Source organism: Streptomyces sp. NPDC002125 (genome assembly GCF_053593715.1).
This window is the reverse complement of sequence record NZ_JBSFDD010000024.1, coordinates 57,672-114,047: the sequence shown is the minus strand read 5'-3', so window position 1 is coordinate 114,047 and position 56,376 is coordinate 57,672. Positions and strand designations below refer to the sequence as shown.

Here is a 56,376-nt window from a genome sequence, read left to right as displayed (position 1 = left end):
GCCGACCGTCGCCCACCTGCTGGAACCCGTCTTCCACGCGGCACACGTGCCCGAGGGGCTCGTCCACCCGCTGGGCTTCGCGGTCGCCCTGGCCTCCGTGGTCTTCCTCCACCTCGTCATCGGCGAGATGGTCCCGAAGAACCTGGCCATGGCCGCCCCGGAGAAGACGGCGATGTGGCTCAGCCCCGGACTGGTCGGCTTCGCCCGGCTCTGCCGGCCGGTCACCTCGGCCCTCGGGGCGTGCGCCCGGCTCGTGCTCCGGCTCTTCAAGGTCGAGCCGAAGGACGAGGTCGAGGCCGTCTTCACCAGTGAACAGCTGAACCGTCTGGTGGAGGACTCCGGAATGGCGGGCCTGCTGGAACCCGAGGCGCGGGAGCGCCTCGGGGACGCCCTCGAACTGGGCAGCAGGCCCGTGACCGATGTGCTGCTCGACCGGGCCTCCCTGGTGACGGTGGACCCCTCCGTCACCCCGCGCCGCGTCGAGGAGCTGACCGTACGCACCGGCTACTCGCGCTTCCCGGTCTGCGCGGAGGGCGGCGGCCCCTTCATGGGCTATCTGCACGTGAAGGACGTCCTGGAGCTGGAGGACGGCGACCGTGCCGTTCCCCAGCAGATCTGGCGGCCGATGGCGACCGTACGGGCGGAACTGCCGCTGGACGACGCCCTGACGGTGATGCGCCGCGCCGCCACGCATCTCGCCCAGGTCGCCGACGCCTCGGGCAGGGTGCTGGGGCTCGTCGCCATGGAGGACGTCCTGGAGATGCTCGTGGGCGAGGTCCGCGACCCCGCCCACCGCGTCTCGGTGCCCCGCCGCACGGTGGAGGCGCCGAAGGCCATGGCGCCGCTGGTCTGATCCCGGCCGGTCCGGACACCGCTGCCGCCGTACGGGACCCGTACGGCGGCAGCGGTGTCACAGGGCCCCGGGCTCCTGGGTGCCCCGGTCCACGGGGCCCCGCCCGGACAGCACTTCGCCGTACGCCTGCATCAGGTCGGGCAGCCGCAGGGTGGCCAGATCGTCCCTGGTCGGTGCGGCGGTGTAGCCGGAAAGCCGCAGATCGCGGTAGGCGCAGCTCTTCTCGTACAGGGTGCGCAGGAACCGGCCGTTGCCCAGCTCGTCGATCCAGCCCTGGTCCACCACGTGCCCGCTGATGCTGCGCAGCTCGTCCGTCGACTCCTCGTCCCACACATCGCCGTTCTCGGCGGCCAGCACCCCGCCGATCGCGGTGAGTTCGAGCGGACGGTAGCTCGGGAAGTCCACCCGGGTGGTGAAGCGCGAGGAGAGCCCCGGGTTGGTGGACAGCAGCCGGTCCATGCCCTCCGGATAGCCGGCGAGGATGACGACCAGATGATCCCTGTTGTCCTCGGCCCGCTTGAGGAGGACCTGGAGGGCCTCGTCCCCGTATGCGTCGCCCTTGCTGTAACCGGAGTTGGAGAGGCTGTACGCCTCGTCGACGAACAGCACCCCGCCGAGCGCCGAATCGATCAGCTCATTGGCCTTCACCGCGGTCTGGCCGAGGAACTCGCCCACCAGATCCGACCGTTGGGCCTCCACCAGATGGTCGCCACCCAGCAGCCCGAGTGCGTAGAAGACCCGGCCGAGGATGCGGGCGACCGTGGTCTTGCCCGTCCCCGAGGGGCCGGAGAAGACGAAGTGACGCTTCGGGGGCTGCACGGGAAGGCCCTGCTCCGCGCGCAGACGTGCCATGTTCAGCTGCGCGGACAGCGCCTTGACCTGGCGCTTCACGGGTTCGAGGCCGACCATGCGCTCCAGCTCCGCCAGTGCCTCGGCGAGCAGCGCCGGGTCGCTCGGGCCCGCGGGGAACACGGAGCGCCTCGGCGACCCGGGCTTCTCCCGCGTGCCGCCGCCGGGTCCGGGCGGCGTGGTGGCGCCCGGCATGACCGGGGAGTCGCCGCCCAGCCAGGGCTCACGGCTCTCCACCAGGTCGGTGCCGAGCACGAAGTCCGCGTCCGGCTGGACCTCCGTCCCCGCACCGTCCACGCCCACACCGTCCGAACCGAAGCCGGCCAGCGAGACGGCCGCGAGATCGGCGGCCTCGTCGAAACCGTCGCCTTCGGAGATCGCGGCGAGCCTGGCCGAGGTGTCCATGAAGGCCGGGTCGACACGGTGCACCGCTCGGTACAGCGGAAGGGCCGCCGCGCTGCGCCCGGTGCCCTCGTGCGCCCTCGCCAGCCAGTAGCGCAGCTCCTTGCGCTGCGGCTGCTCGCTGCGGCAGCGCATCAGGGCTGCGGAGAGCAGGGGTTCGGCCTGCCCGTACATCTCCAGACGTACCCGGGCCATCCCGCCGAAGAGCCCCGCCTCGATGCCGAGCAGCGGATCGTCGATGAGCTGCTCCGTGGTGCGTACGAGCTGTTCCCAGTCCTTGACCAGATAGGAGCGGCAGGCGTGCAGGAAGCGCACCTGGGAGTCCGTGTCTATCGGCGGCAGACCCGCCAGCGCGCGGTCCAGCTCGGGCACATGGCGGCCGTCGAGCCAGTGCGAGGCGTGCGCGAGCAGCAGGTCCCGCGGGCTCTCCAGCACCGGCTGCACCCACCAGCCCAGCCAGTACCACGAGTTGAGCGTGCGGCGATGGCGTGTGCGCTGCTCGCCGAAGCGGTCGCGATGGCGGTACATGCGTAACAGCGCCGTGGTGGTGTCGATCCGCAGCGCGTGGAGGCCCAGCCAGCCGTCCGCCATGCCGGGGTCGAGGCGCACCGCGGTTCTGAACTCCTCCTCGGCCTGCGGGTACGCGCCCATGGTGTAGGCGTCCACCCCGCGCAGCCAGGCAAGGTCGGCCGGGGCCTGCGTGCCCTGCGTGCCGATGTCCATCAGGTCCCCCACAAACCGTGCCCCCACGAATGTCCCGCCCGCACAGCATGCCCAGCGCTGGGCGCCTAATCACCGTGCCGAGGACGGGAATTGACCACACAGAGACGCATCGTACCTGCACAGGGAGTGAGCGGTTAAGGGCGTTACCGGCGCTTCGGGGGCGGTCACCGAGCGTGAGAGAACGGCCCTTTCCGGGAGTGCGGGAGGGCAGAACGAAGCCCCCGGTCACGGGGGAACAACCGGGGGCCTCGCGTCTGTGAGGGCTCCGCAAAGCCGCACATTGAGAACGTAAGACCTGTACGGGCCCTCGGTCAAGCCGAGTTGGGGGACTTCCGGGGCATTCTCCTACTGGCCGGTATGCCGACCCTCATCCTTCACTCTCCGTGAGGATGTGACTCGTCCCCGCAGTCACGCGAGGTCCTTTTAGCCACGCGTATCCCATGGGCAACCGCCGTATCACCACGTCCGCGAACGGGTAGGAGGGGTCTTCGGCGAAATGCCGCCGCTCCGCGACGGTCCAGCCGTCCCAGAACTCCGTGAGAGCCGGTCCGTCGCGGAGTCTGCCCCGCGCCCAGGACGCCGCACTGCCGCCCTCGATCCACAGCAGTCCCGCGAGAAACGGCCGCACGGCTGCGCGCCCCGCGCCCACGCCCTCCACGAGCACCACCGGGGCGGCCTCCAGCGTCCTCGGCGGCCCGAAGCGCCGGGCCGTCCAGTCGTACGGGGCATACCGCGCGGCCTCGCCCCGCGAGAGCGGGTCCAGGACCTGGGTCCGGAGCCTGTCCGTCCAGGAGAAGAGCTCCTCATGGGTGGCGAGGTCGTCCAGACGGAGCACGGGGGCGCCGCCCAGCGCCTCGGCCAGCCGGCCGGTGAAGGTGCTCTTGCCGGACCCCGCGTGGCCGTCGACCGCGATCAGCCGCACCGGTCCGCAGGACGGCGGCAGGGAGCGCAGCCGGCGTGCGCGGTCCGCCAGGTCGTTCATGGCCCCAGCCTACGAGACCGGGTGGAGCCGCCTTCGGGCACGCGCAGGTCACATCAGTGGACCAGACCAATATTGCTGCTGCGGCACGAGTCGAATCACTGGCCGGATGCGGGCCCGACCCGCAATAGTTGGCGCACCGATCGGCACCCGCAGCCCCATTCCGCTCAACGACCGGGGGTCTCGCCCATGACCAGACCGACATCACGCAGGACCGTGCTCACCGCCGCGCTCGCGGCAGCGGCGGCGGCCGGAACCGCTGCCACGGCCGCCCCCGCGGCGGCAGCCGCCCGCTCCTCGTCCCGGGCGGCGGCCTCGCTCGTGGACAACCGCTTCTGGACGACATACACCGACTGGTGCGGTGGCGCGCCGGAGGGCACCCGTGCCGTCGCCGGACGGCGCCCCGGCCTGGTGATCGCCGCCCCCGCCGGGACCACCTCCTACGCGGACCCGCACACCGGCACCACCAGCACATGGGAGTACGCCACGTGGACCTCGCCGGTCCACCGCTCCACCGTCCCCGCCACCGAGGTGATCGCCTCCTGGAACGCCCACACCCCGCAGGGCACCTGGATCCAGATCGAGCTGCGCGGAACCTACTCGGACGGCACGGACACCCCCTGGTACGTAATGGGCCGCTGGGCCGCCGGTGACACGGACATCCGCCGCACCTCGGTGGACGACCAGACCGACGGCAGGAGCACCATCTGGACCGACACCTTCTCCCTGGACGACCCCGCGAGCGGGCTGCGCCTCGTCTCGTACCGGCTGCGGCTCACCCTCCACCGCACCCCCGGCACGCGCCTCACGCCCACGGTCCACCGGATCGGCGCCATGGCCTCGGACGTCCCGGACCGCTTCACGGTCCCGGCCACCACCCCCGGCGCCGGCCGGGAGCTCGCCGTCCCGCGCTACTCGCAGAACGTCCACGTGGGGCAGTACCCGGAGTACGACAACGGCGGTGAGGCCTGGTGCAGCCCCACCTCCTCGCAGATGATCATCGAGTACTGGGGGAGGCGGCCCACCGCCGAGGAGCTCGCCTGGGTCAAACCGGGCCTCGCCGACCCGCAGGTCTGCCACGCGGCCCGCCACACCTTCGACTACCAGTACGAGGGCTGCGGCAACTGGCCGTTCAACGCCGCCTACGCGTCGACATACACGGAGATGAGCGCGGCCGTCACCCGGCTCGGCTCCCTGACCGACGTGGAGCGCCTGATCGGTGCGGGTATCCCGGTCATAACGTCACAGTCGTTCTTCAAGGGCGAGCTCACCGGGGCGGGCTACGGAACCTCCGGGCACCTGATGACGGTCATCGGCTTCACGCCCGAGGGCGACGTGATCGCCAACGACCCGGCCTCGCCGGACAACGACGCCGTACGCCGTGTCTATGCGCGGCGCGAATGGGAGAACATCTGGCTGCGTACGAAGCGCTACGACGCGAACGGGGCGGTCAGGGGCGGCACGGGCGGGGTCTGCTACGTCTACTGGCCCGCGGTGCCGACCGCGTCCCAGCGCCGTGTGCTGCGGTCGCTCGGCCTGATGTGAGCAGGTAGGGCCCGGCGGTCACCTCGGCCACTCGGCGGCAGCGCTGCCGGCCGTCCTGGGTGAGGTGACCGTACCCACCGTGGTCGGTCGGCCAGTGGGAAGCCGTGAGGGTGCGAAGGGCCGGAGTGTCCGCGACGAGGCTGCTGCTCCTACGGGTCGGACGGGGGAGCGGAGCGGGAGGCACGGTAGGAGTTCCAGTCGGCGCGCCCTCCGACGCCCAGGATCTTGCCGCGGGAGGAGATCGTCCCGTCGTGGTGGGCCCGGAGTTCGCGGCGGCTGGTCCGCGCGACGAGGGCCGGGAACAGGGGCCGGAAAGGCTGGCACCAGCGCAGCCACGGCGGGGCGTAGATGTGACGGCTGCGGCGGGCGATGCCCTGGGTGAGCCACTGGGCGACCTGGGCGGCACTGTGGACGCGGCGGGCGGGGCGAGGCTGATTGCGGCGCAGCGCTTCGAGGACGGGGTCGTCATCGATGCCGGAGAGCATGTCTGTGCCGGTCCAGTGCAGGTAGGCGATGCCGACCTGGACACCGTCCGGTTCGATCTCGCCGCGCAGGGAAAGCGCGAACGACTCCGCTCCCGCTTTGGAGGCGCAGTACGCGCTCATCATGGGTGCGGCGCCGAACGCGGCGGTGGAGGCGATCTGCAGGAAGTATCCGCGGGTGACGGTGAGCTGGGGCAGGAAGGCGCGGGCGGTGTTCGCGGAGCCGGTGAGGTTGACGTCGATGACGCGCTGCCAGAGCTCTGCGGCCGTACGGTCGAACGAGCCGCTCACCGCGATGCCGGCGTTGGCCACGACCACGCTCGCGGGCCCGAGTTCCCTCTCCACGCGGCGTGCCGCGTCCGCCAGCTCCGTGCGGTCGGTGATGTCGCACTCGACGCACATGGTCCGGCCGGGGAGGGACTCGGCGGCCTTCAGCAAGGTCGCCCTTTCCCTGCCGAGCAGGGCGACCTGCATGCCGGCGCCGGAGAGACTCCGGGCGAGCGCTTCGCCGATACCGCGAGCCGCGCCAGTGACGACCGCGACCCGCCCGTGCAGGGGAAGGGCGGGTGCACTCCGGGCCCGGCGCCCACCTGGGCTGTCGTCCATCGGCCTTCCTCGCTTCCTGACCGCGCCGCCGCAGGCCGCGCTCCCAGCACCACCGTCAGGTCAGGAGCGGGCCGCCGCAACCGGGCCGGCAGCTCGGGGCGACGGTCCGGGGCCCGGATACGGAGCCGGGCCCCGGTGGACGCGTCGCGCCCGTGCGGCCTGGCCCGGCATCACCCAGTGCGGTGAGGGCCCGGCGGCGCCCCGATGCAGTTCTCGCAGGTCCCGGGAGCGCCACGGTACGGACTCCGGCCTTCGGCCGCGGAGCCCGGCGGAGTGGTGGCGGTCGTTCGTCGACGGCTCGGACGCGGACGCCGACCGTGTGAGGGCGAGGCATTCTCTGCCCTTCGTCCGCGTCCGTGGCGGTCACGAGCGTCAGACCGTGGTCATCGGCGCCGTCCCCCCGCCTCTGCCGGTCCGGCCACCGGCCGGACCGGCAGAGGGTCCGGCGTGGGCGTGTCCGGGGAGACCCGTGGGGCCGACAGCGTCGGATCGACGGTGACCAGGCCCGCGCCGAGCGGTTCTCCCAGCGCCCGCAGGACGGGTTCCGGCAGCCGGATGTACGTCTGGCTCTCGCCCAGCACCGCGGTGAGGCGTTCCGAGCTGGTGAAGCCGACGGCGGTCCGTGCGCCCAGCGGTGTGCGGTAGAGCCGGACCACGGCTCCGGTGTCGCGTCCCGGCCGGACGGGCACGAACAGGGGCCCGGCCGGGACCGGTTCCTCGGGCTCGGGATCGTCGTCGTACAGGAACAGGCACATGAGGCCCTCCTCGCGGGCTCGGAGCTGTGTCGGGGCGCCGGCCGCCTGGAGGCGGCCGGCGCGTCACCGAAGCCTTGCTCGCCGGCGGGCCCGGGGGACCGCTCCATGACGGCATTCTGACGGCGATCGGGAGGCCCTTACGCGTCATTGACGACCGGCAGGCCGGCCGCGTCAGGGAACCGCAAGGGAATGCCCCCCGGGCGTCAGGGAGCCGTCAGTGCCGGTGCCCGAGGGCCCTTCGGGGTCCTTCCCTTGAAGCCGAAGGGCGGCGGACAGGAAGGCGGGACGGTGCGAGGACGAGTCGTGGTCGGGGTGAACGGTTCCCTGGGGAGCCTCACGGCCCTGCACGCGGCCGCGGCACAGGCCAGGGCGCGGGACGCGGAGCTGCTGGCCGTGCTGGCCTGGCAGCCTCCAGGTGGCGGCCCGGGCAGCCGGGCCGCCTGCGGCCACTCGGTACTGACCGAGTGCCGTGACGCGGCGGTGGACCGACTGCGCCTGTTCCTGGCCGACTTCGGTGCGTGCTGGCCGGGTGTGACCCCGGTCGGACGCGTCGTCCGGGGCACCCCCGGGGCCGCTCTGGTGGACGCGGCCCGCGACCCCGGTGACCTGCTCGTCGTCGGCACCGGATCGCGCGGGCCGCTGCTCCGGGCGCTGCGGCCGTCGGTGGTCCGGTACTGCCTGGCGCACGCCGCCTGCCCGGTGCTGGCGGTTGTGCCGAGCCCACTCCAGGCGGGCCTGGACCACCTGCACCGACGCGGCACATGGCGGGTGCCCGTCGATTCGTGAGCGGCGGCCCGGCCACCGCCCACGCACCGATCGGCACCCGCGCGGCCGGAACGCCGCGCCCTCCCGTTCCTCCGCGCCGGGGACGGGCCGGCGCCGTGGGCCGGGGCGCGTCAGTGGCAGTGCTCCTGGCGGCCGAGGGTCTCCACGGGTGTCGCTCCGGGGCGGGTCCACTGCGGTACGGGGCGGCTCGTCGGGCCCCAGGTGGCCCGGCCGTCCGCGTCCGTGCGCCAGTACCAGCACGGGCCGTGCCCCTCGGGCCGGCCCTCGGGGTTCTCCTGCCAGGCCTCGTCGCGGCCGTGGGGCGTCATGTCGAGCAGGCCGAAGAAGCCGCTGAACGCCTCGTTGCCGCGGCCCGTCGTGGAGTAGGTGAGGAACACCCGGTCGCCGTCGCGCAGATAGCAGGTGAGGTACCCCATGTCTCCGCCGGCCGGCCCCTCGACGCCACGCACCGAGTACCAGGGATGGGTGTAGCCCATGAATTCGACGAAGGGGGCCACCTCCTCCCACGCGCCCGTCGTCAGGATGGCGAGCGAGACGCCGCGGGCGTTGAGATAGACGGGGTCCCGCAGGCTCCAGGCCGCGCTGGTGCAGCCCTCGCACTGGCCCTGGTGCGGCGCGCCGTCGTGCCACATGTGCTTGTACGCCACGAGCTCGTCGCGGCCCTGGAAGAGCTCCAGGAAGGGGACCGGGCCGTCGGGCCCCACGACCTCGGTCGTCCCGTCGAACTCCACCATCGGCAGCCGGCGACGGGCCGCCGCGATGGCGTCGCCCTCGCGGGTGTGCGCCTTCTCGCGGATCAGGAGCTCGTCACGGGCTGCCTGCCAGGTGGCCTGATCGACGACGGGCGGGCTTCCGGGCGCGGTGGCCGGTGCACTCGGCGTGGTCGTCATGGTGTCCTCCGTAGGGTCTCGTGCCGGGCAGCGCCGTGCGACGCCCGGGCGACGTCACCAGTACGGACTCGTCGCACGGCCGGAACTCATCGGGGTGTGTGCCCCGGACTCGTCGAAGCCGGAGGTGCCCTCGGCCCGAGGCGGAACATATGCAGGTCATAGGCCCGGTTCCGGCTGGCTTCCGCGATGGTACGGTCGCGGGCCTGCGGATCGAGGAGTTCCCGTTCCCGCTCCATGGCGTCGGGATCGACGCGGTGTGGAACCCCCGGCTGTCCGATCAGGTGTCCATCCCGTGGCTGCGGGAAGCCGCGCGGGACGTCCAGGGCCCGGCCGGGGGCGACAGCGCCTGAAGCCCGCCCCGGCGCGGGTCAGGCGGGATACGCCTGCGTCTGCGTGGCCTTGACCGCCGCCCACACCGGCGCCCCCGGGTGGAGGTCGAGTTCGGCGGCGGCAACCGTCGTCAGGTCGGCCGCGAGCGGGAGTTCGCCGGTGAGGCCGGCCCGGATCCGGTCGCCGTGGGTCTCCAGTCCCGCCACCTCGCAGCGCCAGAGGTTACGGGCGCTGGAGCCGGTGGGGCGGTCGCGGTACAGGGTCACGGCACTCGGAGGGAAGGCCACGAACACGGGACCGGTGAGCTCCTCGGTGGTGGTGACGACGGGTCCCGTCTCCAGCCGGACCGTGTGCCCGTCGGCCCGGCCCTTGTAGAGGTTCAGGCCGACCAGCCGGGCGATGTAGTCCGTACGCGGACGGCGGGCGATGTCCTGCGGCGCGCCCTCCTGCACGACATGGCCGTGCTCGATGACGACGAGCCGGTCGGCCAGCACCATCGCGTCCAGCGGATCGTGCGTGACCAGCACGGCCACCGCCTCGAAGTCGGCCAGATGACGGCGGAGCTGGGCGCGTACGTCGAGGCGGGTGCGGGCGTCGAGCGCGGCGAGCGGCTCGTCCAGGAGCAGCAGCCGGGGGTGCGTCGCCAGGGCACGGGCGAGAGCGACGCGCTGGGCCTGGCCGCCGGAGAGCCGCCGCGGCCGGGCACCGGCGTGCTCCGCCAGCCCCATCCGGTCCAGCCACCGCGCGGCCTGCGCGCGGGCCTCCGTCCTGGACATGCCCTGGCAGCGGGGGCCGAAGGCGACGTTGTCCAGGGCGGTCAGATGAGGGAACAGCAGATAGTCCTGGAAGACGACACCGACCGGGCGGGACTCGGGCGGCGCATCGTCCAGCGAGGCTCCGTCGAGACGCAGATGGCCACCGGTCAGCGGGGCCAGTCCGGCGAGGGCGCGCAGCGCGGTGGTCTTCCCGGCGCCGTTCGGCCCGAGCAGCGCGACGACTTCGCCGGGGGCGACGCTCAGCGCCACGTCGAGGCGGAAGGCCCCCCTGTCCACGACGAGACGTGCGTCCAGTCCCGCCCCCGGGCGGCCGTGTCCTGGGTCGTTGCCGACAGGGGTCATCAGACGGCCATCCAGCGGTCGGACGGTCCTGAACAGACCGTGGCGGGCAGGGCGGTACGGGTCATGAGACCGTCATCCAGCGGTCCCGGAGCCCCGCGAGGACCGCGATGGACACGGCGAGCAGTACCAGGCTCAGCGCGATGGCGGCGGCCGGATCGCTCTGCAGCGCGAGATAGACCGCCAGCGGCATCGTCTGCGTACGGCCCGGGAAGTTGCCCGCGAAGGTGATCGTCGCGCCGAACTCGCCGAGCGCGCGGGCCCAGGCCAGGACGGAACCGGCGGCGACGCCGGGCATGATCAGCGGCAGGGTGACCCTGCGGAACGCGGTGAAGCGGGAGGCGCCCAGTGTCATGGCGGCCTCCTCGAAGCGCGGGTCGGCGGCCCGGAGCGTGCCCTCCACGCTGATGACGAGGAACGGCAGTGCCACGAACGTCTCCGCGACCACCACGCCCGCCGTGGTGAACGGCAGGGTGATCCCGAACCACGAGTCCAGCCACTGCCCCACGACCCCGTTGCGCCCGAGCGCCAGCAGCAGCGCCACACCGCCCACCACCGGGGGCAGGACCAGCGGCAGCGTCACCAGCGCCCGTACGAGGCCGCGCCCCGGGAACTCGGTGCGCGCGAGAAGCCACGCCAGCGGCACCCCGAACACCAGGCTCAGCGCCGTGGCGGAGGTCGCGCAGATCAGCGAGAGCCGCAGGGCGTCCCAGACCTCCGGGCTGGTCAACTGGTCCGGAAGGTCGCTCCAGGGGGCCCGTACGAGGAGGGCGGCCAGCGGCAGCAGGAGGAAGGCGAGGCCCACGAGGGCGGGCACCAGCAGGGGCAGAGGAATCCCGCTCCGGGCGCTCGCCCGGACACGCCGGCGCCGGGGCCCGCCGCCCCGGGCGTCGCCACCCGTGACCGTGCCGCCCGCGGAGCCGGACTTGCCCGGTCCGCTCACGGGGTGAGGAATCCAGCCGCGGTCAGGACCTTCTGGCCCTCGGCGGACCGGACGTACGCGATGAACTCCTCGGCGGCCACCGGGTTCGGCGCGTCCTTGAGGAGTGCGATCGGGTAGTCGTTGACGGCGTCGGCGGACTCGGGGAACTCCACGCCCTCCACCTTGTCACCCGCGGCCTTCACGTCCGTCTTGTACACGACGGCGGCGTCGGCCTCCTTCAGCTCCACCTTCGTCAGGGCGCTCTTGACGTCCTGCTCGTAGGAGACCGGGGTGAGCTTCAGCCCGCCGGCGTCCAGAGCCTTCTGCGTGGCGGCGCCGCAGGGCACCGTCCTGTCGCAGAGCACGACCTTGAGGTCCGGCTCCGTGAGGTCCTTCAGGGAGCCGATCCTGTCGGGGTTGCCCGGCAGGGTGGCGATCTCCAGCTCGTTGCGCACGAAGGTGGCGGGCGTGCCGGAGGCGTCGCCCGCGTCGGTGACGACGGCCATCGTCCTGGCGCTGGCCGCGGCGAAGAGGTCGGCCGGAGCGCCGCCGGTGATGCCGGCGGCGAGCGAGTCGCTGCCGCCGAAGCTGAAGGTGACCTTCGTGCCCGGGTGGGCCTTCTCGAAGTCCTTGCCCAGCGTCGTGAAGCTCTCCTTGAGCGAGGCGGCGGCGAAGACGGTCACCGTGCCGGAGAGCTTCTCCGAGGCCTTCCCGGATGCGGAGGAGTCCGAGGCCGGGGACGTGCCGTCGGACGAGGAGCAGGCGCTCAGTGCCAGCAGCGCGGCCGCGCCTGCACCGGTCATCCGCAGGGTCCGGCGCGCGGTACGGGTCATCACGGGTCCACTCCCTCTGGCTCTTCGGACGAGCCTGTCTCCTATGTTCCACGGGCTCCGGCGCGGGGCGCGCAGCTGATCATACTGCCGCAGATTCCAGGAGTAAGTCACTAGTGGCATCGCATGAGCGGGAGCTTCCTGGAAAGAGGCGGGTATGTGCGTTTGCACGGGTTCGCCGCGAGGGTACGGTCCCCGGGGGAGGTGGAAGCCCGTGAGCCAGTCCGTCACGGCTGCCGGTCCGGCGGCGGAGCTCGCCCTGACGGGCGACCTCGCGCGTCCTGCCCGGCTGACGGTGCGGCGATCTGCCGGCCTGGCCGCAGCATCCGGCCCGGGTCGGCTTCGCATGCGCCACCAGCGGTGTCCGGCACCACCGCGTCACGGACCGCTGCTGCACGACGTCCTGAACGACGCGGGCCCCGGCTTCGACCCGGCGCGGCGCAAGGACCGGCTGCGGTTCCTCATCGCGCTGTCCGGGGCGGACGGCCATCGCGTCCTGCTCTCCGGGGCCGAGATCGACCCGGACTTGGGGCAGGCCCCCGTCCTGCTCGCGGTGAGCATCGACGGCACCCCGCTGGACCGGGCCGGCCCCAGCTGGTCCTTCCCCGGGGCCGGTGCGGCGCCCGGCGCATCAGCGGGATCGACGCCGTCCGCGTGGACGGCCGGTACGCGACGGGGAGTTGACCGGGCCGGAGGCTCGCGGGCGGGCCGCCGTGCGTCAGGTCCGGTCGATGTGCACGTTGGTCGACTTCACGCGGGCCGTCGCCTCCATGCCGACCTCCAGCCCCAGTTCTTCCACGGCCTCACGCGTGAGCAGTGAGACCAGCCGATGGGGACCGGCCTGGATCTCGACCTGGGCCGCGACATCGCCCATCTTCACGGCGGTCACGATGCCGGGGAAGGCGTTGCGCACCGAGGTGTACGAAACGTCCGCCTCGCCTCCGGACGCGGCGATCTCGACCGAGAAGGCGGCCAGATCCTTGCCGTCGATGAGCCGGCGCCCGCCCTCGTCGCGGTGGGTCGCCACCTTGCCCGCGTCCGCCCATCGGCGCGCGGTGTCCGGGCTCACTCCGAGCAGTCGGGCTGCCTGGCCGATCGTGTAGAACTGCATATGCGCCAAGATAGGCGTATTACTCTCGCAGATGCAAACTTATGCGCTATGGAAGGTGGCGGATGCTAGCTCTGGGCGATATGAGAGAAGGGCTCGTACGGCCGACCATACGCCCGCCGCGCCCCGCCGCCGGCCCCCGGCGTGCCGGCCCGGCCGGTCGTCCGCGGTGGGAGTCCCGGCCGGTGGCCGAGATGGACTACGTACGATGGAGCCGTGTCGTCCGAAGGCCGGTTGCCGGCCGTCGCCCGCGGTGGTGTCGTGACGGCCGTGCGGGCAAAGGCGCCCCGGCCCTCCGGTGGACCTCCAGGGCATGGGAGAGTCTCCTTCGAACCGTCCCGGGATTGTCAGAGGTGGCCATGAGCAGCGAGGAGCTACTCGCAGTGCTCTCAGCCGTGGGCCACGCGCAGCGGCTGAGAATCCTCGCCGAACTCGCCGGCGGCCGTGTGTACGTCAGTGAGCTCGCCCGCCGCCTGGAGATGTCGAGGCCGCTCCTCTACCTGCACATCGACCGGCTGGAAAAGGCCGGTCTGGTGACGGGCAATCTCGAACTCTCGCACGACGGCAAGGCCCTGAAGTACTTCGAACTCACCGCGTTCGACCTCAGGTTGAACATCGATACAATCATCGAGGCCGCGCGGAGCGACGAAGCACCGTCCGATGTGCGGGATGCGGACGACGCGAAGGAGAAGAGGACATGACCGGGGCCGTCGTCGCGATCGCCATCGTTCTGATCGCCGTCGGTGGTGTCACGGCCACCGTGACGGCCTACCTCAGGCTCCAGCGCCACCGGGCCGACGCCGTGGCCATGGCCTCGTACCGCAAGCTCGCCGAGGAAGCCGTCGAGCGGCAGGCGTCGTTGCAGAGCGAGCTCGCGGTCATCAGCGAGCGCGTCACAGCCGTCGAACGGCTCCTCCGCAGCGTCGGCTGACCCCCCGCAGGGCGCCCCGAATCGGCCCTCGGTCCCGCGCTGAGCTGCGACTTTAGACTGCGGATTAAGAGCGTGGTCCACCCGGTGAGGCCTGCCTAGACTCCCCACTGTTCCCCTGAGCAGAAGGGTTGGTCGGGCATGTTCGGTCCTGGCGTCAGGTTCCACAACGAGAGCTTCCCCCCGGTGATCCGGTGCACCGCGCCGGACCGGGGCGCACCGCAGTGGGCGGCGGACAACCGCCCGGCCCTGGAGGGGCTGCTCCGCGAACACGGCGCGGTGGTCCTGCGCGGCTTCGGTGTCGAGACCCCGGATCTCTTCGAGTCGGTCGCCGCCTCCCTGGTCGGTGAGCTCTACGGCGACTACGGTGACCTTCCGCACGAGAAGGACGCCGACCAGGTCTACAAGTCGACTCCCTACCCGGCCGAGCAGTCGATCCTCTTCCACCACGAGAGCTCCCACATGCCGCAGTGGCCGAGCCGGCAGTTCTTCTGCTGTCTGCAGCCGGCCGCCGAGGGCGGAGCCACACCGCTCGTGGACGGGCGCAAGGTCTGGGCGGCCCTCCCCGACGACCTGCGCGACCGCTTCGAGCGCCTCGGCATCCGCTACGTACGCAACTTCATCCCCGGACTCGACGTCAGCTGGCAGAAGATGTTCGGCACAGAGGACCGGGACGAGGTCGAGGCGCGCTGTGGTGCCCAGGACGTGACGTGCGAGTGGCGCGACGACGGCTCGCTGCGCACCACGCAGCAGGGACCCGCCGTGATCCGGCACCCGGAGACCGGCGAACAGGTCTTCTTCAACCAGCTGTTCCTGCATCACACCGCGTGCCTCGAGCCCTCCGTGCGCGAGGTGATGGCGTCGATCTTCGGCGACGACGAGACGGCGTACCCGCGCAGTGCCTTCTTCGGCGACGGCTCGCCCATCCCGGCCGACGCTGTGGAACGGCTCCGGCGCCTCTACGACTCGCTCGCGCAGCGTTTCGCCTGGGAGCGCGGTGACGTCGTCGCCATCGACAACATGCTGGTCTCGCACGGCCGTGACCCCTTCGGCGGGGAGCGCAAGATCATCGTCGCCATGGGGGACATGATCGCCCGTGACGCGGTGGCCGCGGCGGCCACGCACTGACGGCCGTTCACCCACTTCCGGGCCTTTCGCCCGCCGACTGCCGTCCGCCCGCCCGCCGGAGCCGCGTGTACCGGCCCGGCCCCACCGGCACACAGCCGGCCCACCCACACACAGGAGCATCGATGATTCCGTCTGGGACGACTCCCGGGATGCTGGCCGGCGAGGCCCGCCCCGTCGCGGCGGACTCGGTGGTGGAGATGGTGCGGGGACACGCACGGCTGCGGCCGGACGCGGTGGCGGTGGACTCCGGCGGCACCCTGCTGACGTACAGGGAGCTGTGGCACCGCGCCATGGTCGTGGCCGCCGCGCTCGACGAGGCGGGCGTCGGGGCGGGGGACCGGGTGGTGCTCTGGGCGGACAGGACGGCCGGTACCGTCGCCGGCGCCCTCGCGGTGATGGCGCTGGGCGCGGCGTACGTGCCGGTGGACCCGACCCACCCCGAGGAGCGGATCAGGCAGGTCCTGGACGGCGCCCGCCCCACCGCGCTCGTCCACGACGGCGCGGCGGCCCGGCAGACACTGCCCCTGGTCGACGTGACCGTCCTCGATTTGGCGGCCCTCGCGGACAGCGCCACGCCGCCGGACCGGGAACCGCCCCGTGCCGGGGACATCGCGTACATCGTGTTCACGTCGGGCTCCACGGGAGCGCCCAAGGGCGTCATGGTCGAACACGGCTCGCTCGCCAACTACGCCGCCTGGTGCGGTGATCTGGTCGGGAACGGGCCGGGCGGCAGCCCGCTGTTCGCGAGCCTCGGTTACGACCTGGCGATGACCTCGCTGTGGGTGCCGCTGTCACAGGGACAACCCGTGGTGACCGTGGCCGGACTCTGGGACCAGGCCGCGCTCTTCGGCACACGGCCGGAGCCGTACACCTTCATGAAGCTGACCCCGTCGCACGCGCGCTTCTTCGAGGCGCTCGGTGAGCCTCCCCGCTACGACCGCGCGACCCGGCTGCTGATGTTCGGCGGCGAGGGACTGGACCCGGCCCTCCTGACCGGTCTCGGGCCACGGCTGGAAGGGCTGCGGCTCGTCAACCACTACGGGCCGACGGAGACCACCATCGGCTGCTGTGCCCACTCCTTCGACCTGACCCGGCTGCCCCGGACGCCCACGGTGCCGATCGGCGTGCCCGCGTGGAACACCCGCGCCTATGTCGTCGACGAGCAGCTGCGCCCGGTGCCCGACGGGCGGCCCGGGGAGCTGGTGATCGCGGGGCGGGCCGTCGCCGCCGGGTATCTGGGCGACGGCGCCCCCGGCGACCGGTTCATCGACGAGCGGGAGCTCGGGGGACGGCCCGGCCGGGCCTACCGCACCGGTGACATGGTGGAGATGCTGCCGGAGCGGGTGCTGCTCCACCTGGGACGCCGTGACGACCAGTTGAAGATCAACGGCTACCGGGTCGAACTCGGCGAACTCCGCCACCACGTGATGTCGGTGCCCGGTGTCGACGACGCCGTCTTCGACGTCGTCCCCGGTGCCGTCGACATGCTCGACCTGTTCGTGCGCCCCTCGGACCACCGGACGGCCCCCGGCGAGCTGGCCGGGGCGGTTCACAAGGCGCTGTCCGCCGTGCTGCCGTCGGCACTGGTCCCGGGCCAGGTGCGTGTCGTCCCCGAGATCGTCCTCAACCCCAACGGCAAGCGTGACGTGGCAGCGACCCGGAAGCTCTGGGACGGGCTGTCGGCAGGCCACTGAACACCCTGTCCCCTTCCGGGTCCCGGAGCGCCGCGACAGAACGCGGCGGCACCGGGGCCCGGCCGTGTGAGCGCCGCGGCCCCGCATCAGGGACGGGTCAGCCGGACGTCAGCGGGCGCGGCCACTATGGCACCGCGGTCCTGAGATCCCCGAGCCCGCACCGAGCGGGCCGGGTGGGTCCGCGCTCCGCCGACCATCCGGACAGGGAGTACACGTGCCGAACCCCTTCGACGACGAGGACGAAACGTTTCTGGTGTTGGTGAACGACGAGGGCCAGCATTCCCTGTGGCCCTCCTTCGCCCAGCAGCCCGACGGCTGGCAGGTGGCGCTCGAAGCGGCCCCCAGGGCAGAGGCCCTCGCCTTCGTGGAGGCGAACTGGACGGACATGCGGCCCCGTTCGCTGCGCGAGCACCAGTCGGCCTGATCCGGCCGGCGGCCATACGCGCCCGTCCGCCAGGGCCCCGGCCCGCGTCCTGAGGGCGCGGGCCCTCTCACCGCTCGGACACGGCGCGCGCCGTCGCGCCGGTCCAGTCCTGTGCCCGGTGTCCCACCACGCGGACCCGGCTCCGTCCCCACACGGGGGGCATCTTCGCATTCGCGGGACCTACGGGGGTTGCCCATGCTCAGGATCCACTTCACCGCCGCCGACATAGCGAGAATCCGTCTGGGAGCCACTGTCGGCCCCGTCATGGAGACGGCCTTCGCAGCCTCACTGCTCGGCCGCAGCGTCGGCCTGCCGTACGTCCACTGGCGCCGCCGGGTGGGCAGCCGCACGCCGCCCGGCCCGACGGCCGCGCCCTGGGACCAACGCCTGGGCGCCGAAGCCCTGCTGGACCTGGCCGAACGCTTCATCGCCGACTCGGGCGCGGGCCCGGACGCCTCCGGGCACCCCATGGGCCCGTCCCTGCCCGCGCCGCTCTCGGACGCCTGGCAGAACGCCGTGGCCCCGTACTGGGACCGGATCACCGCCTACCTGGAGGCCGAGCGGGAGGCGCGCAGCAGGATCGTCATGGGCGGGGGAGTGGAACAGCTCCTGGCCACACTGCATCCGCGGCTCGTCTGGAGAGCACCCTGCCTGGAGGTGACGGGAGTTCCGGACGGCGACATCCGGCTCGACGGCCGGGGCGTCGTGCTCACCCCCTCGGTGTTCCTCTGCGACCCGCCCGCCCGGATCCTGGCGGGCAGGGCGGCCGACGGAGCCGCCGTGCTCGCCTTCGCCGCCCCTCCCGACGCCCGGCGGTCGGCGTGCCTCTGGGAGGACGAGGAGGGAGTCGAGCGGCCCCTGGGAGCGCTGGTCGGCCAGACCCGTGCCGCGGCGCTCCAGGTCCTGCGCACCACCTGCACCACCAGCCAGCTCGCCGACAAGCTCGGCATCTCGGCGGCCGGGGCCAGCCAGCACACCACCGTCCTGCGGGAGACGGGCCTCATCACGACCCGCCGCATCCGCAACACGGTCCTGCACACCGTGACTCCGCTGGGAGTGGCCCTGCTCGACGGCCGGGGGCCCCAGCCCCAGGGGCAGCAAGGGGCCGGCAGGACGCGTCGCGTCCTGCCGGCCTGAGGGAGAGCTGTCCGGCCCGAGCGGCAGGCGGGCCCGCTGTGGAAGCGGGCCCGCCCGCACCCTTCGTACCGTCAGACGGCGGACCACCGGCGGAACTCCCGCATCCCGTACAGCAGCGGCGGCTCGGTGCTCTGCCGGACGATCCGGCGGGTGGTGCCGAACACCGTGACGTGGTCACCGACCTGCTGGGTCAGCACGACGGCGCAGTCGGCGACGGTGTGCGCGTCACGAACGACGTGCGGCCCGGCCGCGAAGGGGTCCTGGACCCACGGAGTCAGGTCGAACCGGTGCGGGTCGCCCGAGGCGAACAGCTCCGCCGTCCCACGGGCCTCCTCGTGCAGGAGGTTGACCGCGAAGCCGCCCTGTTCGCGGATGGCGGCGAGGGTCGGGCTGCCCGCCCGCAGGCACACCAGCAGGGTCGGCGGGTCGAGCGAGACACTGCAGACCGAGGAACACGTCATTCCCCAGGGGGAGCCCTCGCGGTCGAGGCTCGTCACCACGCACACGCCGGTCGGGAAGGTGCTCATCATCGAGCGGAAGCCGTCGGGCGTCACGTCTGCCGACGGAGACAGGGTCGAGGTGGGCGGAGCCGTGGACTCGGTCATCGTGTACTGCCTTCCGTCGCAACGGGTCGGGGGGGAGAGGGGCGGAGCGAGACCTTCTCCGCGGGTTCGCCGGCGCGGCCGGCTGGTCCGAGCAGCGGTCCCGTCATGGCCGTCGTGACGAGCGCCATCACCACGAGCGCGAGGACCAAGGGCGCGGGCAGGATGCCCGCCCTGTGACCGGCCTCCAGCACGATCAGTTCCGTCAGGCCGCGGGTGTTCATCAGCACGGCGACGCGCCGGGCCCCGGCGGGCGGGGTGCCGCCCAGGCGGGCGCCGAGGTAGCCGCCCAGCAGCTTGCCCGCGCACCCGAGCCCGACCGTCACGGCGATGAGCGTCCAGGAGACGGACGCGAAGGTCCCGGTCAGTACCGTGACGCCGGTGACCACGAAGAAGACCGGGGTCAGGCGCCGTCCCGCGCCGGCGACCCTGGCGACCGTGGGGGCCCACGGGGACAGGGCGCCGGCGGGGACGGCCAGGCCGACCATGGCGGCGCCCACGATCGCGGTCATCCCGAGGTGTTCGGTCGCGAGCGCGGTGCCCAGGGCCGCGCAGCCCAGAAGGACCGCCGCGGCCGCGGGCATGCGCTCACGGAACCGGCGGGCGGACCGCGTCCGCAGCACCTGCCGCAGCACGAGGGCGCATCCGCCGCCCACGGCCAAGGCCGTTCCGGCGTCCGCGAGACCGGAGAGGTTCCCCGCGCCGAGGCCGATGGCGAGGACGAGCAGGATCCAGCCGAGGCCGTCCATGGCGATGGCGGCGGAGAGAGCGAGCCGCCCCTCCGGGGAGCGGCCCAGTCTCCGGTCGCCGAGTATCCGGGACAGCACGGGTACGGCGGTGATCGACATCGCCACCGCGACCATGAGGGCGAACGCGGGAGCGGGGGCGCCGCCACGAGCCGCCGCGTCACCGGTGGCCGCGATGAACCCGGCGAGCAGCAGCCCCGAGCCGAGTGGGACGACGAACGCGCAGACGACCAGGGCGGACAGGGCCCGCCGGCCCGGGCTGCCCGGCCCCGGCCCCAGCTTGTGCGCCAGGCCGGTCAGATAGAGGATCAGCCCCACCTGCCCGACGAGGCCGAGGACATCGAGCACCGCGTCCGGCAGCACCAGGCCGAACCGGTCCCGGCCGGCCACCGCGAGGACGGCGGGCCCGGCCAGCAGGCCCACCGTCACCTCTCCGACGACCTCCGGCTGCCGCAGCCGACGGGCGGCCGCGCGCCCCGCGCGGGCCAGCAGGAACGCGGCGACGAGCGCCGCGGCCACGTGCGCGGGCAGGATCAGGGAATCCAGAACATCCATGGAGACGCGGCCCTTCGTGGTCGCCGGAAGGGATCAGCCGAGCCGGCTGAAGTAGTCGTACGCCTTGGGCAGGGTCTCCTTCAGCCGCCGGGTCTTCTCCTGGATCGCCTCGAACTCCCGCCGGGCCGCGTCACTGTCCGTCAGGGAGAGCGCCGGCGAGGGCTTGACGTCGATGCCCCCCATGCCGAGGAGGACGCACATGTACGAGTACGGCGGCAGGCCGTGGTAGTAGGGGTAGATCGTCTCCGAGTCGGGCAGCTGCGTCTTCCAGATCTCGATGCGCTCGGCGAGGGAGTCCGGGATCTTCCGGGTCTTCGTGTCACGCCAGTACTGCGTGTCGTTGCGCTTGGCCGCCACGTAGTGCAAGGTCAGGAATTCGCGAACACCGTCCATGACATGCGTGACGGCGGTGTTGTACGAGTTGCGCCTGACCGGGTCCCAGTCCGGGCCCGGGAAGTTCTTCGCGAGCTGCTCGATGGCGTGGTGGATGAAGAAAATCCCGGTCGATTCCAGGGGCTCGACGAAACCGCTGGAAAGCCCGATGGCCACACAGTTGTTCACCCAGGAATTACGGCTGCGCCCGATGCGCATACGGATGTGATTGGCTTCGACGTCCGCCGCGTTGGGGCCCACGAATTCACGCAGCGTCCGCTCGGCCTCCTCCGGGGAGAGGTAGTCCTTGGCGTAGACGTATCCCGTTCCCACACGGCCCGTCAGCGGAATGGTCCATATCCATCCGGCGTCCTGGGCGGTGGCGGTCGTGCAGGGAAGAATCCCACGCTTCTCCATGTCCATGGGGACCTGGAGGGCTACCGCACTGTCGTTGGGGAGAGTGTCCTGGTACGAGATGAAGGGCTCTTCGAGTGCCTTGTTGAGGAGCAGGCTGCGGAATCCCGTGCAGTCGATGAAGAGGTCGCCGGTGAGGTCGCCGTGCTCCTTGGTGCGCACCGACCCGATCCAGCCGCGGTCGTCGAGGGCGACATGCTGCACGTCGTCGACGATGTGCTTGACGCCGCGCTCGACGGCGTACTTGGTCAGGTACTTGGCGAGCAGCGCCGCCTCGAACTGGTAGGCGTACGGGAACTGGGTCTTGCCCTGGTGCTCGGACATGGTCAGACCCTGCATCTCCTCGACGCCCTCGTCGAAGGGCTGGTCGATGAGGGTGCCGTTCCGGTGGCGCGGGCTCAGGCCGGCGTCGATGACGGACGACATGACGAAGCAGTCCTTGTCGAACCGGTCGGTCGGGCCCTCCTTGAGCCACCAGTCCGCCAGCGGGAACCCGTTGACCGACCGCATCTGCTCGAAGGGGTGATAGAAGTAGTGGCCCTTCTCGCGCCAGTTCTCGAAACGCACGGCGAGCTTGTAGGTGGCGTTGCAGGCCGGCATCCAGTCCTTCTCCTTGAGCCCGAGGAACTCGAAGAAGTGGCGGATGTCGCTGAAGGTGGCCTCGCCCACTCCGACGGCACCGATGTGCCCGGATTCGACCAGCGTGATATCGATTCGGTCGCCGAACGCAGCCTTGAAATACGAGGCTGTCATCCATCCTGCGGTGCCGCCGCCCACAATTACGACTCTGTTGAGCATCACTGTCCCCTGTTCGTCGATCGGATGGGTTGGCGTGGCCTCGTCCCGGGAGGAGAAGAATCGGGGTGGCGCCACCGAGAGAGGACGGTAGGTCGGTCCGAGAACCCCGGAACAGGTTTTTAAGCGTCCGGCGAAAATCCCTGGTCGGCGTGGTCTTCGGGGCCTAAGGGCTGTCGGGCGAATAGGTGTCAGCCCTGTGTCAGCGGGATTCGGCAACATTGCCGCGCGAATGGCGATGGGCGTCGGGAGAGTGGCGCTCCATCGTGCGGGTGACCACCGGGCCACCGCCCTACTTCAATGGAGTTGTGCATGACACAGCAAGTCCATGTACCGCCGTTCGCCGTGATTCCCGGAGTGCAGGTGCACCGCGTCCTGGCGGGCCAGGAGCAGAGCACCGTCGAACTGGTCGAGAAGGCCTACCGGTTGCACGGCGAGGGGGAGACGGTCAACCCGCCGTCCTACTTCCTGCGCTTTCCCGACCGTCCGACCTCGCGGATCATCGCGCTGCCCGCGTCCATCGGGGGCGATACCAGGGTCGAGGGCCTGAAGTGGATCTCGAGCTTCCCGGAGAACGTGGAGTCCGGCGTTCCGCGGGCCTCGGCGGTCCTGGTCCTCAACGACTACAGCACGGGGTACCCCTTCGCGTGTCTGGAGAGCTCCATCATCAGCGCCGCGCGGACCGCGGCCTCAGCGTCCCTCGCCGCGGACCGGCTCACCCGTGAGCGGGGCCGCCCGAGGCGCGTCGGCTTCATCGGCACCGGACTGATCGCCCGGCACATCCACACCTATCTCGCGGGCACCGGCTGGGGGTTCGACGAGATCGGGGTGCACGATCTCTCGTCCGACCACGCGGTCTCCTTCAGTGCCTACCTGGAGCAGGCCGGGTCCGGGGCGCGGATCACCGTGCACGAGAAGGCCGAGGACCTGGTCCGCGCGTCGGACCTGCTGGTACTCGCCACCGTGGCGCCGGCGCCCCATATCGTGGAACCGGAGTGGTTCGGGCACCACCCGGTCGTCCTGAACGTCTCCCTGCGCGACCTCGGCCCGGAGGTTCTGCTCGCCGCCTCCAACGTCGTGGACGACATCGACCACGTACTCAAGGCGGACACCTCGCCGCACCTGGTCGAACAGCTCACCGGCAACCGTGACTTCATCGACGGCACGCTGTACGACGTGCTGACGGGCGAGGTGACCCCGCCGGCCGGCCGCACCGTGATCTTCTCCCCGTTCGGTCTGGGCGTGCTGGACCTGGCCGTGGGCAAGCACGTGTACGACATGGTCCGGGAGCGTGGGGAGCTGTCCGTGGTGGACGGCTTCTTTCACGAGGTCGACCGGTACGGCCGCTCGGACGCGGCCGCACCCTGTGGCTGAGACGGAGTGGTCGCCGTGCCCGTGATCTCCGCGCCGGATGACTTCCACGTGGAGGATCTGTACGTGGATCTGCGGCCCACCTTCGACGTTCCGCTCTTCCTCAAGTGCGAGGGATTCAACTTCGCCGGGTCGATCAAGCTGAAGGCCGCCGCGTCCATGGTGGCCGAGGCCGAGGCGCGAGGGGAACTGACCCGGGACTCGGTCATCGTGGAGTCCTCCTCGGGAAACCTGGGAGTGGCGCTCAGCATGATCGCCGCCGCCAGGGGATACAGCTTCCTGTGCATCACGGACACCCGCTGCAACCTCGTCACCCGGCAGCTCATGGAGGCCATGGGGGCACAGGTGCACGTGGTGACCGAACCGCATCTCACCACGGGATTCCTCGGGGCGCGCCTGGACCTGGTGCGGGAGCTCTGCGCCTCCGACAGCCGGTACTTCTGGCCGAACCAGCACGCCAATCCCTACAACTGGATGGCCCACTACCGCACGACGGCGCCCTCCATCGCCAAGGCCTTCCCCGAGCTCGACGTCCTGTTCGTCGGGGCGGGCACGACAGGGACCCTGATGGGGTGCGCGCGCTACTTCAGGGAGGAGGGGCTCCCCGTCACCGTCGTGGCGGTGGACTCGATCGGTTCCGTGAGCTTCGGCGGTCCGGCGGGGCCCCGCATGATCCCGGGGCTCGGCGCGGGTGTGCGGCCTCCCATCCTCGACGAGTCGTACGTCGACGACGTGGTGCACGTGGCGGAGACCGACGCCGTCCGCGATGTGCACCGACTGGCCGCCGGCGGCTTCCTGTTCGGCGGCTCGACGGGCACCGTCATCTCCGGCGCCGTCCGCTGGCTGCGCCGGTACCGGGACGGCGAGTCCGTCACCGCCGTCGCGATCTCACCGGACCTCGGTGAGCGCTACCTCGATTCCGTCTACAGGCCCGGCTGGGTGGCGGACGTCTACGGCGATCAGCCGCAGGTGCACGAGCCGAGCCGCTGACCACCGCCCCCGGATCGGACGCCGGGCCGCTCCCTCCCCCGGGCGGCCCGGCGTCCTGCGTGGAGGGGGTATACCGCGGGACCGCGTAAGTATGTGCCGCATGGTATTTCCCCCCGAGGGGTGAACCCGGCCAGAATTGTGACCGGTTCCGATGGCGACGGGGGTAATGGCTGTGGAGATCAACGTCCTGGGCTCACTGTGCATTTCGTGGGAGGGCAGACGGACGACGCCCGTTTCGCAGAGAGCGAGTGTCGTCCTCAGCCTGCTCGCCCTGACGCCGGGGGCGCCGGTCTCGTTCGATCAGATTGTGGACGAGCTGTGGGCCGGCCGTTCGATGGTGAATGCCCGGAACGCGTTGCAGGCCAACGTGGTTCGTCTCCGTAGAATCCTCAAGGACATCACCGGGTTGGGCGGCGAGCAACTGGTCCGTACCGTGGGGAGTGGATATCTACTTGATGTCGCCCCTGGTGTGATTGATGCGCATCGGTTTGCGGAAATGGCTGATAAAGGCGGTGCACTGGTCCGGAGCGATCCGCGCGCCGCGGTGGCCGAACTGGAAGCGGCGCTCGCCCTCTGGCGGGGTCCCGCGCTGCTCGACGCGGCCGATGGCCTGCGCTGTCGTGCGCAGGCCGCACATCTGGAGGAGCGCAGGGTCAGCGCGTACGAGGATCTGGTCGCGGCCAAGCTGGCCGACGACGCGGAGCGGGTGTCCCTGGCCGAACTGCGTCAGTTCGCCGCCGACCATTCGGAGCGCGAACGGCTCAGTGAACTGCTGATGCTCGCGCTCTACCGCGACGGGAGGCAGGCCGAGGCGCTGGAGGTCTTCCACGGTGCGCGCCGCCGTCTGGCCGACGATCTGGGGCTGGAGCCCGGTCGCGCCCTGTACTCCGCCTACCAGGCGATACTTGCCCAGGACGAGGAGCTCGGAGAGCCGCGCAGGGCGTTGGCCTATTCGGTGCCGGCCTGACGGGCGGCCTCGGTGGAGGCGCTGGGGCGGCCGTCCGGACCGGTCGCGGCCCGGCGCGGGGCGCGCGGGCCCGGGGTCTTCGTGGCAGGTGCCATGGCGTGGCCGGATCACGGCAGGCGGGCGGCGTGCGGGTCCGGCCCGGCCCCGCTGAGGCCAGGATGGCCGAAGACCGCCTCACCGGTCAGGAGGCGCCGTACCCCGGCGCACCTTGCGGTGCGGCCCGTCCGGGCCCCTTCGGACGTGCCGGCGGCCGCAGGTGACGGCGCCGGTGGATGGCCGGAACCGGAATGTGCCGCTCAATCGGGAGCGGCTGCCGGCCCGGACCTCCGGGCCCGTGCGGAGCCCCGGGGTGACGGCCTGCCTGGTCGGAGGGGGGCGGGGGCCGGGCGCGGGGTGCTGGTCGCGCTGCGGCCGGACGCTTCCGGAGTGCTGTTCACCTCTGATCGTTGAGCGATAAACCGTGCGGGGCCTTCCTGTGAACTGTCCGGTAGTTGTGAAGCGCGTAATGGGGTAAAGCCCGCGGGGCCGCTGATCCGCGTAAATGGGTGGTCGGGCCGCCGCCGGGTCGATCGTTCGCTGTTAGCGTGTGGACCGCCTCCCGAGGGAGCTGCCTTTTCCTATGCTATACGCGCTTCAGTTCATGGGGGAATTGTGGACGTGGAACCTCGGCATGCCAGAATACTGACCGTAATAAACAGAATGGGCAGCATTTCTAAAGCTGCGTCCGAGCTCAACCTTCCACAGTCGAGCTTGACGGCACAATTACGCAGGATAGAGAAGGCCCTGGGGGGCCAGATCTTTGTGCGTTCGGTTCATGGCGTCGCACTCACGAAGCGCGGTGAGCGGCTGATTCCCCTGCTTGCCGAACTCGTTCAGCAGGCCGATCTGGTCATTGTGGAGGCGGCCTCGCACGCAAGCGAGGTATTCCGGTTCGGGAGTGCCGAATGGACGCCGCCCTCCTTGCTGGACGCACTGCGCTCCTCGCTGTCCGCGCCGGAGGTGCAGACCGAGACCCTCAGTCCCGACGCGGCGGTGGACGCGGTCCGTCGCGGCGCGCTCACCGTGGCGATGGTCCCCGGGGTCGCGCTCGACCGGGCGTCCGACGTGGCGGAACTGCCCCTCGATTCGGCGCTCATCGCCCGCGAGCCGGTCTGGCTCGCCCTTCCGCAGGGGCATCCGCTGTCCGCCGGCGACGCGGTGCGGCCCGCGGACCTCTCGGCGCTGAACTGGGTGTGCTACGCCCGCGACCACTGGTTCCACACCATCGAGAACAGGATGTTCGCCCGGTTCGAACCGGCGCGACCCGAGGTGCTGCACTACGCCGACGGCCATCACGAGGCGATGAACTGGGTGAGGGACGCGGGTGCCGCCGCCCTCACCACGCCCACCGGTGCCACCTCCGACGTCTCGCTGGTGCCGCTCCGCGACACCGAGAGCTCCGAGATGCTCGTGGTCTGGCGCCGCGGTTCGGTCGCCCGCGCCACGCTGCAGCGACTGGTCCAGGCGGTGCGCCAGTACTACGCGGAGTACGCCCGGAGCATTCCGCGGTACTGGGCCTGGATACGTGAACATCCGGACGACTTCAAGGAACTGGGCATGTTCCTGAAACCGGCGCCCGGAATCTGACGACGGCTCCCGCGCCGGGGCGGCCCGCACGTCAGCGCGCCGTCAGGCCCCGGCGGCAGTATCGGGCGCGTGAACGACGTGGCACCCTCCCTCCGGCGCATCACCGTGGTCGTCACGGAGACCACGGGGCTGCGTGACGCGCAGGCCAGGAAAAGGGTGCTCGCCCTGACCGCGGCGGAGTTCGGGATCGCGCCGCGGGCGCTGGAGGTGCGTCACGACGGCAGGGGGCGGCCCCTGCCGTACGGGCTCGGAGCCGGCGCGCACATCAGCATCAGCCACGGGCGCGGCCTGGCGGCCGTGGCGGTGACGGGCGTCGCGCCCGTCGGCGTGGACGTCGAGGCGGTCCGCCCCCTGGCCGCCGTGGCCATGGCCCGCCGGTGGTTCGTGCCCGGGGAGGCGGAGTGGCTCGGCGCGCTCCCGGAACACCACCAATGCGCCGCCTACTTCTGGCTCTGGACGCACAAGGAGGCCATGGGCAAGGCGCTCGGCACGGGGCTCGACGGCGGCGGTCTGCTCCGCGCGGTGCCGCTGCCCGCGCAGTGGCCGCCGCCGCCCGCACGGCCACGGCTGCGGTGGGGCGGCGTGCCCTCGTTCCCCGCGCTCGCCGTGGCGGCGCCGAGCCTTGCCACGGCCCTCCTCCCCGCGCCGGCCCAGCTCGCCGTGGCGGTCGCTGGGCCGGAGGGCGATGGCGCGTTCGTCGACGTCCGCATCCGTGACGCGCCCGGTGCTCCGGAGTTCGCTTGACACCCCCTCCTGGACGTGTCAGTTTTGCATTACAGGTGACAGCTGGAGGGGGTGGGTGCTCTGACGACGGAAGAACTCCTCGCGCTCTTCGCTGCGTTGGGGCATACCCAACGGCTCCGGATCATCCGCGAGTTGGCGGGCGGGCGCGTGCATGTGAGCGAGCTGGCCCGACGTCTCGGCCTCTCCAGGCCCCTGCTCTACATGCATCTGCAGAGGCTGGAGGCGGCGGGCCTGATCACGGGCCTGCTGGAGCTGTCCCAGGACGGCAAGGCGCTGAAGTTCTTCGAACTCCAGCCCTTCGACGTCCATGTGACGGTCGATTCCGTGCTCGAGGCCTTCCGTGAGGACGAGGTCCGGGCTGTGACGGCGGCCGATGCCGCAGAAGAGAAGGGACCCCCCACATGACGGGCGGCATCGTCGCCATCCTGATCACGTTCATCGTCGTCGGAGGCGTATCAGGGGCCACCATGGCCTACTTCGCCCTCCAGCGGCACCGGGCCGACGCCGTCGCCATGGCCGGTTTCCGCAAGCTCGCGGAGGAGGCGGTCGCCGAGCAGGAAGCGCTGCGGACGGAGCTCGCCGGACTGAACGGACGTATCGCCGAGGTCGAGAGCCTGCTGCGGAGCGTGGACACATGAGCACCGGCACACGGCAGATCCCCTTCCCCGCGCTGCCCGCCCCCATGGAGCTGCTGCGCTCCTCGCGTCCCTGGATGTCCACCGCGTACCTGGCCAGTTACCTCCTGACCGGGCCCCTGCTGTTCGCCTTCACCACCGTGGTCGTCGTCGTGAGCTTCGTCCTGAGCCTTCTGGTCTTCGGGGTTCCCCTGCTCATCGGCGCGGCAGCCGTGGTACGCGGGTGCGCGCACATCGAGCGCGCGCGCACGGGCATGGTCGCCGAGCCGGTGACGGCCGACCACCGCACGGTGGCCGAGCCCGGCATTCTCAACGGCGTCCGGACACGGTGGACCGATCCCGCGGTGCTCCGTGACCTCGCCTATCTCACCGCCCTGTTCGTGCCGCTGCTGCTGCTCGACGCCGTGGCTCTGGCGGTGTGGCTGACCAACCTCGCGGTGGTTCTGGTCCCCGCCTGGTACTGGGCGGTGCCCGGGGGAGGCGCACTCGGCGCCCTGGGCGTGGACGACCTGCCGAGCGCGCTGGTGGCCATGGTCGTGGCCTGCGCGCTCGTACCGCTGACCTGTTACGCCGTCACCGGGGCGGCGAGTCTGCACCGCACAGTGGCCCGCACGGTGCTCGGCCGCCCGGCCGACCCGCTGGCCGAGGCACGCCGCGTCCTGGCGAGCCCCGGCCCACTCACTCGCTCCGGACCGGACCGGACCGCCACCACACAAGGGGAATTATGAGTACGCCACCGTCCGCGGCCCGCACCGACGAGGTCGTGCGGCTCACCGGGGTCAGTCGCACCTACGGGACCGAACGCACGCTCGTGCGCGCACTCGACGACGTCACCATCGGATTCCGGCGCGGCACCTTCACCGCCGTGATGGGACCTTCCGGTTCGGGGAAGACCACCCTGCTGCAGTGCGCCGCCGGACTCGACCGGCCCACCGCGGGCTCCGTACAGATCGACGGCCAGGAGCTCACGAAACTGGGGGAGAAGGAGCTGACCCTGCTCCGCCGGGACCGTATCGGCTTCATTTTCCAGGCGTTCAACCTCCTGCCCGCCCTGACGGTCGCCGACAACGTGGCCCTGCCGCTCCGGCTGGCCGGCCGCAAACCGGAGCGAGGCGCCGTGCTCCAGGCCCTGGAGCGGGTGGGACTCGCGGCCCGCGCGTCGCACCGCCCCGGTGAACTCTCCGGCGGCCAGCAGCAGCGCGTCGCCATCGCCCGCGCGCTGATCGCCCGGCCCGCCGTGCTCTTCGGCGACGAGCCCACGGGCGCCCTCGACACCCGTACGGCGCTCCAGGTGCTGCGGCTGCTGAGGGACGCCGTGCACCACGAGGGACAGACCGCCGTGGTGGTCACCCACGACCCCGTGGCCGCCTCGCACGCCGACCGCACGGTCTTCCTGGCCGACGGCGGCGTCGTCGACGAGCTGTACGGGGCGTCCGCGGACACCATCGCCGAGCGCATGACGCACCTCGGCGCCTGGGGAGACCGCTTCTCGGACTTCGCGGAAGGGGCCGTGTGATGTTCGGCCTGGCCCTGCAGTCCCTGAAATTCCAGAAGGGGCGCTTCCTGGCGTCCTTCGTCGCCCTGTTCTTCGGCGCGCTGATCCTGATGGCGTGCGGCGCGCTCATGGAGACCGGTATCCGCAGCGCGGTGCCGCCCCAGCGGCTCGCCGCCGCCCCCCTCGTGGTCACCGGCGACCAGTCGTTCGACCACGACGTGCTTCCCGAGCGGGTCCGTCTCGACGTCGCCGACGTCGGGACCGTGCGCGCCGTGGAGGGTGTGGAACGCGCCCTGCCCGACGTCACGTTCCCCGTCAGCGCGCTGCGTGACGGTACGGACTCCGCCGACGGCGGCACCCTGCACGGGCACGGCTGGTCCAGCGCGGCCCTCCTCGCGTCGGACCCCGCGTCCGGGCGCGAGCCCACCGGCGCCGGGCAGGTGGCCCTCGACGAGGACACCGCGCGGCGGCTGGGTGCCGAGCAGGGTGACAGGCTGCGGTTCGCCGTGGCGGGCGGCTCCCGCGAGTTCACGGTGAGCGGGACCGTCCGGCCGGTGCAAGGCGCCGCGGGCGCGGTGTACTTCGCCGACGACGAGGCCCGGCGTCTGATGGGCAGGCCGGACCAGGTCGACTCCATCGCCGTCGTACCCGCGAAGGGCACCTCCCCCGCCGTACTCGCGGAACGGATCGGCAAGGCCCTCGACGGCAGTCCCGCCGTCACGCTGACCGGGGACGCGCGCGGCAAGGCGGAGTTCCCCCAGGCACTCGCGGCCTCGACCCGGCTGATCTCGCTGTCCGCCGTCTTCGGCGGCATCGCCGTCATGGTCGCCGTCTTCGTCGTCGGCTCGACCCTGGCGCTGCTGGTGCAGCAGCGCCTGCGCGAGATGGCCCTGCTGCGCGCCGTGGGCACCCTGCCCGGGCAGCTGCGCCGGATGATCGTCGGCGAGACGCTGGTGATCGCCGTCGTCGCGGTGGCGCTCGCCCTGTTCCCGGGCCGCTACGCGGGCGGCTGGATGCTGGACCGGCTGGCCGGGGGCGGCGTCGTCGCCCCGGAGATCGCCTTCCGGGCCGGCTGGGTCCCCATGATCGTCGCGGCCGGGACCTCGCTGGTCTCGGCGGTCGCCGCGGCGTTCATCGCCTCCCGGCGCGCCGCGAAGGCCCGGCCCGCCGACGCGCTGGCCGAAGCGGGCCTGCAGCGCCGCTGGCTGAGCGGGAGCAGGCTGGTCTTCGCGCTGCTGTGCTTCGTCGGCGGGGGTGTGCTCGCCATGGTGACCGCCCTGGTCATGGAGGGGACGGTGGCCGCGAGCACGGCGGGCCCGGCCGCGCTGCTCTGGGCCGGCGGGTTCGCCCTCATCAGCCCGGGGCTCACCCGCGTGTTCACGGCGGTCCTGCAGTGGCCGCTGCGCGCGTTCACCGGGTTCGCGGGCAGTCTCGCCCTGAACAACGCGAAGGTACGGCGCATCAGGGTCGCCGGGGCCGTCACCCCGGTGATGCTGGCCACCGGACTCGCCACCGCCCTGATCTACCTCCAGACCTCGCAGGCCCAGGCCACGGAGGAGGCGGCACGCGAACTCGTCTCCGCGGACGCCGTGATCACCTCGACGACCGGCGGCTTCGCACCGGACCTGGTGGACACGATCGCCAAGTCACCGGGTGTCGACGGGGCCTCCGCCTACCTCCCCGGCACCACGTACATCCTCGAACCGCTCAGCGCCGAGGACCGCGCGGAGGGCGAGGACCCGGACAACACCGAGCTCCAGGTGCAGGGAATCAGCGCCGGGGGAGCGGACCGTACACTCGCGGCGCCCGCCGTCGAGGGGTCGTTCGACGCGCTGCGGGGCGACACCGTCGCGCTGCCGACCTCCCTGACCGGTGAGAAGGGCAAGGGAGTCGGAGACACGGTCACGCTGCTGCTCGGGGACGGCGCACAGGTGAAGGCGGAGGTCGTGGCGTCGTACGAGGCGCGCAAGGGCTTCGGCACGGCCTTCCTGCCGGCCGAGCTGATGCTCGCGCACTCCACGACCGGACTCGTGCCGCAGATCCTCGTCTCCGGGGACGACGGCAGCTCCACCGAGCAGGTCGTCTCCCAGGTGAGGAAGGCGACCGAGGGCCTCGCCGGGGTGCAGATCGTGGGCCGGGCCTCCGCCGACGCGGCCGACGACGGTGCCACGAGTGCCTGGATCAACTACATGCTCGCCGGGACCATCGTCGGCTACGCGGTGATCTCCCTGGTCAACACCTTGGTGATCTCGGCTTCCGAACGCCGCAGGGAGTTCGCGCTCCAGCGTCTGGTCGGCGCCACGAACGGGCAGATCATGCGCATGATGGCCGTCGAGTCCGTCCTCGTCGCCCTGGTGGGCATCGTGCTCGGAACCGCCGTCGCCGTGGCGACGCTGGCACCCTTCGGGATCGCTCTCGGCGGTTCGGGAATGCCCCAGGGCCCGGCCTGGATCTACTTCGTGGTCATCGGACTGGCAGGGCTCCTGACCCTCGCGGCGAGCCTCCTGCCGACGTCGGTGGTGCTGCGGGGAAGGCCGGCCGAGGCGGTGGCGGTGACCTGACCGGCGCGCGGCAGCGCCGCGGGGCCGTCCCGTTCCGGTCAGGAACGGGACGGCCCCGCGCTGTTCGTACGGTCAGTGGCCCAGCAGTGCGAAGACCTCCGGCCGAGGTGCTCACGCTGGTACCGCCCCTGCCCGGTGAAGACCGTGCCGACGGCCCCCCGGTCACGGTGATGCGGTGGGTCACGGGCCCAGGCGCACAGCATCTCCCCGTCCCGCCGGCTAGATCCAGCACGCGTGTCCCGGGCGGCAGGTGCGGTGCCTGCCCCGGGTCGGCGGGCTTGCCGAGGGCGAACGGGCTGTGGACGCGGTGGCCGCTCTCGCGCACGGTGCGGATGCGTGGAAGATCCACTAGAGGTGTCCCTGGGTGCCGATGAGGTCATGGCGTCTGCGGGGGACAGCCGCTACGCATGGATCAGGGACCCGGAAGGCAAGCCTTCCGGGTCCCTGTCCTGCCGGCTTCCCGAGCCGGGCGCGGCGAGCAGCCGCCGGTCCGGCGCGGGTCAGGTCCTGTCGTGCCCCGTCAGGTCGAGGAACACGTCGTCGAGGGTCGGACGACGCAGGCCGAACTCCCCGACCTCGATCCCCGCGTCCCTCAGGGCCGCCGCCGCTGCCGCGACCCCCTCCATTCCCTCGACGATCTGGACGGTCGCCGCACCGCGCTCCTCGTCGGTGCGGGGCGCGCCCGCCATGACCGGGGCGAGGGCCGAGAGTGCCGCGGGCAGCCGGGCGCGGTCGAGGACCGTGAGGTGCAGCCGGGTGTGACCCGCCTTGCTCTTCAGCTCCTCCGCGGTGCCCTCCGCGATCACCCGGCCGTGGTCGATGACGACGATCAGATCGGCGAGCTGGTCGGCCTCCTCCAGATACTGGGTCGTCAGCAGTACCGTCATCCCCTCGGCGACCAGGTCGCGCACCGCGCCCCACAGCAGGATGCGGCTCGCGGGGTCGAGCCCCGTGGTCGGCTCGTCCAGGAAGAGCACCGAGGGCCGCACGACGAGGCAGCTCGCCAGGTCGAGGCGGCGGCGCATCCCGCCGGAATACCCGCCCGCGGGTTTGTCGCCCGCGTCGGCCAGCCCGTACTCCTCCAGCAGTTCGCCCGCGCGACGGCGTGCGGTGCGCCGGTCCAGATGCAGGAGTCTGCCGATCAGCTCAAGGTTCTGGCGTCCCGTCAGCAGCCCGTCCACTGCGGCGTACTGGCCGGCCAGGCCGATCCTGCGGCGGACCTCGGCGGGCTCCTTCACCACGTCGTGGCCCGCCACCCGGGCGACACCCCCGTCGGGCACCAGAAGCGTGGACAGCACACGCACGGTGGTGGTCTTGCCCGCGCCGTTCGGTCCGAGCAGTCCCAGTACGGTGCCCCGCCGCACGGACAGGTCCAGTCCGTCCAGGGCCTGTGTGTCACCGTGCCGCCTGCGCAGCCCGGTCGCCTCGATCGCTAGCTCCGCGTCCATGCGGGGTGTCTCCTCTGCCGTGGCGGATACGGCGGTGCGCCGGGCACGCGCCGGCCGGTGCTGTCGGGTGGATGCGGCCCCGGGCCGCGTGGATCAGCTGCCCGCCGAGCGGTAGCGGCGCAGGGCCGCCACCACCGAGACCAGCAGCAGCGTGCCGAGGGTCAGCGCGGCGACCGGAAGGGGGTGCTCGGCGGGGAACCCGCTGCCCCGGGCCACGGGATTGCCCCACAGCTCCCGGCAGGACTGGGCCACCGCGCTCACCGGGTTCCACTCGGCGACCGTGCGCAGGCCCGAGGGCAGGTTCTCCGTGGCCAGGAAGGCGCTGGACAGGAACGGCAGCACCGTCACCACCAGCGGGGTGATGGAGCTGATGGTCTCCAGGGAGCGTGAGGCGAGGCCGAACAGCACACCCACCCAGAGCATCACGTACGAGAAGACAGCGAGCACTCCGAAGCCGAGCAGGATCTGCCCGGCGCCGCCGTGCGGCCTCCAGCCGAGCAGCAGCCCGAAGCCGGTGACCACCACGAGGCCGGCCAGCCCCACCAGGAAATCGGCGAGCGTGTGCCCCAGGAGGATGCTGGAACGGGCCACCGGCATGGAGCGGAACCGGTCGATGATGCCGCCCTTGAGGTCGTTGGCCACCGCGATCGCCGTGGGCCCCACGCCGGCGAGGCCGCCCTGCACGGCCGCGCCGGCGAACAGGTACTCCTGGTAGCTCCCCCCGCCCGGGACGACGAGGGACTTCTCCAGCAGGAAGCCGAGGACCAGCATGGTCAGCAGCGGGTTGAGGGTGATGCCCAGGAACCGTCCGGGCGCCCTGCGCAGATGCCGCAGTCTGCGTCCCGCGACCGCGAGCACCTCCGACCCGCCGTGCCGCAGCCGTCCCAGGGGCCCGGAGGCCGCGGGCGGCGCCGCCGGCTCCCGCGCGGTGGTGGTGAGGGTCACGAGGTCCCGCCCTCGCGCAGGGCGGAGGCCATCCGGAGCCGCTGGAACTCCGCCGCGAGGGCCGAGCCGACGAGTGCGAGCGGCTCCGGGTGCATCATGTAGTCGTGACCGCAGGGCACTTGGTGGACGACCACCGGGCCCTCCACGTGCGGCTCCCAGAGCGCGGCCCGCTCGGCGACCTCGGACTCGGAGAGGTTCGCGGACGCCACGAAGAGCTGCATGCGGCCCGTGAAGCCGCGCGGTGTGAACCGGCTCATCAGCCGTCCGTTGTTGCGCATCGTCTCCAGCATGGCCAGCACCTTCTCCTCACCGAGGGCGGCCATCGGGCTCCCGCCCTCGCGGAGCGCCGCGACCACGTCGTCCGGAGTCAGCTCGCGTCCGGCGAACCGCGAGGCGTCCTGGCCGACCAGTTCGATGACCCAGCCGAGCAGGGTCTGGTCGTCGCCCACCTCCTCCTCGGCACCGCGCGGATACGAGTCGAGGTCCGCGAGCAGCGCCACCTCACCCCCGCCCTCCCGGAGGCACACCGCCACCTCGTGCGCGAGGCAGCCGCCGAACGACCAGCCCAGCAGGTGGTACGGGCCCGACGGCTGGATCTCCCGGATGATCTCGGCGTACCGGGCCGCCATCTCCCCGACGCTGCCCGGCAGCGGGGCGAGGAGATGTCACCGACCCTGATGTGTTCGAGGCAGCGCTCCGCCCAGCCCAGGAACGTCCCACGGCTCACACTGTCCCGCACCGAGTGCGGCTCGGGAGCGGCGGGCACCGGGGCGGGAACGGCGTCCGCGGCCTTCGACGCCAGCTCCGCCACCCGCTCCGGGCCGACCCGCCGGTCGCCGAGGAGCGGGCCCGACGCCGTCAGCAACCGCGCCGAGCGGCTGCCGTGGGCGTACCGAACGGTGTCGCGGAACAGGGTGAGGGTCATGTCCGGACCGCGTGCCGGGTCCTCGCGCACCGGCAGCTCCTCCACGTGCCAGACGGCCTCGTAGGCCAGCGAGGTCAGGAACCCGAAGGCGTACTCGGTCCCCGGGACGTCCGTGTCCACGGCGAACAGGTCCTGCGCCGCGGGCAGCAGCCGCCAGATCTCGTCACGGTCCCGCAGCGCCAGCCGCACGGTCCCCGACGACGGCCCCTCAGGGGCCAGCCCGGCCCGCTCGGCCGCCCGCGAGAGCTCCTCCACGAGCCCGGGAGCACCGTCGATCTCGACGTGCCGCGCGAACACCCGTATCTCCGCGACCGGGTTGACACCCACGACGGCCTCCCTGCCCGCAGGGCCCGCCTCGCCGGCGCTCTCCAGCAGGAAGACCTGCTGATCGCCGGCCTCCGCGCACAGCCGCTCGTACAGCTCCAGAGGATCGTGGGGCGGGAGCCCCGCGGTGGTGACCCGGACCTCGACCCGTCGTGCCGTCTCCATGATGAACCCCCTGTGAATCGACTGCCAACGGCCGGAACGCGCACGTTCTCCCGTCTCCGAACTCAGAGAAACAGCAGCCCGTACACCGGTGCCAGACCAATTGGCCGCCCTTTGTGCGGACCACTTCGAAAAACCTTGACCCGGGGCACGGCCGAGCATTCAGCTGGAGTGAAATACCGGCGATGAAAGGCAATCGAGATGAGTAACGCCCCCGCCAGCTCATGGCGTTCCTTTCCAGCGGCCCAGCAGCCGACCTGGCCCCAGGCCGGGGAACTGGGGCGCGTCACGGACGCCCTCGGCACCGCGCCACCCCTGGTCTTCGCCGCCGAATGCGACCTGCTGCGCGACCGGATGGCAGCGGTGGCCCGGGGCGAGGCGCTGATGCTCCAGGGCGGCGACTGCGCGGAGACCTTCGACCGGCTGACGGCCGACGCGATCCACGGGAAGATCAGGACGCTCCTGCAGATGGCGGTGGTGCTGACCCACGCGACCAGTCTGCCCGTGGTGAAGATCGGACGACTGGCCGGACAGTACGCGAAACCGAGATCGAGTCCCGTCGAACGGCGTGACGGCGTGGAACTCCCCTCCTACCGGGGCGACGCGGTCAACGGCATCGACTTCACCCCTGAGTCACGCCGCCCCGACCCCTGGCGGCTCAAGCGGATGTACGAGGCGTCGGCGACCACCCTCAACCTGGTGCGCGCCCTCACCAAGGGAGGATTCGCCGACCTCGGCCAGGTGCACGCGTGGAACAGGGGCTTCGTCGCGAACTCCGGGGCAGGTGCCCGCTACGAGGCGATCGCCGACGAGATCGACCGCAGCATCGCCTTCATGCGGGCCTGCGGCGTGGACACCTCGCAGCTGTCGTCGGCGGAGTTCTTCGTGGGGCACGAGGGCCTGCTCCTCGACTACGAAGCCGCGCTCACCCGGACGGAGGAGGAGACCGGACGCACCTACGCCACCAGCGGCCATCTGCTCTGGATCGGGGAGCGGACGCGCGACATCGACGGCGCCCACGTCGAGTACTTCTCACGGATCGACAACCCCGTCGCCGTCAAGCTCGGCCCCACCGCCACACCCGACTCCGTACTGGCGCTGATGGACCGGCTCGACCCGCTGCGCGAGCCCGGCCGGCTGACGTTCGTGGTGCGCGCGGGTGCGGACCGCGTGCGTGACGTACTGCCGGTCCTGGTGGAGAAGGTACGCGCGGAGGGGGCCCAGGTCTGCTGGGTCAGCGACCCGATGCACGGCAACACCATCACCGCCCCCAGCGGCCACAAGACCCGGAACTTCTCCGCGATCCTCGACGAGGTCCGGGGCTTCGTGGAGGTGCACCGGGCCCTCGGCACCCACCCGGGCGGCGTGCACATGGAGCTCACCGGGGACGACGTCACGGAGTGCGTCGGCGGCGGCAACGCCGTACTCGCCGAGAACCTGCACCACCGCTACGAGACGGCCTGCGACCCCAGGCTCAACCACACCCAGTCGCTGGATCTCGCGTTCCTGCTGGCGGAGATGTACAGGGACCGGACACCCCGCCCGGCGTCCACGACCGGGTGATGATGCCGAACGGCGCCGCGTCCGCGAGGTAGAAATGCCCCCCGGGCACGGTGTGCACGGCGCAACCGGCCCGGGACACCACCCGCCACTGGGCCGCCTGGTCCGCGTCGACCTGAGGGTCGTCCTCGCCGACGAGCACGGTGACCGGGCAGTCGAGCACGGCCGGACCACGGCTGGCGTAGGCGGCCAGCATTCTGAAGTCAGCCTTTATGTACGGCATCACGATTTCCGTGAAAGCGGGATTGTCCAGAAGCGCGGCATCCGTGCCGCCGAGAGCGAGAATCGCGGCTCCGACGGACGCGTCGTCCCATTTGGCCCGCGGGTCCGCTGCGGGAACCATCACATGCGGCGCGCGAGAACCCGAGGCGAAGAAATGTGAGAGCCGGATTCCCGCCCGTCCCAGGGCGAGGGCGGTCTCGAACGCGACCATCGCGCCCATGCTGTGGCCGAAGAACGCGGTCGGCCGGTCGTCCGGGGAGGAGCGGATCTCGTCCGCGATCTCCCCGGCCATGGTCCGCAGATCGTCCGGCGGCGCTTCCGCGATCCGCTCCGCACGACCGGGGTAGCAGACCGTGTACGTCTCGCAGTCGTCGATCCCGGCTCCCCAGCCGCGGAACGCGTACGGCGAACCGCCCGCGTGCGGGAAGCAGATCAACCGCCTCCGGGCCAAGGGCCGATGCTCCACAGAGGAAACCGACACCGTCTCATCGCCCTTCGTCACCCGGCACAGCCACCGGACAGACCTTAGTGTCCCCGCGCTGACGGCGAACTGACATGGCCGGTGGGCGCCCCGGCACGGGCCGGGACGCCCACGCGGACCCGGCTACGCCCCCTGCGGCTGGAGGAAACGGGCCAGCAGGTCGTCCAGGCTCACCATGCCGGTGAGACGCCCCTCGCCGTCCCGGACGACGGCGAGCGAGGCACGGCGCCTGCGCAGCAGTTCGATCGCCTCGGCGACCGTGGCGTCCTGGTCGAGTTCGGGCATGGGCCGCGCCAGTTCGGCGGCGACGGTGGCCCGGCCCTGGGCGCGCGCCACGAGGACGTCACGGGCGTGCACCGACCCGAGGACCTCTCCGTGCCGGTGGACCAGCAGCCGGGTCCGGTCGGTCTCCGCGGCGACGCGCAGGATGTCCTCCGCGTCCGCGGCGCCGTCCACGGCGGAGATGTCGGCGGCCGGGACGCAGAGCTCCCGCACCGGGGTCTCCGGCTCGGTCAGCGAACGGGTCAGCAGCCCGGAGTCCGTCTCGCTGATCAGGCCGAGCCGCTCCGATTCCGCCACCAGGTGGGTCAGCTGCTCCCGGTTGTGCACCGAGGTCAGCTCGTCGCGCGGGGCCACCCGGCACAGTCTCACCAGGGCGTTGCTCATCCGGTTGAGCGCCCAGATCAGGGGGCGCACGACCTTCACGACGCTCCGGAAGGGCGGCGAGAGCAGCATCGCGGACCGCTCGGGATGGGCGATGGCCCAGGACTTGGGCGCCATCTCACCGAGCACCATGTGCAGGAACACCACGACGATCATCGCCACGGCGAACGCGACGCCGTAACTGAGCGCGGTGGGAAGTCCCAGATCACGCAGCAGCGGGTCCAGTTCATGGGAGATCGCCGGCTTGGACACCGAGCCGAGGCCCAGCGTGCACACCGTGATGCCGAGCTGTGCGCCCGCCAGCATCAGCGACAGCTCGCGCATGCCCGCCAGCGCCGCCTTGGCGCCTCGCTGCCCCTCGGCCACGGCCTTCTCCATGCGGTGCCGCTTGGCGGCGACCAGCGCGAACTCGGCCGCCACGAAGAATCCGCTGCCGACCAGCAGCAGCACGGTGACGAAGACCGCCATCGGGAAACTCATGCCCGCTCCTCCGGCTGCTCGGCCAGTCGCTCGATCCGGATGCGGTCCGGCACGTGCCGGTCGAGGGCGCGTACGTCGACGGCCGCGACCGCGCCGTCGGAGAGCACCACCGTGAGGTGGTCACCGATGGCCGGAAAACGTCCCAGCCGGTCGATGATCAGGCCGGCCACGGTCTCGTAGTCCTCGTCGGCGGGCAGTTCGATCCCGGTGATCTCGGCGACCTCGTCCAGGCGGCGCCCGGCGTCCACGATCCAGCCGCCGCCGTCGGGGACCGCGACCTCCTTGACCGTGTCCGACTCGTCGGCGATGTCGCCCACCAGCTCCTCGGCGATGTCCTCGTAGGTGACCACACCGGCGACACCGCCGTGCTCGTCCAGGACCACGGCGAACTCGTCGTCCCGCTCCCGCATCCGCGCCACGGCGCCCGGCAGGGGCAGGGTGTCCGGCAGCAGCAGCGCCCCACGGGCCACCGTGCCCGCGGTGGCCCCGGCGAGCCGGCCGGCCGGCAGGCCCATCAGCTCCCGCACGCCCAGCACCCCCGCGACATCGTCGGGGTGGTCGCCGAGGACCGGGTAGTTGGAGTGGCCGTACGTGCCGATCAGGCCGATCGCCTCGGCGGCCGTGGCGTCCCTGCGTACGAAGACGGCGTCGGCGCGCGGCACCATCACGGCGTGCAGCGTCCGCTCGGAGAACTCCAGGGCGTGGTCCAGGAGTTCGGCCGTGCCGCGTGGCAGCTGCCCCTGCTCGTGGGACTCGCCGATCAGATGGCCGAGCTCCTCCAGGGTGGCCCCGTGGTGGAGCTCCTCGACGGGCTCGATGCCGACCTTCCGCAGCAGCCTGTTCGCCGCCCCGTCGAAGATCCGCACGACCGGGCCGACCACCTTGAGGTAGGCCAGCGTGGAACCGGCCAGTGCCTTCGCCAGTCGCTCCGGGACGGCGATGGCGAGATTCTTCGGTGCCAGCTCGCCGAGCACCATCTGCACCACGGTGGCCAGCACGAACGCGAGCACCACGGAGATGCCGCTCACGGCACCGTCGGGGATGCCGAGGCCGGACAGCGCGGGCCTGAGCAGCGCGGAGACGGACGGCTCGGCGATGAAGCCGACGACCAGTCCGGTCACGGTGATGCCGAGCTGGGCGCCCGACAGCATGAACGACAGCCGGCTCAGCACGCTCAGCGCGCGGGCGGCCTTCCTGTCGCCGCGCTCGGCCTCGCGGGCGAGCGCGAGCCGGTCGGCGGAGACGTAGGCGAACTCCTGGGCGACGAAGTAGCCCGTGCCCGCGGTGAGCACGAAGACGGACAGCACCCCCAGCCAGGCCTGCGCGGCACTCATCGGACACCACCCCGCCGCGTGCCGTGCTCAGGAAGTGCTGGGCGGGATGGTCGGGGACTGTGTCCCGAGGGGTCCGTCGATCTGGCGGACAAGTGAGGGCTCCTCATCTAGGCGTGCATATACAAAACGGTGCGGACCGAAACAGGGTTCCCGGCCATCGCGCCGAGCGTGTCGCGGTTGGTCCGGGCAACTCTATTCTTCTACGCGCTTGTAGAAAACAGCGTGCGCCCCGGTGGCCGGCCCGCTCACCTGCACCGATGGTGCCGGTCCTGCTCGCCGTGGAGCCGGAGGCGTGGCCGCACGGTCTGTCCCACCTCGTCGGCCCCGGCCCCGGCGCCGCCCGGAAACCCGGCTCGGCTACTCTCTGCGCCACTGACGTTCACGCCGCGATCCGGGCGGAAGCCAGGACCGCCACCCGGGAGACGCCGACGCATGAATACGCCGCCCTCCGCCCCCATGACGGGCCGGACCGACGAACCGCCCGTCCGGATCGGTGCTCTCGTTCCGCTGAGCCGGCCCGGCTGGTCCGAGGCGGGCCGGCACCTGCTCGCCGGACTCGAGCTGGCCGTGGACGAGGTCGGCGGAGCCGGGGGGATCGCCGGCAGGCCGCTCGAACTGCTGGTCAGGGACACCGCCGCCGATCCGCAGCGAGCCGTGGCGGCCGTGGACGAACTGGCCGGCCTGGGCGTGGCCGCTCTGGCGGGGGAGTACCACAGCGTCGTCGCCCGCGCCGCCGCTGCCAGGGCCGACGCCCTCGGCCTGCCGTTCCTCTGCTCGTCGGCTGTGCTCGACGCGCTCACCGACCGGCCGACGGACTGGGTCGCGCGCCTCCCTCCGCCGCAGTCCCAGGGCTGGCGCGTGTACGCGGACTTCCTCATCGGCGAGGGCCACAGCCGAACAGCCGTGGCGGCCGTGCCGAACGTCTACTGGGCGTCCGGGACCCGCGTGCTGCGTGAGCACCTCGCCGCACGCGGCGGCACCCTCGTCGAGTTCGACATGCGCACGCTCGATCCCTCCCGGCTGTGCGACGCACTCGTCGCCGACCGCGCGACGGCCCTCCTCCTCCTGATCGGCGACACGGAGTCCGCGGTGTCCGTCGTCAGGTCCGTCCGGAGCGACGCGCGACTCGCGGGTGTCCTGATCGGCGCCCCCGCCGGGCAGCCCGAGTTCGCCGGATGGGCGGCGGCGCTGGGCGACGACGGCACCGCGATCCCGTTCCTGCGCTACCTCCCCGGACAACTCGGCCCCCTCGGCGCCCGCGTGGGAGCGGCCCTCCGTGAACGGCTGGGCGAGGAGCCCTCCTTCGTCGCCTTCGAGGGCTACGACACGGTTACCGTGCTCGCCGGTCTGCTGCGGTCCCACGGCGCGGACCGGGCGCGCATCGCCGAGTCCTGGCCGGGCGTCGACGTCGAAGGCACGCGGGGGCGCATCCGGTTCTCCCGTACGCCGCACGGCACGGTCTGGCAGTGCTCAGGGGTACCGGTCCAGGTCGTGGACCGGGATCCGGCGGCCCCGGACCGCTTCCGCATCCGCCACACCGGCTGACGGCCGCTCCTCCCGGCTGACGGCCGCCCCCCTGACACCCTCCCCGACACCGGAACTGACCGTATGAAGGCACCCCACCAGGAGTCGGTTCTCTCCCGGGCGGCCCGCATCCTGGAGGCCTTCAGCCAGGACGAGCCGGCCCTGACCGTCTCCGAGATCGCCCGCCGGACCGGGCTGCACGTGGCGACCGCCTCACGGCTCGTCGCCGAACTCGTCGCGCACGGATTCCTGAGCCGGGACGAGGACCGCGGGGTGCGGATCGGCGTACGGCTCTGGGAGCTCGTCACACGGGCCTCGCCGACCCTGTCGCTGCGCGACTCCGCGATGCCGTTCATGGAGGGCGTGCACGACATCGTCGGTCACCATGTGCAGCTCAGTGTCCTCGACGGCGACGACGTCCTGTTCCTCGAACGGCTGTCGGCCCCCGACGCGGTGATCAACTACACCCGGATCGCCGGACGGCTGCCCCTGCACGCCTCGTCGAGCGGTCTGGTCCTCCTGGCCCACGGCTCCGCCGGCCTCAAGGAACGCGTCCTGGCGGGCCCGCTGAGCAGCTACACGCCCGCGACCCCGGCCACGCCCGCACGGCTGCGCGCGGAGCTGGCCGAGGTCCGGCAGCGGGGATACGCGTACTGCCCGGGGTATGTCCACGCCGAGGCCCTGGGCATCGCCGCCCCCGTGCGCGGGGCCGACGGCACCCTGGTGGCCGCGCTGTCGGTCATCGTCCCCGACGGGGCGGGTGCGCAGGCGCTCGTCCCGATCGTGCGGACGGCCGCGCGGGGCATCTCCCGCGCGCTCGGCGCCGGGAAGGCCCCGGGCGGTCCGGCCGGCAGATGAAGGCCGTGCGACAGACGTGTGACATCCGTACGAAGCCGGTCTCTCACTGAGTGAGAATGCGGTCGCGGTGTGACCGGGGCCACGCGCATCCTTCCTGCAATCCAGGAACGGGAGGCGACGACGTGGTCGTACACAACGTGTTCTCAGCCCCGCAACAGGCTTCATCCACGGTGATGCTGGAGGTCCGCTCCAAGGAGGCCGTCGCCGACGACGTCGTGTCGCTGGCCCTCGGCCATCCGGCCGGGGCGCGGCTGCCGGACTGGACGCCCGGCTCGCACATCGACCTGGTGCTGCCCGACGGGACGACCCGGCAGTACTCGCTCTGTGGCGACCGGTGGGACCCGTACACCTATCGCGTGGCCGTTCTGCGTGAGCCCGCGGGCCGGGGCGGGTCCGCCTATGTGCACGACCGGCTGGCGCCGGGTGACACGGTCGGTGTCGGCGGGCCCCGCAACCACTTCCCGCTCGTGCCCTCCGACCGCTATCTGTTCATCGCGGGCGGGATCGGCATCACCCCGCTGCTGCCCATGATCCGCCAGGCCGGGATGGCCGGTGCCGACTGGCAGTTGCTGTACGGCGGACGCAGCCGCTCGTCGATGGCGTTCCGGGACGAACTGGCGCGTGACCACGGCGACCGCGTGCACCTCGTCCCGCAGGACGAGTGCGGCCTGCTCGACCTGACCGCGTGGCTGAGCCGCCCGGCCGCCCGGACCAAGGTCTACTGCTGCGGGCCGGGCCCCCTGCTCGCCGCCGTCGAGGCGGCGTGCGCCGGCCTGCCGCGCCACAGTCTGCGTACCGAGCGCTTCACCGCAGCGGCCAGGACCGGGCCCGTGCGGGGCACACCGTTCGAGGTGGAGCTGCGCCGCAGCGGCAGGAAGGTGACCGTCACCCCCGACATCTCCGTGCTGCAGGCGCTGCGGCAGGCGGGGGCCGACGTGCTGACCTCCTGCGAGCAGGGCACCTGCGGCACGTGTCTCACCCCCGTGGTGGAGGGCACGCCCGACCACCGGGACTCCGTCCTGGCGGACCACGAACGGGACGCCAACGACTGCATGCTCCCCTGCGTGTCCCGCTGCCGCTCGGACCGCCTGGTCCTGGACCTCTGAGCCACGCCACACCCCGGGTCCGAGCCGAGCCGGCCGAGCCCGCCCCCAGCCGCCCCCGCCCCGAGCCGCTATCCGCTGGAGCCGCCATGACCGGAACAACGGCTGCCGCCGTTCTCCCGCCCACCAGTGACGCCGACCCCTTCGACGCCGCACACCTCGAACACCCCGAACCCCTGCACCGGGCGCTGCGCGAGGCCGGCCCCGTCGTCCACCTGTCCCGTTACGACGTCCACGCCCTGGCCCGCTACGACGAGGTGCACACCGCACTGGTCGACTGGCAGCGCTTCCAGTCCGCCGCGGGCGTCGGTCTCGCCAACTTCCGCCACGAGAAGCCCTGGCGGACGCCGAGCCTGCTCCTGGAGGCCGATCCGCCGCACCACGACGCGCCCCGCCGGGTCCTGCGCGAGATCCTCGCCCCGCCCGCGCTGCGCCGACTGCGCGACACCTGGTCATCGGTCGCCGAGGGCCTCGTCGACTCCGTACTGGCCGAGCGGGGAGCGGAGTTCGACGCCCTGGAGGCGCTGGCCGCGGCGTTTCCGCTGCGGGTCTTCCCCGACGCCGTCGGCCTCGGCCCCGACGGCCGCGAGAACCTCCTGCCGTACGGGAACATGGCCTTCAACGCCTTCGGCCCGCGCAACGACCTCGTGAAGGCCGACGCGGACCGGGTGGCGGAGCTGTCGGCCTGGGTGAACGACCGGTGTGCCCGAGAGGCGCTGGGCGACGAGGGGTTCGGCGCCCGTATCTGGGCCGCCGCCGACCGGGGCGACCTCACCCATGAGCAGGCACCCCTGGTCGTACGCTCCCTTCTCACCGCCGGCGTCGACACCACGGTCCACGGCCTGGCCGCGACCCTGTACGCCTTCGCCACCCACCCCGAGCAGTGGCGACTGCTCCGGGAGCGCCCGGAACTGGCCCGGGTGGCCTTCGACGAGGCGGTGCGCTGGCAGTCGCCGGTGCAGACGTTCTTCCGCACCGCGACCACGGACGTCACCATCGCGGGCACCACCGTCCCCGAGGGCGGCAAGATCCTCATGTTCCTCGGTGCGGCCAACCGTGACCCGGCCCGCTGGCAGGACCCCGACCGCTTCGACCTCACCCGCGACCCCTCGGGCCATGTCGGCTTCGGCATGGGCATCCACCAGTGTGTCGGCCAGCACGTCGCCCGGCTGGAGGCCGAGACCCTCCTGACCGCGCTCGCCCGCCGCGTCGACCACCTCGAACTCGCCGGGGAACCGCGCCGCCACCTGAACAACACCCTGCGCTCCTGGGCGTCGCTTCCCGTACGCGTACGCCGCGCACGGTGACCCGCGCTCGTGCCCCGCGCACGGTGACCCGCGCTCGTGCCCCGCGCACGGTGACCCGCGCTCGTGCCCCGCGCTCGTGACCCGCGCGAACCCGCGCGTGCCCTTCCGCCCCTTCCCGCCCCAGCCGAGAGGAACTCCTCCATGTCCCAGCACGTACGCGGTGTCGTCGCCCGCGCCAAGGGTGAACCGGTACGCGTCGAGACCGTCGTCGTACCCGACCCCGGTCCGGGCGAGGCGGTGGTGAAGGTGCAGGCGTGCGGCGTCTGCCACACCGATCTGCACTACCGCGACGGCGGCATCGGCGACGACTTCCCCTTCCTCCTCGGACACGAGGCGGCCGGAGTGGTCGAGCAGGTCGGGCCAGGGGTGACGGAAGTGGCGCCCGGTGACTTCGTCATCCTCAACTGGCGCGCGGTGTGCGGGCGTTGCCGTGCCTGTCGGCGTGGACGCCCGCAGTACTGCTTCGACACCCACAACGCGAAGCGGAGGATGACCCTGACCGACGGCACCGAACTCTCACCCGCCCTCGGCATCGGCGCCTTCGCCGAGAAGACCCTGGTCGCGGCCGGCCAGTGCACCAAGGTCGACCCGGCCGCCTCCCCGGCCGCCGCCGGCCTGCTCGGCTGCGGGGTGATGGCGGGCATCGGCGCCGCGATCAACACCGGGGGAGTGGGCCGGGGCGACACGGTGGCCGTCATCGGCTGCGGCGGCGTGGGAGACGCCGCGGTCGTCGGCGCGCGGCTGGCGGGGGCGGCCCGCGTCATCGCCGTGGACATCGACGACCGCAAGCTGGAGACCGCCCGCTCCCTCGGCGCCACCCATACGGTCAACTCGCGCGGCACCGATCCGGTCGAGGCGATCCGCGGTCTGACCGGCGGGTTCGGCGCCGACGTCGTCATCGAGGCGGTCGGCCGCCCGGAGACGTACGAGCAGGCGTTCTACGCCCGCGACCTGGCCGGCACCGTGGTCCTCGTCGGGGTCCCCACCCCGCAGATGCGGCTCGAACTCCCCCTGGCGGACATCTTCGGCCGGGGCGGCGCCCTGAAGTCCTCCTGGTACGGCGACTGCCTGCCCTCGCGCGACTTCCCGATGCTCGTTGACCTGTATCTCCAGGGCCGTCTCGACCTCGACGCCTTCGTCAGCGAGACGATCGCCCTGGACGAGGTCGAGGACGCCTTCGGCCGCATGCGTGAGGGGGATGTCCTGCGCTCGGTGGTCATGCTCTGACGGCGTGGTCCTGTTCTGACGGCGTGGTCCTGCTCCGACAGCAGGGTTTCGCCCACGCCTCGGCGCCCGGCGGCGGCCCCTCCTCGGGCTCCTTGGGCGGGCCGCCGCCCGGCGCATCGGTGAACTCCGCTGCCCGCGCGACGGGTTGCCCCGCCATCCACGTGCTGGATCGGCGGTATCCGGAATGCGAATCACGGCAGGGGTAGGCAGACCGGTCGAAACGGGCGCATAGTCGTGCCACGCCGTGCGCGCATCGCGCCGAGCCCCTCCGACGCACGGACGCCTCCGGCAGGGCGGGCCCGTCCGCCGTGCGGCGTTCCCCTTCCGTACCGCTCCCCGGATCGTCGCCGTGTCTGCTGCCTGCCCGCCCGCCCTCCCGTACTACCGTGCCGGTTCCGCCCGCGTGGACCGGCGCACCACCAGTCCGGGCCGCAGCACGACGTGGCAGTGCTCGTGACCGGCCTCGCCGGCCGTGTCCTCGACGAGCAGCCGGCCCGCCTGCCGGCCCATGGCGACGGCGGGACGCCGTACCGAGGTGAGCGGCACGACGGCGGACGCGGCGAGGCCGTCGTCGCCGTAGCCGACCACCGCGACGTCGTCCGGCACCCGCAGCCCCGCCTCGTACAGGGCTTGCAGCACGCCCAGCGCGAGCAGGTCGTCCGCGCAGAGGACGGCGGCCGGGCGGTCCGGCAGGCCGAGGACCCGGCGCCCGGCTTCCCTGCCGGCCTCCACCGTCGGGGCCGTGCAGGACAGCTCACACAGGGCCGCCGACGGGAGTCCGGCCGCTCGGGCGGCCTCCCGCGTGCCCGTGCGGTGGTCCCGCATCCGGCGGAGGTGTCCGGGGCCGGCGACGTACGCGAGGGAGCGGTGTCCCCGCTCCAGGAGATGGCGGACCGCCGCGCGGCCCCCGGCGGCGTCGTCGATCCCGACGGAGCAGGCGGCGGGCTCGGGCGCGTGCTGGTCGGCCACCACGAACGGGACCGCGCTCCTGCGGAAGGCGGCCACCGTACGGCCGATCCCCTCGGCCGAGGCCAGCACGGCCCCGCGTACCCGGTGCGAGGTGATCAGGGAGAGGTGCCGTGCCTCCTCCGCCGGGTCGCGGGCGCCGGTGCACACCATGACGCCGAGGTCGGCCTCGCGCGCCGCCTGCTCCACCCCGGTGGCCAGCGCGGTGAGGAACGGATCGGCCGGACCGTGGCCCAGGACGGCGACGACCCGGGAGGCCAGGCCGTGCAACTGCCGCGCCCCTTCGGTGCGTACGTAACCGATCGCGCCGATCACGTCGAGGACGCGCCTGCGCGTGGACTCGGCCACGACCTCCGGACGGTTCAGTACATTGGAGACCGTGCCGAGCGACACCCCGGCCTCCCGCGCGACGTCCTTGATGCCCACCCGGCGCTCCACGGCGAGCAGCGGGTCCACGGTCTAGCGGCCCTTCGGCCGTGCGGTGCTGCCCCGGGTGACCAGGCGTGGCGTCATCGTCGTCCGCATGGCCCGGTCCCTGCGGCCTTCCACACGCTCGATGAGCATGCGGGCGGCGGTCGCCCCCATCATGTGCCCGGCCTGGTCGACGCTGGTCAGCTGGACGGTGGCCAGGGCGGCGAGGGCGGTGTTGTTGTAGCCGACGAGCGAGAGGTCGTCGGGGATGCGCAGCCCGAGTTCGTGGGCCGCGCGGTAGATGCCCAGAGCCGCGACGTCCGCGCCGGTCATGACGGCGGTCGGCGGGTTCTCGGCGGTCAGCAGGGTCATGCCGGCCTTGAAGCCGCCCTCGTCGGAGTACGCGGCGTGCAGCACGCGCGCGTGCTCCGCGAGCCCGTGCCGTTCCATGGCCGCGAGGTAGCCGTCGGTCAGAACGATCTCGGGGGTCCGCTTCCACTGGTTGGCCTTGGTGCCGGGCGCCGAGACCAGGGCGATGTCGCGGTGGCCGAGCGAGACCAGGTGGTCGACGACCAGGCCGGCGCCGATGTCGTCGGCGTCGACCACGGAGTCGTGGGTGTCGGAGCCGTCGTGGTGGCCGAGGACCACGGTCGGCGTGGACGCGGCCGTGGCCAGCACCTCCTCGCGCGAGGTCCCCGGCGCGATGAGGATCAGCCCGTCCATCTGGCGGTCCACCATGGACCGGATCGTCCTGGCCTGTTCGTCCGGGGCGAAGCCGGCCGCGCCGATCAGCACGGTGTACTCGCTCCGGCGCAGTTCGTCCCGGATGCCGTCGAGGATGTCGGCGAAGAACGCGTTGCGCACGTTGTCGAGGAGTACGCCGATCGTGTAAGTACGGCCGCGCATGCCGCGGGCCGCCGCGTGGGGGCGGTAGCCGAGCTCGGCGATGGCCGCCTTCACCCGCTCCTGCATGGCGGGACTCACGCCGTAGGCATTGCGCATCACCTTGGAGACCGCGGCGGTGGACACGCCGGCGTGCCGAGCGACATCGGTGATGGTCACGCGTTTGTTCTGTCTGGGTGTCGCAGCCGGGTCCATCGTCAGTGCTCCGGATCTCGTAGTCGTGAGTATAACGGTCTACACCCAAGCCCCTGGGTGTCGTCAAGTCTTCCGACGTCTTGCCGAGGTGTTACGTCTCTGTGTCTTGACGGAGCCGGGGGAGCGGTGCAGGGTGTTGCCCAATCTCAGTAGAGAACGTTTTACACGCTCTCCTTGTGCGACAGGGCCCACTCGTTGCCCTCGCGCCGCCTTCCACCCTCGCCTCCTCTCCATACTTCCCGGGAGTCTTCCGTGTCCCCTCGCATGCCCCGTTCGTCCCGTGCGCGCCTGAGTCTGATCACCGCGGGGACGGCCTCGCTGGCACTGCTCGCCACCGCCTGCGGCGGCAGCGGCGCGGGCTCCGCATCCGCGCCGAAGGACTTCAGCTATCTGAGCGTCACCGAGAACACCACGGTCAAGACCGCGCTCACCACCCTCTCCAAGGGTGCCTGCAAGACCGAGAACAAGGCGCTGCCGCTGAAGGTCGAGACGGTCCCGCAGGCGAGCCTCGACCAGAAGCTCCAGCTCCTCGCCGGACAGGACGCGCTCCCCGTGCAGTTCGCCGCGGGCAACGCCCCCGCGCTCACGAACCAGCTCGAAGGATCCGGGAAGATCGCCGACCTGGAGAAGGAGCTCAAGGGCCTCGGCGTCCTGGACCAGATCCAGCCCGCCGCCGTCTCGACCGTCAAGGCGCTGTACGACGGCAAGCTGGCGGTACTGCCGTACGAGTACAACATCGAGGGCATCTTCTACAACAAGAAGCTGTTCAGCGAGAACGGCATTTCCGAGCCCGCCACCTGGGACGAGCTGACCGACGCGTCCGCGAAGCTCGAGAGCAAGGGCGTGCAGCCGTTCTCCGCTTCCGGGCAGCAGGGCTGGCCCCTCACACGGCTCATCAGCGGGTACCTCTACCGCAGCCTCGGACCCGACGCGCTCCAGAAGGTCGCCCAGGGCAAGGCCGCGCTGACCGATCCCGAGTACGTCAAGGCCGCCGAGGAAGTCGCCGACCTCGGCAAGAAGGGCTACTTCGGCAAGGGCCTCGGCGCCATCGACTACGACACGGCGATGAACCAGTTCCTCAACGGCAAGGCCGCCATGTTCTACATGGGCAGCTGGGCACTGGCCAACATCTCAGACGCCGAACAGAACAAGGTCGGCGCCGAGAACGTCGGCTTCATGCCCTTCCCCGCAGTGGCCGGGGGCAAGGGCGCGATCGGCCAGTACCCCTCCAACGTCGGTCTGGGCATCACCCTGGCGAGGAAGTCCTTCGACGACAAGGCGGGCGACTGGACGTCCTGCATCGCCAAGAACTACGGCGCGACCGTGCTGAAGGACCAGGGCGCGATCTCCGGGTTCAAGGTCAACGGCGACGTCGAGGACGCCAACGAGGTCACCGCCCAGGTCAGGGAGACGATCGGCGCGTCGAAGCAGAACGTGCTGTGGTTCGAGGCGCTGTTCAGCACCAAGGCCACCACGGTCAGCCAGACCAACGCGGCCTCCCTGGTCAGCGGCAGCATGGCCCCGCAGAAGTTCATGCAGACCGTGCAGGACGCCCTGACCGCTCAGTGAGCGAAGGGCACCACGGCTCAGGAGCGCTCCGCGCACCGGCTGCGCCGCTCCTGAGCCGGTCCGCCCCCGCCCACCTCCGCACTCCCTCAGACGAAGTGGACACCACCTATGCACCGCGTCCTCGGTGACCGCAGGGCCATCCTGATCCTCATAGGCCCCGCCCTGCTCGTGTACTCCCTCATCATGCTGGTCCCGATGGCCTGGTCGCTGGGGTACTCCTTCACCAAGGGCAACACCATCGACGGCTTCACCGGCAACGGACTGGACAACTTCCAGCGCCTGTTCACCGACGACGCCGTCCGTGACGCCCTCTGGTTCACCTTCAAGTACGCCCTCGTCGTGACAGCCGGTCAGGTCATCGCGGGCTATCTGCTCGCCCTGCTGTACGTCTTCGTCCTCAAGCGCGCCTCCGCGCTCGTGCGCACGCTGGCCTTCTTCCCCGTCGTCCTGCCCACCGTGGCGGTCGGCCTGCTCTTCCAGAAGCTCTTCCAGGTCGCCCCGCAGACCGGCCCCGTCAACTCCCTGCTGAACATGCTCGGCATCGAGTCGGTCGACTGGTTCGCGAGTGCGGGCAGCGCCTTCTGGGTGCTGGTCGTCATGGACGTCTGGCGCTCCATGGGCTTCTACGCCGTCCTGCTCTTCGCCGGACTCGTCGACATCCCCGACGAACTCCTGGAGTCCGCGCGCCTGGACGGCGCCTCCGGCCTGCGGCTCGTACGCCACGTCGTCCTGCCCCTGTCCTTCCCCGTCCTGATGTCGTCCCTGATCTTCAGCATCAACGGGACGCTCAAGGTCTTCGACTCCATCGTCGCGCTGACCAACGGCGGCCCCGGCAGCGGCACCACACCCCTGACCCTCTACATGTTCCAGACGTCGTTCACCTACAGCGACTACGGCTACGGCAGCACCATCGCCCTGCTGCTGACCGTCGTGTGCCTGTTGGTGACCCTGGTCGTCTTCCGCCTCTCGCGGCGCGACCTCACGAAGGGCTGAACCCATGTCCCTCGACACGCCTACGAAGACCCCCTCCGCCGGCCCCGGGGCCGGACGGTCCGCCCACCTGCCCGGGCGGCGGCGCCGCTTCCCGCGGGGCGTCTGGGGCAGAGCCGTCGTCGCCCTGCTGCTGATCGTCGAGATCTACCCACTGCTGTGGATGTTCCTGACCTCGCTGAAGTCGAACGACGACTACCTCAACAACTCCACCTGGAGCCTGCCGACGACCTGGGAGTGGGGCAACTACACCGAGGCGTGGACCACCGGCAACATCGGCCTGTACATCCAGAACAGCCTGATGGCCGTGCTCCCGTCCCTGGCACTGATCCTCCTGCTGGGCACCGCGGCCGGATTCGCCCTGCAGATCATGGTGTGGAAGGGCCGCAGCCTGACCCTGCTGATCTTCCTCGCGGGCATGATGGTCCCCTCCCAGATGATCCTTCTGCCCCTGTTCACCGTGTACTTCCAGACCGGCCTCTCGGGCACCCTGTGGCCCCTGATCCTCACCTACACCGGCACCGGGCTCCCGCTGACCGTCTTCATGATGGCCACCTACTACAAGACCGTGCCGCGCGAGATGTTCGAGGCCGCGGCACTCGACGGCGCCGGCATCCTGCGCGCCTTCTGGTCGATCAGCGTCCCCATGGTTCGCAACGCCGTCCTCACCGTCGGGCTGGTCCAGTTCTTCTTCATCTGGAACGACCTGCTCATCGCGCTGACCTTCACCAACAGCCAGGACCTGCGCACCATCCAGGTCGGCCTGCTCAACTTCACCGGTGACTTCGGCGCCACCCAGTACGGCCCGCTGTTCGCGGCCATCTGCATCAACGTCTTCGGCACGCTCCTGATCTACCTGTTCCTGAACCAGAAGGTCATGAAGGGCCTGACCGGCGGAGCGGTCAAGGGCTGACGCCCGCGCTCCACCCGACACACCAGCACCCCCACGGAAGGCCTCCCCTCTCTGATGTCCCTTCAGCCTGCCCCGGTGACCTTCGAGCACCTGCCCGACGGCCTCGGCATCGGTGTCCCCGCACCACGCCTGTCCTGGACGCTGCCCGCCGGCACCGGTTCCCAGGAGGCGTACGAACTGGAACTCGTCCGCTCCGGCGCCGTGCACCGCACCGGCCGCGTCGACGGCCCCGGCCAGGTCCTGGTGCCCTGGCCCGGCGAGCCGCTGGCCTCCCGCGAACGCGTCGCCGTGCGCGTCCGCGTCTGGTCACCGGGGACCCGCGAGCCCTCGGCATGGAGCGCGGCCGGCCATGTCGAAGCGGGCCTCCTGGACCCCGCCGACTGGCAGGCCGTCCCCGTCGGGGCCGGCTGGGACGAGGACCCGGAGGCCGAGCGCCGGCCGGCCCTGGTCCGCAAGGACTTCCGGCTCGACCGCACCCCGGCGCGCGCCCGCCTCTACGTCTCGGCACACGGTCTGTACGAGGCGGAGATCAACGGCCGCCGGGTCGGCGACGAGACCCTGGCCCCCGGCTGGACGGTCTACCCGCACCGGCTGCGCTACCGCACCCACGACGTCACCGCGCACCTCACCGAGGGCCCCAACACCATCGGCGCATGGCTCGGCGACGGCTGGTACCGCGGTACGTACGGCTTCGACGGCGGCACCCGCAACATCTACGGCACCGACCAGGCCCTGTTCGCGCAGCTGGAGATCACCTACGCCGACGGGACCACGGACGTCGTGGCCACGGACGGAACATGGAGCGCCGCACCCGCCCCCATCCTCGCCTCCGGCCTGTACGAGGGCGAGACCTTCGACGCCCGGCTGCACGACCCGGACTGGTCCGCGCCGCACCGTACGGAATCCGGCGACTGGACACCCGTACGGACCGGCAGCAGGGACCCGGGGACCCTCGTCGCGCCGATGGGCCCACCCGTGCGCTGCACCGAGGAGGCCGGCCCGGTCTCCATCACCCGCACCGCGGACGGCCGCCACATCCTCGACTTCGGGCAGAACCTCGTCGGCCGCCTCGCCGTCACCGTCGACGGCCCGGCCGGCACCACCGTCACCCTCAGACACGCCGAGGTGCTCCAGGACGGCGAACTCGCCACCCGCCCCCTGCGCGAGGCGTACGCCACCGACACCCTGATCCTCTCCGGGCGGGGCCCGCTCACCTGGGAACCCCGCTTCACCCTCCACGGCTTCCGCTACGCCGAAGTCACCGGATGGCCCGGCGAGCCGACCCCGGACAGCGTGACCGCCAGGGTCCACCACACGGACATGCGCCGCACCGGCTGGTTCGAGTGCAGCGACGAGCTCGTCAACCGCCTCCACGAGAACGTCGTCTGGAGCATGCGCGGCAACTTCGTCGACATCCCCACCGACTGCCCCCAGCGCGACGAACGCCTCGGCTGGACCGGCGACATCCAGGTCTTCGCCCCCACCGCGAGCTATCTCTACGACTGCGCGGGCATGCTCGACTCCTGGCTCACCGACGTCGGCCTGGAACAGCTCCCCGACGGCACCATCCCCTGGTACGTCCCCGTCATCCCCGGCGCGCCGATGTGGACGCCGATCCAGCCGGGGGCCGCCTGGGGGGACGTCGCCACGCTCACCCCCTGGACGCTCCACCAGCGCTTCGGCGACGTCGGACTCCTGCGCCGGCACTACCCCATGGCCACAGCATGGGTCGAGCTGATGGAACGCCTCGCGGGACCGGGCCGCCTGTGGGACACCGGCTTCCAGCTGGGCGACTGGCTCGACCCCGCCGCCCCGCCCGAGGACCCGGCGGCGGGCATCACCGACCGCTATCTCGTCGCCACCGCCTACTTCGCCCACTCCGCCCGCCATCTGTCCCTGATCGCAGCAGAGTTGGGGGAAGGCGCGGAAGCCGAGCGGTACGCCGCCCTGGCCGACGAGGTCGCCGACGCCTTCCGCCGCCGGTACGTCCTGCCCTCCGGGCGCATGACGAGTGACAGCCCCACCGCCTACGCCGTGGGGATCGCCTTCGGCCTGCTCGCCCCCCGGCAGCGGCAGAAGGCGGGGGACCGGCTCGCCGAGCTCGTCCTCGCCAACGGCGCCCGGATCGCCACCGGCTTCGTCGGGACCCCGCTGATCTGCGACGCGCTCACCGACACCGGCCACCTCGACGTCGCCTACCGCCTGCTGCTCCAGACCGAATGCCCCTCCTGGCTCTACACCGTGACCCAGGGCGCCACCACCATCTGGGAGCGCTGGGACAGCCTCCGGCCCGACGGCAGCCTCAACCCGGGCGGCATGACCTCCTTCAACCACTACGCCCTGGGCGCCGTCGCCGACTGGCTGCACCGCGTCGTCGGGGGCATCACGGCCGCCGGGCCCGGCTACCGGGACATCGTCTTCCGGCCCCGGCCCGGAGGCGGGATCACCTGGGCCCGCACCCGCCACGAGACGCCCTACGGAACCGCCTCCCTGTCGTGGGAGACGACCCCGGCCGGACTGACGGCCCGCTGCACCGTTCCCGAGGGCTGCCGGGCCACCGCCGAACTGCCCGGCTGTGCGCCCGTCCACCTGGACGCGGGCGACCACGTCCTGAACACCACCGAACTGGCGGGGAAAGCAGCCTGATCCATCGCTTTCCCCGTCCGGGAAAAGCGCACTCCCGGTGTACGTGACGCATCCGGGGTGCGTGCCCTGGAGCCGGGGCCGGCCGGGAACCTGACCTCCCGGTCGGCCCCCTTCCCCCCGTGCGGCCGAGTCCTGAGCCGCCCGTTCATCGGAGAGCCGCTGTGAACCGACGTACGTTCCTCTCTGCCTCCGCCTTCACGGCCATGGCCGTGGGCATGGCCCCCGTCATGAGCGACCGGGCGGTGGCCGCGCCCGGCTCCGCCCCGCAGGACCGGGCCGACGCCCTTCTCGCCCGGATGACACCGGCCGAGAAGGAGTCCCTCGTACGCTGCGACTTCGCCGCCGTCGCCCATCTGGGCATCCCGGCGCTGACCATGGCCGACGCCTCGGCCGGGCTGCGGGGCGAGAAGGGCGTGACCGCCTTCCCCGTCCCCGTCGCCCAGGCGGCCACCTTCGACGAGGACCTCGTCCGCCGCATGGGCGGTGCCATCGGCACGGAGGGCCGCGCCAAGGGCTACAACAACCTCCTCGGCCCCACCGTCGACGTCAGCAGGACCTGGCACTCCGGCCGCCAGTCCGAGGGCATGGGGGAGGACCCGCTGCTGGCCGGCCGGCTGGGCGCGGCCGTCACCGTCGGCATCCAGAGCCGGAACGTGGTGGCCACCGTCAAGCACTTCGCCGGCTACACCCAGGAGACCAACCGCCTCTCCACCGACACCGAGATCTCCGAACGCGCCCTGCACGAGGTCTACGAGGCGCCCTTCCGGACCGTCGTCACCGCCGCCCCCACCACCTCGGTGATGATGGCGTACCCCAAGATCAACGGTACGTTCGCCGCCCAGCACCCCGCCCTGTTCGACG

Annotated in this window: 51 protein-coding genes and 3 pseudogenes (2 of these 54 running past the window's edge); 33 read left to right on the top strand and 21 right to left on the bottom strand. The window is 71.9% G+C overall.

What is annotated here, in order from left to right; genetic code table 11:
* On the top strand, nt 1–853 hold the 3' portion of the coding sequence (locus ACWCQM_RS31310; RefSeq protein ID WP_450918447.1) for a hemolysin family protein. 233 nt of this gene lie to the left of the window's left edge; 853 of the gene's 1,086 nt are visible here — the last part of the coding sequence; its start codon lies beyond the left edge, outside the window; its stop codon occupies nt 851–853.
* Nucleotides 854–910: 57 nt separating this feature from the next.
* Here the strand turns inward: ACWCQM_RS31310 and ACWCQM_RS31305 are convergent, their stop codons facing one another.
* Together ACWCQM_RS31305 and ACWCQM_RS31300 are read right to left on the bottom strand one after the other, a co-directional pair.
* Entirely contained in the window at nt 911–2,827 is a 1,917-nt protein-coding gene (locus ACWCQM_RS31305; protein ID WP_450918446.1) for an AAA family ATPase, read from the bottom strand.
* A gap of 367 nt (nt 2,828–3,194) precedes the next feature.
* Nucleotides 3,195–3,809, bottom strand: a complete 615-nt coding sequence (locus ACWCQM_RS31300) for a uridine kinase family protein (protein WP_450918445.1) — start codon at nt 3,807–3,809, stop codon at nt 3,195–3,197.
* A 186-nt stretch (nt 3,810–3,995) separates the two neighbouring features.
* Between ACWCQM_RS31300 and ACWCQM_RS31295 the strand changes: the two genes are divergently transcribed.
* Nucleotides 3,996–5,351, top strand: a complete 1,356-nt coding sequence (locus ACWCQM_RS31295; protein WP_450918444.1) for a peptidase C39 family protein — start codon at nt 3,996–3,998, stop codon at nt 5,349–5,351.
* 149 nt (nt 5,352–5,500) lie between these two features.
* Here the strand turns inward: ACWCQM_RS31295 and ACWCQM_RS31290 are convergent, their stop codons facing one another.
* Nucleotides 5,501–6,439, bottom strand: coding sequence for an SDR family oxidoreductase (locus ACWCQM_RS31290; RefSeq protein WP_450918443.1), 939 nt, complete (start codon nt 6,437–6,439; stop codon nt 5,501–5,503).
* 383 nt (nt 6,440–6,822) lie between these two features.
* The gene (locus ACWCQM_RS31285) at nt 6,823–7,194 is read right to left on the bottom strand and encodes an SAV_915 family protein (RefSeq protein ID WP_450918442.1); all 372 of its coding nucleotides are present in this window, start codon (nt 7,192–7,194) and stop codon (nt 6,823–6,825) included.
* Between the two features lie 288 nt (nt 7,195–7,482).
* Here ACWCQM_RS31285 and ACWCQM_RS31280 point away from each other — a divergent pair, with 288 nt between their 5' ends.
* Nucleotides 7,483–7,980, top strand: coding sequence for a universal stress protein (locus tag ACWCQM_RS31280; protein WP_450918441.1), 498 nt, complete (start codon nt 7,483–7,485; stop codon nt 7,978–7,980).
* Nucleotides 7,981–8,090: 110 nt separating this feature from the next.
* Here ACWCQM_RS31280 and ACWCQM_RS31275 read toward each other — a convergent pair whose 3' ends face one another.
* Nucleotides 8,091–8,870 carry a DUF899 family protein gene (locus ACWCQM_RS31275; protein WP_450918440.1) on the bottom strand — a complete coding sequence of 260 codons (780 nt, stop codon included), beginning with the start codon at nt 8,868–8,870 and terminating at the stop codon, nt 8,091–8,093.
* A 149-nt stretch (nt 8,871–9,019) separates the two neighbouring features.
* On the opposite strand from ACWCQM_RS31275, the gene ACWCQM_RS31270 reads away from it, so the two are divergent.
* Entirely contained in the window at nt 9,020–9,220 is a 201-nt protein-coding gene (locus tag ACWCQM_RS31270) for a hypothetical protein (protein ID WP_450918439.1), read from the top strand.
* Nucleotides 9,221–9,238: 18 nt separating this feature from the next.
* On the opposite strand, the gene ACWCQM_RS31265 is transcribed toward ACWCQM_RS31270, so the two are convergent.
* From ACWCQM_RS31265 to modA, 3 genes are all read right to left on the bottom strand, one after another.
* Entirely contained in the window at nt 9,239–10,318 is a 1,080-nt protein-coding gene (locus ACWCQM_RS31265) for an ABC transporter ATP-binding protein (RefSeq protein ID WP_450918438.1), read from the bottom strand.
* Nucleotides 10,319–10,379: 61 nt separating this feature from the next.
* On the bottom strand, nt 10,380–11,258 hold the full coding sequence (locus ACWCQM_RS31260; protein WP_450918437.1) for an ABC transporter permease: 879 nt from the start codon (nt 11,256–11,258) through the stop codon (nt 10,380–10,382).
* Nucleotides 11,255–12,070: a molybdate ABC transporter substrate-binding protein gene (modA, locus tag ACWCQM_RS31255; protein WP_450918436.1), complete on the bottom strand. Its 816-nt coding sequence runs from the start codon at nt 12,068–12,070 to the stop codon at nt 11,255–11,257. The genes ACWCQM_RS31260 and modA overlap by 4 nt, the downstream gene beginning before the upstream one ends.
* A gap of 211 nt (nt 12,071–12,281) precedes the next feature.
* On the opposite strand from modA, the pseudogene ACWCQM_RS31250 reads away from it, so the two are divergent.
* Nucleotides 12,282–12,751: pseudogene (locus ACWCQM_RS31250) on the top strand (hypothetical protein).
* Nucleotides 12,752–12,785: 34 nt separating this feature from the next.
* Here ACWCQM_RS31250 and ACWCQM_RS31245 read toward each other — a convergent pair.
* The gene (locus tag ACWCQM_RS31245) at nt 12,786–13,178 is read right to left on the bottom strand and encodes a TOBE domain-containing protein (protein ID WP_450918435.1); all 393 of its coding nucleotides are present in this window, start codon (nt 13,176–13,178) and stop codon (nt 12,786–12,788) included.
* 356 nt (nt 13,179–13,534) lie between these two features.
* On the opposite strand from ACWCQM_RS31245, the gene ACWCQM_RS31240 reads away from it, so the two are divergent.
* The 6 genes from ACWCQM_RS31240 to ACWCQM_RS31215 all read left to right on the top strand — a co-directional run bounded on the left by ACWCQM_RS31240 (nt 13,535) and on the right by ACWCQM_RS31215 (nt 18,486).
* The gene (locus tag ACWCQM_RS31240; RefSeq protein ID WP_450918434.1) at nt 13,535–13,876 is read left to right on the top strand and encodes an ArsR/SmtB family transcription factor; all 342 of its coding nucleotides are present in this window, start codon (nt 13,535–13,537) and stop codon (nt 13,874–13,876) included.
* Nucleotides 13,873–14,106, top strand: a complete 234-nt coding sequence (locus ACWCQM_RS31235) for a hypothetical protein (RefSeq protein ID WP_450918433.1) — start codon at nt 13,873–13,875, stop codon at nt 14,104–14,106. The genes ACWCQM_RS31240 and ACWCQM_RS31235 overlap by 4 nt, the downstream gene beginning before the upstream one ends.
* A gap of 138 nt (nt 14,107–14,244) precedes the next feature.
* Entirely contained in the window at nt 14,245–15,231 is a 987-nt protein-coding gene (locus ACWCQM_RS31230; protein ID WP_450918432.1) for a TauD/TfdA family dioxygenase, read from the top strand.
* Nucleotides 15,232–15,353: 122 nt separating this feature from the next.
* Nucleotides 15,354–16,925, top strand: a complete 1,572-nt coding sequence (locus ACWCQM_RS31225) for an amino acid adenylation domain-containing protein (protein ID WP_450918431.1) — start codon at nt 15,354–15,356, stop codon at nt 16,923–16,925.
* 214 nt (nt 16,926–17,139) lie between these two features.
* Entirely contained in the window at nt 17,140–17,349 is a 210-nt protein-coding gene (locus tag ACWCQM_RS31220; RefSeq protein WP_450918430.1) for an MbtH family protein, read from the top strand.
* A 195-nt stretch (nt 17,350–17,544) separates the two neighbouring features.
* Nucleotides 17,545–18,486, top strand: a complete 942-nt coding sequence (locus ACWCQM_RS31215) for an ArsR/SmtB family transcription factor (protein ID WP_450918429.1) — start codon at nt 17,545–17,547, stop codon at nt 18,484–18,486.
* Nucleotides 18,487–18,557: 71 nt separating this feature from the next.
* Here ACWCQM_RS31215 and ACWCQM_RS31210 read toward each other — a convergent pair whose 3' ends face one another.
* From ACWCQM_RS31210 to ACWCQM_RS31200, 3 genes are read right to left on the bottom strand one after another with little or no spacing between them, the layout of a single operon-like run.
* Nucleotides 18,558–19,091 (bottom strand): flavin reductase family protein, encoded by a 534-nt coding sequence (locus ACWCQM_RS31210; RefSeq protein ID WP_450918428.1) that lies wholly within the window; start codon nt 19,089–19,091, stop codon nt 18,558–18,560.
* Nucleotides 19,088–20,389, bottom strand: a complete 1,302-nt coding sequence (locus ACWCQM_RS31205; protein ID WP_450918427.1) for a cation:proton antiporter — start codon at nt 20,387–20,389, stop codon at nt 19,088–19,090. Before ACWCQM_RS31205 ends, ACWCQM_RS31210 begins: the two co-directional genes overlap by 4 nt.
* A 33-nt stretch (nt 20,390–20,422) precedes the next feature.
* Nucleotides 20,423–21,973, bottom strand: a complete 1,551-nt coding sequence (locus ACWCQM_RS31200; RefSeq protein WP_450918426.1) for a tryptophan halogenase family protein — start codon at nt 21,971–21,973, stop codon at nt 20,423–20,425.
* 309 nt (nt 21,974–22,282) lie between these two features.
* Between ACWCQM_RS31200 and sbnB the strand changes: the two genes are divergently transcribed.
* The 11 genes and pseudogenes from sbnB to ACWCQM_RS31145 all read left to right on the top strand — a co-directional run bounded on the left by sbnB (nt 22,283) and on the right by ACWCQM_RS31145 (nt 32,359).
* Nucleotides 22,283–23,344 (top strand): 2,3-diaminopropionate biosynthesis protein SbnB, encoded by a 1,062-nt coding sequence (gene sbnB / locus ACWCQM_RS31195; protein ID WP_450918425.1) that lies wholly within the window; start codon nt 22,283–22,285, stop codon nt 23,342–23,344.
* A 15-nt stretch (nt 23,345–23,359) separates the two neighbouring features.
* Entirely contained in the window at nt 23,360–24,331 is a 972-nt protein-coding gene (gene sbnA / locus ACWCQM_RS31190) for a 2,3-diaminopropionate biosynthesis protein SbnA (protein WP_450918424.1), read from the top strand.
* 172 nt (nt 24,332–24,503) lie between these two features.
* Entirely contained in the window at nt 24,504–25,298 is a 795-nt protein-coding gene (locus ACWCQM_RS31185; RefSeq protein ID WP_450918423.1) for an AfsR/SARP family transcriptional regulator, read from the top strand.
* Nucleotides 25,299–25,949: 651 nt separating this feature from the next.
* Nucleotides 25,950–26,129: pseudogene (locus ACWCQM_RS31180) on the top strand (helix-turn-helix domain-containing protein); the annotation flags it as partial.
* Between the two features lie 129 nt (nt 26,130–26,258).
* A complete protein-coding gene (locus ACWCQM_RS31175; RefSeq protein ID WP_450918463.1) occupies nt 26,259–26,924 on the top strand; it encodes a LysR substrate-binding domain-containing protein in 666 nt (221 codons plus the stop codon).
* 69 nt (nt 26,925–26,993) lie between these two features.
* Nucleotides 26,994–27,668, top strand: coding sequence for a 4'-phosphopantetheinyl transferase family protein (locus ACWCQM_RS31170; protein ID WP_450918422.1), 675 nt, complete (start codon nt 26,994–26,996; stop codon nt 27,666–27,668).
* 60 nt (nt 27,669–27,728) lie between these two features.
* Nucleotides 27,729–28,073 carry an ArsR/SmtB family transcription factor gene (locus ACWCQM_RS31165; protein WP_450918462.1) on the top strand — a complete coding sequence of 115 codons (345 nt, stop codon included), beginning with the start codon at nt 27,729–27,731 and terminating at the stop codon, nt 28,071–28,073.
* Nucleotides 28,070–28,306: a hypothetical protein gene (locus ACWCQM_RS31160; RefSeq protein ID WP_073751848.1), complete on the top strand. Its 237-nt coding sequence runs from the start codon at nt 28,070–28,072 to the stop codon at nt 28,304–28,306. Before ACWCQM_RS31165 ends, ACWCQM_RS31160 begins: the two co-directional genes overlap by 4 nt.
* Entirely contained in the window at nt 28,303–29,031 is a 729-nt protein-coding gene (locus ACWCQM_RS31155; protein ID WP_450918421.1) for a sensor domain-containing protein, read from the top strand. Before ACWCQM_RS31160 ends, ACWCQM_RS31155 begins: the two co-directional genes overlap by 4 nt.
* On the top strand, nt 29,028–29,819 hold the full coding sequence (locus ACWCQM_RS31150) for an ABC transporter ATP-binding protein (protein ID WP_450918420.1): 792 nt from the start codon (nt 29,028–29,030) through the stop codon (nt 29,817–29,819). Before ACWCQM_RS31155 ends, ACWCQM_RS31150 begins: the two co-directional genes overlap by 4 nt.
* Complete coding sequence (locus tag ACWCQM_RS31145; protein ID WP_450918419.1) at nt 29,819–32,359, top strand: FtsX-like permease family protein; 2,541 nt, start codon at nt 29,819–29,821, stop codon at nt 32,357–32,359. Before ACWCQM_RS31150 ends, ACWCQM_RS31145 begins: the two co-directional genes overlap by 1 nt.
* A 500-nt stretch (nt 32,360–32,859) precedes the next feature.
* Here the strand turns inward: ACWCQM_RS31145 and ACWCQM_RS31140 are convergent, their stop codons facing one another.
* The 4 genes and pseudogenes from ACWCQM_RS31140 to ACWCQM_RS31125 form a co-directional block, all read right to left on the bottom strand.
* Nucleotides 32,860–33,807 carry an ATP-binding cassette domain-containing protein gene (locus tag ACWCQM_RS31140; RefSeq protein WP_450918418.1) on the bottom strand — a complete coding sequence of 316 codons (948 nt, stop codon included), beginning with the start codon at nt 33,805–33,807 and terminating at the stop codon, nt 32,860–32,862.
* A 93-nt stretch (nt 33,808–33,900) separates the two neighbouring features.
* Complete coding sequence (locus ACWCQM_RS31135) at nt 33,901–34,752, bottom strand: ABC transporter permease (protein WP_450918417.1); 852 nt, start codon at nt 34,750–34,752, stop codon at nt 33,901–33,903.
* Nucleotides 34,749–35,381, bottom strand: a complete 633-nt coding sequence (locus ACWCQM_RS31130) for a thioesterase domain-containing protein (protein WP_450918416.1) — start codon at nt 35,379–35,381, stop codon at nt 34,749–34,751. The genes ACWCQM_RS31135 and ACWCQM_RS31130 overlap by 4 nt, the downstream gene beginning before the upstream one ends.
* 257 nt (nt 35,382–35,638) lie before the next feature.
* Nucleotides 35,639–36,166, bottom strand: a pseudogene (locus ACWCQM_RS31125) (anthranilate synthase component I family protein); the annotation flags it as partial.
* Nucleotides 36,167–36,364: 198 nt separating this feature from the next.
* Between ACWCQM_RS31125 and ACWCQM_RS31120 the strand changes: the two are divergent.
* Nucleotides 36,365–37,726, top strand: a complete 1,362-nt coding sequence (locus tag ACWCQM_RS31120; protein WP_450918415.1) for a class II 3-deoxy-7-phosphoheptulonate synthase — start codon at nt 36,365–36,367, stop codon at nt 37,724–37,726.
* Here ACWCQM_RS31120 and ACWCQM_RS31115 read toward each other — a convergent pair.
* The 3 genes from ACWCQM_RS31115 to ACWCQM_RS31105 form a co-directional block, all read right to left on the bottom strand.
* The gene (locus ACWCQM_RS31115; protein ID WP_450918414.1) at nt 37,638–38,396 is read right to left on the bottom strand and encodes a thioesterase II family protein; all 759 of its coding nucleotides are present in this window, start codon (nt 38,394–38,396) and stop codon (nt 37,638–37,640) included. The two genes, ACWCQM_RS31120 and ACWCQM_RS31115, sit on opposite strands and share 89 nt — an antisense overlap.
* A gap of 153 nt (nt 38,397–38,549) precedes the next feature.
* Entirely contained in the window at nt 38,550–39,569 is a 1,020-nt protein-coding gene (locus tag ACWCQM_RS31110) for a hemolysin family protein (protein ID WP_450918413.1), read from the bottom strand.
* Complete coding sequence (locus ACWCQM_RS31105) at nt 39,566–40,903, bottom strand: hemolysin family protein (RefSeq protein ID WP_450918412.1); 1,338 nt, start codon at nt 40,901–40,903, stop codon at nt 39,566–39,568. The genes ACWCQM_RS31110 and ACWCQM_RS31105 overlap by 4 nt, the downstream gene beginning before the upstream one ends.
* 432 nt (nt 40,904–41,335) lie before the next feature.
* On the opposite strand from ACWCQM_RS31105, the gene ACWCQM_RS31100 reads away from it, so the two are divergent.
* The 5 genes from ACWCQM_RS31100 (at nt 41,336) to ACWCQM_RS31080 (ending at nt 46,922) form a co-directional block, all read left to right on the top strand.
* Nucleotides 41,336–42,448, top strand: a complete 1,113-nt coding sequence (locus ACWCQM_RS31100; RefSeq protein ID WP_450918411.1) for an ABC transporter substrate-binding protein — start codon at nt 41,336–41,338, stop codon at nt 42,446–42,448.
* A 63-nt stretch (nt 42,449–42,511) separates the two neighbouring features.
* Nucleotides 42,512–43,285 (top strand): IclR family transcriptional regulator, encoded by a 774-nt coding sequence (locus tag ACWCQM_RS31095; RefSeq protein WP_450918410.1) that lies wholly within the window; start codon nt 42,512–42,514, stop codon nt 43,283–43,285.
* 173 nt (nt 43,286–43,458) lie between these two features.
* Complete coding sequence (locus ACWCQM_RS31090; protein ID WP_450918461.1) at nt 43,459–44,391, top strand: PDR/VanB family oxidoreductase; 933 nt, start codon at nt 43,459–43,461, stop codon at nt 44,389–44,391.
* Nucleotides 44,392–44,477: 86 nt separating this feature from the next.
* Nucleotides 44,478–45,695 carry a cytochrome P450 gene (locus ACWCQM_RS31085; RefSeq protein ID WP_450918409.1) on the top strand — a complete coding sequence of 406 codons (1,218 nt, stop codon included), beginning with the start codon at nt 44,478–44,480 and terminating at the stop codon, nt 45,693–45,695.
* Between the two features lie 141 nt (nt 45,696–45,836).
* Complete coding sequence (locus tag ACWCQM_RS31080) at nt 45,837–46,922, top strand: S-(hydroxymethyl)mycothiol dehydrogenase (protein WP_450918408.1); 1,086 nt, start codon at nt 45,837–45,839, stop codon at nt 46,920–46,922.
* A 381-nt stretch (nt 46,923–47,303) separates the two neighbouring features.
* On the opposite strand, the gene ACWCQM_RS31075 is transcribed toward ACWCQM_RS31080, so the two are convergent.
* Together ACWCQM_RS31075 and ACWCQM_RS31070 are read right to left on the bottom strand one after the other, a co-directional pair.
* Entirely contained in the window at nt 47,304–48,344 is a 1,041-nt protein-coding gene (locus ACWCQM_RS31075; RefSeq protein ID WP_450918407.1) for a LacI family DNA-binding transcriptional regulator, read from the bottom strand.
* Between the two features lie 3 nt (nt 48,345–48,347).
* Nucleotides 48,348–49,361, bottom strand: a complete 1,014-nt coding sequence (locus tag ACWCQM_RS31070) for a LacI family DNA-binding transcriptional regulator (RefSeq protein WP_450918406.1) — start codon at nt 49,359–49,361, stop codon at nt 48,348–48,350.
* A gap of 288 nt (nt 49,362–49,649) precedes the next feature.
* On the opposite strand from ACWCQM_RS31070, the gene ACWCQM_RS31065 reads away from it, so the two are divergent.
* The 5 genes from ACWCQM_RS31065 to ACWCQM_RS31045 form a co-directional block, all read left to right on the top strand.
* On the top strand, nt 49,650–50,966 hold the full coding sequence (locus tag ACWCQM_RS31065; RefSeq protein WP_450918405.1) for an ABC transporter substrate-binding protein: 1,317 nt from the start codon (nt 49,650–49,652) through the stop codon (nt 50,964–50,966).
* 108 nt (nt 50,967–51,074) lie between these two features.
* Nucleotides 51,075–51,959 carry a carbohydrate ABC transporter permease gene (locus tag ACWCQM_RS31060; protein ID WP_450918404.1) on the top strand — a complete coding sequence of 295 codons (885 nt, stop codon included), beginning with the start codon at nt 51,075–51,077 and terminating at the stop codon, nt 51,957–51,959.
* 4 nt (nt 51,960–51,963) lie between these two features.
* The gene (locus ACWCQM_RS31055; RefSeq protein WP_450918403.1) at nt 51,964–52,869 is read left to right on the top strand and encodes a carbohydrate ABC transporter permease; all 906 of its coding nucleotides are present in this window, start codon (nt 51,964–51,966) and stop codon (nt 52,867–52,869) included.
* Nucleotides 52,870–52,944: 75 nt separating this feature from the next.
* Nucleotides 52,945–55,515: a family 78 glycoside hydrolase catalytic domain gene (locus tag ACWCQM_RS31050; RefSeq protein ID WP_450918402.1), complete on the top strand. Its 2,571-nt coding sequence runs from the start codon at nt 52,945–52,947 to the stop codon at nt 55,513–55,515.
* 161 nt (nt 55,516–55,676) lie between these two features.
* Nucleotides 55,677–56,376: the 5' portion of a beta-glucosidase gene (locus ACWCQM_RS31045; protein WP_450918401.1), read on the top strand. It continues 1,778 nt past the right edge of the window; the window shows 700 of its 2,478 coding nt (coding positions 1–700); it begins with the start codon at nt 55,677–55,679; the stop codon falls past the right edge of the window.

Excerpts from the sequence above, each read along its gene's own strand:
- ACWCQM_RS31305 (WP_450918446.1), bottom strand. The coding sequence starts at position 2,827 with ATGGACATCGGCACGCAGGGCACGCAGGCCCCGGCCGACCTTGCCTGG.
- ACWCQM_RS31300 (WP_450918445.1), bottom strand. The coding sequence starts at position 3,809 with ATGAACGACCTGGCGGACCGCGCACGCCGGCTGCGCTCCCTGCCGCCG.
- ACWCQM_RS31295 (WP_450918444.1), top strand. The coding sequence starts at position 3,996 with ATGACCAGACCGACATCACGCAGGACCGTGCTCACCGCCGCGCTCGCG.
- ACWCQM_RS31290 (WP_450918443.1), bottom strand. The coding sequence starts at position 6,439 with ATGGACGACAGCCCAGGTGGGCGCCGGGCCCGGAGTGCACCCGCCCTT.
- ACWCQM_RS31285 (WP_450918442.1), bottom strand. The coding sequence starts at position 7,194 with ATGTGCCTGTTCCTGTACGACGACGATCCCGAGCCCGAGGAACCGGTC.
- ACWCQM_RS31275 (WP_450918440.1), bottom strand. The coding sequence starts at position 8,870 with ATGACGACCACGCCGAGTGCACCGGCCACCGCGCCCGGAAGCCCGCCC.
- ACWCQM_RS31270 (WP_450918439.1), top strand. The coding sequence starts at position 9,020 with ATGCAGGTCATAGGCCCGGTTCCGGCTGGCTTCCGCGATGGTACGGTC.
- ACWCQM_RS31265 (WP_450918438.1), bottom strand. The coding sequence starts at position 10,318 with ATGACCCCTGTCGGCAACGACCCAGGACACGGCCGCCCGGGGGCGGGA.
- modA (WP_450918436.1), bottom strand. The coding sequence starts at position 12,070 with ATGACCCGTACCGCGCGCCGGACCCTGCGGATGACCGGTGCAGGCGCG.
- ACWCQM_RS31245 (WP_450918435.1), bottom strand. The coding sequence starts at position 13,178 with ATGCAGTTCTACACGATCGGCCAGGCAGCCCGACTGCTCGGAGTGAGC.
- ACWCQM_RS31240 (WP_450918434.1), top strand. The coding sequence starts at position 13,535 with ATGAGCAGCGAGGAGCTACTCGCAGTGCTCTCAGCCGTGGGCCACGCG.
- ACWCQM_RS31235 (WP_450918433.1), top strand. The coding sequence starts at position 13,873 with ATGACCGGGGCCGTCGTCGCGATCGCCATCGTTCTGATCGCCGTCGGT.
- ACWCQM_RS31230 (WP_450918432.1), top strand. The coding sequence starts at position 14,245 with ATGTTCGGTCCTGGCGTCAGGTTCCACAACGAGAGCTTCCCCCCGGTG.
- ACWCQM_RS31225 (WP_450918431.1), top strand. The coding sequence starts at position 15,354 with ATGATTCCGTCTGGGACGACTCCCGGGATGCTGGCCGGCGAGGCCCGC.
- ACWCQM_RS31215 (WP_450918429.1), top strand. The coding sequence starts at position 17,545 with ATGCTCAGGATCCACTTCACCGCCGCCGACATAGCGAGAATCCGTCTG.
- ACWCQM_RS31210 (WP_450918428.1), bottom strand. The coding sequence starts at position 19,091 with ATGACCGAGTCCACGGCTCCGCCCACCTCGACCCTGTCTCCGTCGGCA.
- ACWCQM_RS31205 (WP_450918427.1), bottom strand. The coding sequence starts at position 20,389 with ATGGATGTTCTGGATTCCCTGATCCTGCCCGCGCACGTGGCCGCGGCG.
- ACWCQM_RS31200 (WP_450918426.1), bottom strand. The coding sequence starts at position 21,973 with ATGCTCAACAGAGTCGTAATTGTGGGCGGCGGCACCGCAGGATGGATG.
- sbnB (WP_450918425.1), top strand. The coding sequence starts at position 22,283 with ATGACACAGCAAGTCCATGTACCGCCGTTCGCCGTGATTCCCGGAGTG.
- ACWCQM_RS31160 (WP_073751848.1), top strand. The coding sequence starts at position 28,070 with ATGACGGGCGGCATCGTCGCCATCCTGATCACGTTCATCGTCGTCGGA.
- ACWCQM_RS31155 (WP_450918421.1), top strand. The coding sequence starts at position 28,303 with ATGAGCACCGGCACACGGCAGATCCCCTTCCCCGCGCTGCCCGCCCCC.
- ACWCQM_RS31150 (WP_450918420.1), top strand. The coding sequence starts at position 29,028 with ATGAGTACGCCACCGTCCGCGGCCCGCACCGACGAGGTCGTGCGGCTC.
- ACWCQM_RS31145 (WP_450918419.1), top strand. The coding sequence starts at position 29,819 with ATGTTCGGCCTGGCCCTGCAGTCCCTGAAATTCCAGAAGGGGCGCTTC.
- ACWCQM_RS31140 (WP_450918418.1), bottom strand. The coding sequence starts at position 33,807 with ATGGACGCGGAGCTAGCGATCGAGGCGACCGGGCTGCGCAGGCGGCAC.
- ACWCQM_RS31130 (WP_450918416.1), bottom strand. The coding sequence starts at position 35,381 with ATGGCGGCCCGGTACGCCGAGATCATCCGGGAGATCCAGCCGTCGGGC.
- ACWCQM_RS31120 (WP_450918415.1), top strand. The coding sequence starts at position 36,365 with ATGAGTAACGCCCCCGCCAGCTCATGGCGTTCCTTTCCAGCGGCCCAG.
- ACWCQM_RS31110 (WP_450918413.1), bottom strand. The coding sequence starts at position 39,569 with ATGAGTTTCCCGATGGCGGTCTTCGTCACCGTGCTGCTGCTGGTCGGC.
- ACWCQM_RS31105 (WP_450918412.1), bottom strand. The coding sequence starts at position 40,903 with ATGAGTGCCGCGCAGGCCTGGCTGGGGGTGCTGTCCGTCTTCGTGCTC.
- ACWCQM_RS31100 (WP_450918411.1), top strand. The coding sequence starts at position 41,336 with ATGAATACGCCGCCCTCCGCCCCCATGACGGGCCGGACCGACGAACCG.
- ACWCQM_RS31095 (WP_450918410.1), top strand. The coding sequence starts at position 42,512 with ATGAAGGCACCCCACCAGGAGTCGGTTCTCTCCCGGGCGGCCCGCATC.
- ACWCQM_RS31090 (WP_450918461.1), top strand. The coding sequence starts at position 43,459 with ATGCTGGAGGTCCGCTCCAAGGAGGCCGTCGCCGACGACGTCGTGTCG.
- ACWCQM_RS31085 (WP_450918409.1), top strand. The coding sequence starts at position 44,478 with ATGACCGGAACAACGGCTGCCGCCGTTCTCCCGCCCACCAGTGACGCC.
- ACWCQM_RS31080 (WP_450918408.1), top strand. The coding sequence starts at position 45,837 with ATGTCCCAGCACGTACGCGGTGTCGTCGCCCGCGCCAAGGGTGAACCG.
- ACWCQM_RS31060 (WP_450918404.1), top strand. The coding sequence starts at position 51,075 with ATGCACCGCGTCCTCGGTGACCGCAGGGCCATCCTGATCCTCATAGGC.
- ACWCQM_RS31055 (WP_450918403.1), top strand. The coding sequence starts at position 51,964 with ATGTCCCTCGACACGCCTACGAAGACCCCCTCCGCCGGCCCCGGGGCC.